General features: G+C 62.1%; 44 protein-coding genes, 1 tRNA gene and 2 pseudogenes (2 of these 47 cut by a window edge). 19 read left to right on the plus strand and 28 right to left on the minus strand.

Going from position 1 to position 57,671, the window contains the following annotated elements; translation table 11 throughout:
- The 14 genes from C3Y91_RS01695 to C3Y91_RS01760 all read right to left on the minus strand — a co-directional run.
- A protein-coding gene (locus tag C3Y91_RS01695) for a MaoC family dehydratase (RefSeq protein WP_018483540.1) crosses the window boundary here: on the minus strand, positions 1 to 253 show its 5' portion. 236 nt of this gene lie to the left of the window's left edge; the window shows 253 of its 489 coding nt (coding positions 1-253); the start codon lies at positions 251 to 253; the stop codon falls past the left edge of the window.
- A gap of 90 nt (positions 254 to 343) precedes the next feature.
- Positions 344 to 2,323: a glycogen debranching protein GlgX gene (glgX, locus tag C3Y91_RS01700; protein WP_130656238.1), complete on the minus strand. Its 1,980-nt coding sequence runs from the start codon at positions 2,321 to 2,323 to the stop codon at positions 344 to 346.
- Positions 2,324 to 2,335: 12 nt separating this feature from the next.
- Positions 2,336 to 3,967: an alpha-D-glucose phosphate-specific phosphoglucomutase gene (locus C3Y91_RS01705; RefSeq protein ID WP_075224414.1), complete on the minus strand. Its 1,632-nt coding sequence runs from the start codon at positions 3,965 to 3,967 to the stop codon at positions 2,336 to 2,338.
- Between the two features lie 6 nt (positions 3,968 to 3,973).
- Positions 3,974 to 5,416 (minus strand): glycogen synthase GlgA, encoded by a 1,443-nt coding sequence (gene glgA / locus C3Y91_RS01710; RefSeq protein WP_130656237.1) that lies wholly within the window; start codon positions 5,414 to 5,416, stop codon positions 3,974 to 3,976.
- Positions 5,417 to 5,419: 3 nt separating this feature from the next.
- The gene (gene glgC / locus C3Y91_RS01715; protein WP_018497547.1) at positions 5,420 to 6,682 is read right to left on the minus strand and encodes a glucose-1-phosphate adenylyltransferase; all 1,263 of its coding nucleotides are present in this window, start codon (positions 6,680 to 6,682) and stop codon (positions 5,420 to 5,422) included.
- A gap of 19 nt (positions 6,683 to 6,701) precedes the next feature.
- A complete protein-coding gene (gene glgB / locus C3Y91_RS01720) occupies positions 6,702 to 8,909 on the minus strand; it encodes a 1,4-alpha-glucan branching protein GlgB (protein WP_168574910.1) in 2,208 nt (735 codons plus the stop codon).
- Entirely contained in the window at positions 8,906 to 11,368 is a 2,463-nt protein-coding gene (locus C3Y91_RS01725; RefSeq protein WP_018072789.1) for a glycogen/starch/alpha-glucan phosphorylase, read from the minus strand. The genes glgB and C3Y91_RS01725 overlap by 4 nt, the downstream gene beginning before the upstream one ends.
- Positions 11,369 to 11,643: 275 nt before the next feature.
- Complete coding sequence (locus tag C3Y91_RS01730) at positions 11,644 to 12,882, minus strand: pilus assembly protein (RefSeq protein ID WP_024322321.1); 1,239 nt, start codon at positions 12,880 to 12,882, stop codon at positions 11,644 to 11,646.
- A 117-nt stretch (positions 12,883 to 12,999) separates the two neighbouring features.
- Positions 13,000 to 13,878: a transglutaminase family protein gene (locus C3Y91_RS01735; RefSeq protein WP_024322322.1), complete on the minus strand. Its 879-nt coding sequence runs from the start codon at positions 13,876 to 13,878 to the stop codon at positions 13,000 to 13,002.
- A gap of 5 nt (positions 13,879 to 13,883) precedes the next feature.
- On the minus strand, positions 13,884 to 16,301 hold the full coding sequence (locus C3Y91_RS01740; RefSeq protein WP_168574911.1) for a circularly permuted type 2 ATP-grasp protein: 2,418 nt from the start codon (positions 16,299 to 16,301) through the stop codon (positions 13,884 to 13,886).
- A 27-nt stretch (positions 16,302 to 16,328) separates the two neighbouring features.
- Positions 16,329 to 19,655, minus strand: a complete 3,327-nt coding sequence (locus C3Y91_RS01745) for a transglutaminase family protein (RefSeq protein WP_024322323.1) — start codon at positions 19,653 to 19,655, stop codon at positions 16,329 to 16,331.
- Positions 19,656 to 19,762: 107 nt separating this feature from the next.
- Positions 19,763 to 21,145 (minus strand): sensor histidine kinase, encoded by a 1,383-nt coding sequence (locus C3Y91_RS01750; protein WP_024322324.1) that lies wholly within the window; start codon positions 21,143 to 21,145, stop codon positions 19,763 to 19,765.
- Positions 21,142 to 21,819 (minus strand): response regulator, encoded by a 678-nt coding sequence (locus C3Y91_RS01755; RefSeq protein ID WP_017967883.1) that lies wholly within the window; start codon positions 21,817 to 21,819, stop codon positions 21,142 to 21,144. Before C3Y91_RS01755 ends, C3Y91_RS01750 begins: the two co-directional genes overlap by 4 nt.
- A gap of 94 nt (positions 21,820 to 21,913) precedes the next feature.
- Positions 21,914 to 23,782, minus strand: coding sequence for an adenylate/guanylate cyclase domain-containing protein (locus C3Y91_RS01760; protein WP_024322325.1), 1,869 nt, complete (start codon positions 23,780 to 23,782; stop codon positions 21,914 to 21,916).
- Between the two features lie 435 nt (positions 23,783 to 24,217).
- Here C3Y91_RS01760 and C3Y91_RS01765 point away from each other — a divergent pair.
- From C3Y91_RS01765 to C3Y91_RS01795, 7 genes and pseudogenes are all read left to right on the plus strand, one after another.
- A pseudogene (locus C3Y91_RS01765) lies at positions 24,218 to 25,038 on the plus strand (ornithine carbamoyltransferase).
- Positions 25,039 to 25,108: 70 nt separating this feature from the next.
- Positions 25,109 to 25,621 carry a GNAT family N-acetyltransferase gene (locus tag C3Y91_RS01770; protein WP_024322327.1) on the plus strand — a complete coding sequence of 171 codons (513 nt, stop codon included), beginning with the start codon at positions 25,109 to 25,111 and terminating at the stop codon, positions 25,619 to 25,621.
- 89 nt (positions 25,622 to 25,710) lie between these two features.
- Positions 25,711 to 26,757: an ABC transporter substrate-binding protein gene (locus C3Y91_RS01775; protein ID WP_018072797.1), complete on the plus strand. Its 1,047-nt coding sequence runs from the start codon at positions 25,711 to 25,713 to the stop codon at positions 26,755 to 26,757.
- Positions 26,758 to 27,134: 377 nt separating this feature from the next.
- A complete protein-coding gene (locus C3Y91_RS01780) occupies positions 27,135 to 28,079 on the plus strand; it encodes a Bug family tripartite tricarboxylate transporter substrate binding protein (RefSeq protein ID WP_018483552.1) in 945 nt (314 codons plus the stop codon).
- On the plus strand, positions 28,076 to 28,567 hold the full coding sequence (locus C3Y91_RS01785) for a tripartite tricarboxylate transporter TctB family protein (protein WP_018072799.1): 492 nt from the start codon (positions 28,076 to 28,078) through the stop codon (positions 28,565 to 28,567). Before C3Y91_RS01780 ends, C3Y91_RS01785 begins: the two co-directional genes overlap by 4 nt.
- A gap of 88 nt (positions 28,568 to 28,655) precedes the next feature.
- Entirely contained in the window at positions 28,656 to 30,173 is a 1,518-nt protein-coding gene (locus C3Y91_RS01790) for a tripartite tricarboxylate transporter permease (protein ID WP_024322328.1), read from the plus strand.
- A gap of 157 nt (positions 30,174 to 30,330) precedes the next feature.
- Complete coding sequence (locus tag C3Y91_RS01795) at positions 30,331 to 30,501, plus strand: hypothetical protein (RefSeq protein ID WP_165406139.1); 171 nt, start codon at positions 30,331 to 30,333, stop codon at positions 30,499 to 30,501.
- A gap of 99 nt (positions 30,502 to 30,600) precedes the next feature.
- Here the strand turns inward: C3Y91_RS01795 and C3Y91_RS01800 are convergent, their stop codons facing one another.
- Positions 30,601 to 31,692 carry a DUF475 domain-containing protein gene (locus C3Y91_RS01800; RefSeq protein ID WP_075224406.1) on the minus strand — a complete coding sequence of 364 codons (1,092 nt, stop codon included), beginning with the start codon at positions 31,690 to 31,692 and terminating at the stop codon, positions 30,601 to 30,603.
- A gap of 353 nt (positions 31,693 to 32,045) precedes the next feature.
- Between C3Y91_RS01800 and C3Y91_RS01805 the strand changes: the two genes are divergently transcribed.
- Positions 32,046 to 32,291, plus strand: coding sequence for a hypothetical protein (locus C3Y91_RS01805; RefSeq protein ID WP_024322330.1), 246 nt, complete (start codon positions 32,046 to 32,048; stop codon positions 32,289 to 32,291).
- 61 nt (positions 32,292 to 32,352) lie between these two features.
- Complete coding sequence (locus tag C3Y91_RS01810; protein ID WP_165410336.1) at positions 32,353 to 32,529, plus strand: hypothetical protein; 177 nt, start codon at positions 32,353 to 32,355, stop codon at positions 32,527 to 32,529.
- A gap of 14 nt (positions 32,530 to 32,543) precedes the next feature.
- Here the strand turns inward: C3Y91_RS01810 and C3Y91_RS01815 are convergent.
- Positions 32,544 to 32,708 (minus strand): annotated as a pseudogene (locus tag C3Y91_RS01815) (MgtC/SapB family protein); the annotation flags it as partial.
- 232 nt (positions 32,709 to 32,940) lie between these two features.
- On the opposite strand from C3Y91_RS01815, the gene C3Y91_RS01820 reads away from it, so the two are divergent.
- On the plus strand, positions 32,941 to 33,666 hold the full coding sequence (locus C3Y91_RS01820) for a hypothetical protein (protein ID WP_075224480.1): 726 nt from the start codon (positions 32,941 to 32,943) through the stop codon (positions 33,664 to 33,666).
- 71 nt (positions 33,667 to 33,737) lie between these two features.
- On the opposite strand, the gene C3Y91_RS01825 is transcribed toward C3Y91_RS01820, so the two are convergent.
- The 4 genes from C3Y91_RS01825 to cpdR1 all read right to left on the minus strand — a co-directional run bounded on the left by C3Y91_RS01825 (position 33,738) and on the right by cpdR1 (position 35,255).
- Positions 33,738 to 34,232 (minus strand): hypothetical protein, encoded by a 495-nt coding sequence (locus C3Y91_RS01825; RefSeq protein ID WP_024322332.1) that lies wholly within the window; start codon positions 34,230 to 34,232, stop codon positions 33,738 to 33,740.
- A 123-nt stretch (positions 34,233 to 34,355) separates the two neighbouring features.
- Positions 34,356 to 34,550, minus strand: a complete 195-nt coding sequence (locus C3Y91_RS38500) for a hypothetical protein (protein ID WP_018072808.1) — start codon at positions 34,548 to 34,550, stop codon at positions 34,356 to 34,358.
- 183 nt (positions 34,551 to 34,733) lie between these two features.
- Positions 34,734 to 34,808: transfer RNA gene (locus C3Y91_RS01835), tRNA-Val, on the minus strand.
- Between the two features lie 84 nt (positions 34,809 to 34,892).
- Positions 34,893 to 35,255 carry a response regulator CpdR1 gene (gene cpdR1, locus C3Y91_RS01840; RefSeq protein ID WP_003542883.1) on the minus strand — a complete coding sequence of 121 codons (363 nt, stop codon included), beginning with the start codon at positions 35,253 to 35,255 and terminating at the stop codon, positions 34,893 to 34,895.
- 187 nt (positions 35,256 to 35,442) lie between these two features.
- Between cpdR1 and C3Y91_RS01845 the strand changes: the two genes are divergently transcribed.
- A complete protein-coding gene (locus tag C3Y91_RS01845; RefSeq protein ID WP_024322333.1) occupies positions 35,443 to 36,324 on the plus strand; it encodes an N-formylglutamate amidohydrolase in 882 nt (293 codons plus the stop codon).
- 275 nt (positions 36,325 to 36,599) lie between these two features.
- Entirely contained in the window at positions 36,600 to 37,373 is a 774-nt protein-coding gene (gene hisN / locus C3Y91_RS01850; RefSeq protein ID WP_024322334.1) for a histidinol-phosphatase, read from the plus strand.
- Between the two features lie 46 nt (positions 37,374 to 37,419).
- Here hisN and C3Y91_RS01855 read toward each other — a convergent pair whose 3' ends face one another.
- Positions 37,420 to 38,394, minus strand: a complete 975-nt coding sequence (locus C3Y91_RS01855; protein WP_024322335.1) for an alpha/beta fold hydrolase — start codon at positions 38,392 to 38,394, stop codon at positions 37,420 to 37,422.
- 404 nt (positions 38,395 to 38,798) lie between these two features.
- Here C3Y91_RS01855 and C3Y91_RS01860 point away from each other — a divergent pair, with 404 nt between their 5' ends.
- The gene (locus C3Y91_RS01860; RefSeq protein ID WP_011653499.1) at positions 38,799 to 39,269 is read left to right on the plus strand and encodes an Hsp20 family protein; all 471 of its coding nucleotides are present in this window, start codon (positions 38,799 to 38,801) and stop codon (positions 39,267 to 39,269) included.
- 60 nt (positions 39,270 to 39,329) lie between these two features.
- Here C3Y91_RS01860 and C3Y91_RS01865 read toward each other — a convergent pair whose 3' ends face one another.
- Positions 39,330 to 40,379: a bile acid:sodium symporter family protein gene (locus C3Y91_RS01865; protein ID WP_168574912.1), complete on the minus strand. Its 1,050-nt coding sequence runs from the start codon at positions 40,377 to 40,379 to the stop codon at positions 39,330 to 39,332.
- A 45-nt stretch (positions 40,380 to 40,424) separates the two neighbouring features.
- On the opposite strand from C3Y91_RS01865, the gene C3Y91_RS01870 reads away from it, so the two are divergent.
- Positions 40,425 to 41,279, plus strand: a complete 855-nt coding sequence (locus tag C3Y91_RS01870) for a LysR substrate-binding domain-containing protein (protein ID WP_024322337.1) — start codon at positions 40,425 to 40,427, stop codon at positions 41,277 to 41,279.
- Positions 41,280 to 41,330: 51 nt separating this feature from the next.
- Here the strand turns inward: C3Y91_RS01870 and C3Y91_RS01875 are convergent, their stop codons facing one another.
- On the minus strand, positions 41,331 to 42,383 hold the full coding sequence (locus tag C3Y91_RS01875) for a threonine aldolase family protein (RefSeq protein WP_024322338.1): 1,053 nt from the start codon (positions 42,381 to 42,383) through the stop codon (positions 41,331 to 41,333).
- Between the two features lie 541 nt (positions 42,384 to 42,924).
- Here C3Y91_RS01875 and gltB point away from each other — a divergent pair.
- From gltB to C3Y91_RS01890, 3 genes are all read left to right on the plus strand, one after another.
- Positions 42,925 to 47,649: a glutamate synthase large subunit gene (gene gltB, locus C3Y91_RS01880; protein ID WP_024322339.1), complete on the plus strand. Its 4,725-nt coding sequence runs from the start codon at positions 42,925 to 42,927 to the stop codon at positions 47,647 to 47,649.
- A 226-nt stretch (positions 47,650 to 47,875) separates the two neighbouring features.
- Complete coding sequence (locus C3Y91_RS01885) at positions 47,876 to 49,330, plus strand: glutamate synthase subunit beta (protein WP_024322340.1); 1,455 nt, start codon at positions 47,876 to 47,878, stop codon at positions 49,328 to 49,330.
- Positions 49,331 to 49,596: 266 nt separating this feature from the next.
- Positions 49,597 to 50,229 (plus strand): hypothetical protein, encoded by a 633-nt coding sequence (locus C3Y91_RS01890; protein WP_024322341.1) that lies wholly within the window; start codon positions 49,597 to 49,599, stop codon positions 50,227 to 50,229.
- A gap of 37 nt (positions 50,230 to 50,266) precedes the next feature.
- Here C3Y91_RS01890 and C3Y91_RS01895 read toward each other — a convergent pair whose 3' ends face one another.
- On the minus strand, positions 50,267 to 51,505 hold the full coding sequence (locus C3Y91_RS01895) for an SGNH/GDSL hydrolase family protein (protein ID WP_174826920.1): 1,239 nt from the start codon (positions 51,503 to 51,505) through the stop codon (positions 50,267 to 50,269).
- Positions 51,506 to 51,679: 174 nt separating this feature from the next.
- Positions 51,680 to 52,903 (minus strand): lytic murein transglycosylase, encoded by a 1,224-nt coding sequence (locus C3Y91_RS01900; RefSeq protein ID WP_024322343.1) that lies wholly within the window; start codon positions 52,901 to 52,903, stop codon positions 51,680 to 51,682.
- A 204-nt stretch (positions 52,904 to 53,107) separates the two neighbouring features.
- Here C3Y91_RS01900 and galU point away from each other — a divergent pair, with 204 nt between their 5' ends.
- Positions 53,108 to 53,995 carry a UTP--glucose-1-phosphate uridylyltransferase GalU gene (galU, locus tag C3Y91_RS01905; protein ID WP_075224405.1) on the plus strand — a complete coding sequence of 296 codons (888 nt, stop codon included), beginning with the start codon at positions 53,108 to 53,110 and terminating at the stop codon, positions 53,993 to 53,995.
- Positions 53,996 to 54,106: 111 nt separating this feature from the next.
- Here the strand turns inward: galU and C3Y91_RS01910 are convergent, their stop codons facing one another.
- The gene (locus C3Y91_RS01910) at positions 54,107 to 55,648 is read right to left on the minus strand and encodes an outer membrane beta-barrel protein (protein ID WP_018072821.1); all 1,542 of its coding nucleotides are present in this window, start codon (positions 55,646 to 55,648) and stop codon (positions 54,107 to 54,109) included.
- Between the two features lie 143 nt (positions 55,649 to 55,791).
- On the opposite strand from C3Y91_RS01910, the gene C3Y91_RS01915 reads away from it, so the two are divergent.
- Positions 55,792 to 56,787 carry a KpsF/GutQ family sugar-phosphate isomerase gene (locus C3Y91_RS01915; RefSeq protein WP_018072822.1) on the plus strand — a complete coding sequence of 332 codons (996 nt, stop codon included), beginning with the start codon at positions 55,792 to 55,794 and terminating at the stop codon, positions 56,785 to 56,787.
- 14 nt (positions 56,788 to 56,801) lie between these two features.
- Here C3Y91_RS01915 and C3Y91_RS01920 read toward each other — a convergent pair whose 3' ends face one another.
- Both C3Y91_RS01920 and C3Y91_RS01925 read right to left on the minus strand, forming a co-directional pair.
- A complete protein-coding gene (locus C3Y91_RS01920; RefSeq protein WP_018072823.1) occupies positions 56,802 to 57,257 on the minus strand; it encodes an NfeD family protein in 456 nt (151 codons plus the stop codon).
- Positions 57,258 to 57,260: 3 nt separating this feature from the next.
- Positions 57,261 to 57,671 carry the end of an SPFH domain-containing protein gene (locus C3Y91_RS01925; RefSeq protein WP_011653489.1) on the minus strand. It continues 630 nt past the right edge of the window, so 411 of the gene's 1,041 nt are visible here — the last part of the coding sequence; its start codon lies beyond the right edge, outside the window; its stop codon occupies positions 57,261 to 57,263.

Genomic DNA, 57,671 nt, shown 5'->3' on the forward strand with positions numbered 1-57,671 from the left:
GCTCGCGCACTTTCGGCAGGCAGTTGTAGTTCATCGTCGACAGCAGAGACAGTGTCAGGAAGCCGTGGGCGATGGTACCGCCGAAGGGGCTCTCGGCCGCTGCGCGTGCGGGATCAACGTGGATGAATTGATGGTCGTCGGTCGCCGCCGCGAAAGCGTCGATCATCGACTGGTCGACGGTGATCCAATCCGATAGGCCCGTTTCCATGCCGATCAATCCCCGCACGTCGGAGAGTGAAATTTCCGTGACCATGAATTCCTCGTGAAACAAGCCGCCGCGGCAAAGCCTTATCGTGCATTTGTGACGATTGCGACAAGGATTTGCGCAAGCGCGGGAAGGTGGTCAATTTTCTACGAAAAAGGCGATCGAGCGCGGCTCGACGGTTGCGTGGCCAGTGGTTTTCGTTGCTCCATCCGGCGTCAACTGGCGCCAAGCCGGTTCGCCCTCACACGGAAGCGTGAAAAATTGGCGGCTCTCCGACCGGTTGAAAAGCACGCCAAGCCGGGTCTGCCTGCCGCGCGCGGAGCGGTCGCCGGTCGATAGTAACATGCCGAGGGTGGACAGCGACGGCGTCTCCCATTCGGTAACGGTCATCGGCTCGCCGGAAAGCGAAATCCATTCGACATCACCATTTCCCGCCAGGAAGCCCATTTCGGAAAAGACGGTGAAGCGGCGACGCAACCCCGCAACGAAGGCGGTATGGGCGATGAGACCCTCGTCTAACGCCTTCCAGTCTAGCCAGGTGATCTCGTTGTCCTGGCAATAGGCGTTGTTGTTGCCATGCTGACTGCGGCCGCCCTCGTCGCCAGCCGTCAGCATGATGCTGCCGCGGGTGGCAAAGAGCGTTGATATCAGCGCCATCACATCGTCGCGGCGACGCTTGCGGATCGTCGGATAGACGGTTTCCCCCTCGACGCCGTTGTTCCAGGAGTGGTTCTCATTATGGCCGTCGCGATTGTGTTCGCCGTTGGCGTCGTTGTGCTTTCCGGCATAGGAGACGAGATCGATCAGCGTGAAGCCGTCATGGGCGGCAAGGAAATTGACGCTGCGCGTCTCCTTGCCGTCGTTGCGGGAGAAGATGTCGGAGGAGCCGGCGAGTGCGGTTGCCAGCGCGCCGGTCTTCCAATCGTCGCCGCGCCAGTAGCAGCGCAGATCGTCGCGAACCCGGTCGTTCCATTCAAGGAAGGGCGGCGGGAAATTGCCGAGCTGGTAACCGCCCGGGCCGATATCCCAGGGCTCGGCGATCATGATGCGGTCGGCAAGCACATCGTCGGCCAGGATCGCGGCCAGTGTTCCCCCGTCGCGCTCGAAGCCTGTCGCGGTGCGGCCGAGCACCGGGGCGAGATCAAAACGAAAACCGTCGACGCCGGCATTGAGCACGAAATGGCGCAGGCTGTCGATGACGAGGCGGCGGACCTCAGGATGATCGCAGGCGAGCGTATTGCCGGTGCCGGTGTCGTTGACGAGTTCGCCCGGCCAATTCTGGGCGTGGCGATAATAATGCAGGTTGTCGAGGCCGCGCAGCGACAGCGTCGCGCCGTATCGGTCGCTCTCGCCGGTATGGTTGAAGACGAGGTCGAGGATGACGGCGATACCTTCGGCATGGAGGGTCGCGACTGTCTCGCGCAACTCCGTCATGCCGCCGGGAACGAGCCGCGGATCGAGCGCCATGAAGGCGACGGGATTGTAGCCCCAGCCGTTGGTGAGGCCGAGCGGCGGCAGGTGGCGTTCGTCGATCCAGGCAGTGATCGGCATCAGTTCGACGGCATCGACACCGATCCGCTTCAGGTGCGCGACGACGGAGGGATGGGCAAGCGCTGCGACCGTGCCGCGCTCTGCCTGCGGTACGTCGGGATGGAGAATGGTGAAGGGCCGTACCGCCACCTCATAGATAAAGCCACCCGGTTTGAAGAGCGGCTTGCTGATCGCGGCTGGGGTATCGGTGGTGACAATCGCCTTCGGCATCAGATCCTGGCTGTCCTCGCCATAGACGCCAAGGCGGGGATCGTAGCGGAACGGCCTGTCGATCTCCTTGGCGTAGGGATCGATCAGCAGTTTGGAGGGATCGTACCAGAGGCCGTTATCAGGCGCGTAGATACCATCGGCGCGATAGCCGTAGCGCGCGCCCTCCTTCAGTCCGTCGACAAAGAGACGATGAATGTAGTTGCTGTCGCGCGCCATCGGCAGGCGCGCGAATTCCCTGTTGCCGTCATCCTCGAAGAGGCAGAGTTCGATCTGTGCGGCATGATGCGACCACACGGCAAATTCGACGCCGGTCTCGAAGACGATCGCGCCGGCTTGCGCCGAACTGCTTCCCCGCATGTTTCCCCCGGATCAGGTGATCACGGTTGGCGCATCGCGTCCCGTGCGTTCCCGAATGCTGGCAATGCTTTCGGCGGCCGCGATCAAATCGGCGAGCGCTTCCTGCGTTTCGATGTTGTGGCGAGTCGAATCCGGCTCGTAACGCTCGATATAGACACGCAAGGTTGCGCCAGACGTGCCGGTGCCGGACAGACGGAAGACGACGCGGGAGCCGCCCTCGAAGAGCACGCGGATACCTTGATGTTCGCTCACCGATTTGTCGATCGGATCGTGATAGGCGAAGTCGTCGGCCTTCTCGACCTTCAGGCTGCCGAAGCTCTTGCCGGGCAGGGTGGACAGTTGGCTGCGAAGATTGTCCACCAGGCCGTTCGCCGCATCGGTGTCGAGGCCTTCGTAATCATGGCGCGAATAATAGTTGCGGCCGTAAGTCTGCCAGTGCTGGGTGACGATATCGGCGACGCTCTCGCCGCGCACGGCAAGAATATTCAGCCATAGCAGCACGGCCCAGAGGCCATCCTTTTCGCGGACGTGATTGGAACCTGTGCCGGAGCTTTCCTCGCCGCAGATCGTCGCCATGCCGGCGTCGAGCAGGTTGCCGAAGAACTTCCAGCCGGTCGGCGTTTCATACATGCCGATGCCACGCTTTTCGGCGACGCGGTCGGCCGCACCCGATGTCGGCATCGAGCGGGCGATGCCGGCGAGGCCGCCGGAATAGCCGGGGGCGAGATTGGCGTTGGCGGCAAGGATCGCCAGGCTATCGGAAGGTGTGACGAAGATGCCCCGGCCGATGATCAGGTTGCGGTCGCCGTCGCCGTCGGAGGCGGCGCCGAAATCGGGCGCGTCATCGCCCATCATCTCATCGAAGAGTTCCTTGCAGTGAACCGGGTTCGGGTCCGGATGATGGCCGCCGAAATCTGGCAGCGGCATGAAGTTGCGCACCGAGCCCGAGGGAGCGCCAAGACGATTTTCGAAGATTTCCTTGGCATAGGGGCCGGTGACGGCGCTCATCCCATCGAAGGCAATGCGGAAGCCGAGGCTGATCAGGTTGCGGATGGCGCCGAAATCGAACAGTTCTTCCATCAGCGCGGCATAGTCCTCGACCGGGTCGATGACCGAGAGGATCGTGCCGCCGGGAAGCTCGTCTTTGCCGATGCGGTCGAGATTGACGTCGGCGAAATCGGCGATCTTGTAGCTGTCGATCGTCTTGGAGCGCGCATAGATCGCGTCGGTGATCTTTTCCGGCGCCGGGCCGCCATTGTTGATGTTGTACTTGATGCCGAAGTCTTCGGTCGGGCCGCCGGGATTGTGGCTGGCGGAGAGGATGATGCCGCCGAAAGCCTTGTACTTGCGGATGATGTGGGAGGCGGCCGGCGTCGAGAGGATGCCGCCCTTGCCGACCATGACCTTGCCGAAGCCATTGGCCGCGGCCATCTTGACTGCCTTCTGGATGACCTCGCGATTGTAGTAGCGTCCGTCGCCGCCGATGACCAGGCACTTACCCTGATAGCCTTCCAGCGAATCGAAGATCGACTGGATGAAGTTCTCCGCATAGTTCGGCTGCTGGAAGACCGGAACCTTCTTGCGCAGGCCCGACGTGCCGGGTTTCTGGTCCAGATAGGGCGTGGTGGGGACGGACTTGATCATTTTAGGTCACATGCCTTTCGAGACGAGGCTTGAATAGAGGGCAGCGTAGCGTTCGGCGCTCTTCTCCCAGGAGACATCCGATTTCATGCCCTGCTTTTGCAATTGGGTCCAGAGTTTTCGGTCCTGGTAAAAATGCATCGCACGGCGGATTGCCTGTAGCATGCCTGTTTCTGTCACGGGGGCAAATTGTATGCCGGTTGCCACTTTCGCCGCAAGTGCGGCATGATTGGCGTCGATCACCGTGTCATTGAGCCCGCCGGTGCGGGCAACGATCGGAACGCAGCCGTAACGCAGGCCGTAAAGTTGGGTCAGGCCGCAAGGTTCGAAGCGCGAGGGGATGATGATCGCGTCGCAGCCGGCCTGCATCAGGTGCGACATCGGCTCGTTATAGCCGATCGAGACGCCTATGCGGCCGGGATGGCGGCTGGCGGAGGCGAGCAGCGCGCCTTCCAGTGCGGCTTCGCCGGAGCCGAGCACGACGAGCTTGCCGCCGATGGCGACGATCTCGTCGGCGATGTTGGCGACGACATCCATGCCCTTCTGCCAGGTGAGACGGCTGATGACGCAGAAGATCGGGGCGTCGTCGTTGTCGAGACGGAAGAATTCGGCGATCGAGCGACGGTTCTCCTCGCGGTTCTTCAGCGTCGTCGGGCCGTAATGGGTGTGGACGACAGGATCGGTCGCCGGGTTCCAGATATCGGTGTCGATGCCGTTGACGATGCCGTGCAGATCGTCGATGCGGCTGGCGATGACGCCCTCGAGCCCCATGCCGAATTCCGACGTCAGAATCTCATCGGCATAGGTCGGGCTGACTGTCGTGATTGCATGCGCGGTCTTAAGGCCGCCCTTGAGGAAGCCGATGGTGCCGTAATATTCGATGCTTTCGGTGGCGAAGGCATGGGCAGGCAGGCGCAGGCCGGGAAAGATCTCTGAACCGAACTGGCCCTGGAAGGCGATGTTGTGAATGGTCAGCACGCTCGGCAGTTCCGGCGTCGGATAATAACGCATATAGACCGACGTCAGCGCCGCCTGCCAGTCGTGGGTGTGGACGAGATCGGGCCGCCAGCCGGGCAGCAGGCCGGCGGCGATCTCTGAGGCGGCGAGCGACAGGGCGGCGAACCGACGCCAGTTGTCGGGATAGTCCTTGCCGAGCGGATCGAGATAGGGGCCGCCCGGCCTGTCGTAGTAGGCCGGCGCATCGAGGATGAGCAGATCGAGGCCCTCGTGCTGGACCTCGAGCACGGTCGCCCGCTCACCGAGCAGGTCGGGGAATTCGAGCCTGACGACCGGGTCGCGAATGACCTTCATGACGGCGGGATAGCCGGGGAGAAGGGTCTTGGTCTCGACCCCGAAGGCTTTCAGAGCAATCGGCAGGGCGCCGGACACATCGGCCAGACCCCCTGTCTTGATCAAAGGGAAGACTTCGGACGAAACCGAAAGAACTTTCATAAGTCAGATATCCAGCTTGTCGATCATCGGTTGCGTGATCAGGCAGATGCCGCTTTCCGTCCGCCGGAAGCGCTTGGCATCGAGCTCGGGATCTTCGCCGACAACCAGGCCTTCCGGAATGACGACACCATGGTCGATCACCACATTCTTGAGCTGCGCGCGCCGTCCGATCTTCACGTTTGGCAGAATGACCGCTCCTTCCATCTTGGAGAAGGAGTTCGCCCTGACACCGGTGAAGAGCAGGCTGTTATTGAGCATGGCGCCCGAGATGATGCAGTCGCCTGACACAACGGAGGAGGTGGCCGAGCCGCGGCGATCCTCGTCGTCATGGACGAATTTCGCCGGCGGGGTGATCTCGGCATAGGTCCAGATCGGCCAGGACTTGTCGTAGATATCGAGCTCCGGAACGATCGCCGTCAGGTCGATATTGGCCTGCCAATAGGCGTCGATCGTGCCAACGTCGCGCCAGTAGGGTTCGTGCTCGAAATCGGAACGGACGCAGGACTTGGCGAAGCGGTGGGCGACCGCCTTACCGTTCTTGACGATATAGGGGATGATGTCCTTGCCGAAGTCGCGGCTCGAGGTCGGGTCGGCGGCGTCGCGGCGCAGCGCATCGAGCAGGAACTTGGTGTGGAAGACGTAGATGCCCATCGAGGCGAGGGCGAAATCCGGCTTGTCGGGAATGGGCGGCGGATCGGCCGGTTTCTCGACGAAGGCGATGATCTCGTCCTTGTCGTTGACATGCATGACGCCGAAGCCGACCGCTTCCATGCGCGGCACTTCCAGGCAGCCGATGGTGACGTCAGCGCCGGAATCGACGTGTTGCTGCAGCATCCATTCATAGTCCATCTTGTAGACGTGGTCGCCGGCAAGAATGACCATGTATTCGACGCCGTAATCCTGGATGATGTCGATGTTCTGATAGACGGCGTCGGCCGTGCCTTCATACCATTGCGTCTCGGAGACGCGCTGGCTGGCGGGCAGAATATCGAAGCTCTCGTTGCGCTCAGGGCGGAAGAAGTTCCAGCCGCGCTGCATGTGGCGGATCAGCGAATGCGCCTTGTATTGCGTGGCGACGCCGATGCGGCGGATGCCGGAATTCAGGGCGTTCGACAGGGCGAAATCGATGATCCGGGCCTTGCCGCCGAAATAAACGGCCGGCTTGGCACGCCGGTCGGTGAGTTCCTTGAGACGGCTTCCCCTGCCGCCCGCCAGAACATAAGCCATTGCATCGCGGGCAAGTGGCTGAACGCGCTTTTCTACCATTTTCTCCTCCCACCAGTCACTAATTTTCAGGTTCAAGCATGATTGTCGCCAATGGCGGCAAGGTAATCGAGCAGGTGATGTTGCCGCCGGCATCGACGGCCTGCACGCGCCCGCCATTGCCCTTGCCGCTGCCGCCGTAGATGTCGGCATCGGTGTTCAGGATTTCCCGCCAGCGCCCTGCGGACGGCAGGCGGATCGAGTAGTTCTCGCGGTAGACAGGGGTGAAATTGGTGATGACGGCGACCGGCTTCTGGCCCGGCGCCTTGCGCAGCCAGGCAAAGACGGAATTCTGGTGGTCGTCGGCGACCAGCCATTCGAACCCTTCGCCCTCGCAGTCACGCGCATGCAGCGCCGGCTTGCTGCGATAGGTGAAATTGAGATCGCGGACCAGGCGCCGCATGCCCTCGTGCATGCGATACTGAAGCAGGTTCCAGTCGAGGGCCTTCTCCTCGCTCCACTCGCTCCATTGGGCGAATTCCTGGCCCATGAACAGCAGCTTCTTGCCCGGATAGCCCCACATATAAGCGTAGTAGGCGCGCAGATTGGCGAACTTCTGCCAGTCGTCGCCCGGCATCTTGGCGATCAGCGAGCCTTTTCCGTGGACAACCTCGTCATGCGAGAGCGGCAGGACGAAATTTTCCGAATAGGCGTAGAGCAGGCCGAAGGTGAGCTCGTTATGATGGTGCCCGCGGTATATGGGATCGCGGCTCATGTAGCTCAGCGTGTCGTGCATGAAGCCCATGTTCCACTTGAAGCCAAAGCCGAGGCCGCCTTCATGGACGGGCTGCGAGACTTTCGGCCATGAGGTCGATTCCTCGGCGATGGTCATGACGTTGGAATTTTTGCCATAGATGCGGATGTTGAGATCCTGCAGAAAACGGACCGCTTCGAGGTTCTCGTTGCCGCCATATTCGTTCGGGATCCACTCGCCGTGTTTGCGCGAATAATCGAGGTAGAGCATCGAAGCGACGGCATCGACACGCAGACCGTCGAGGTGGAATTTTTCGGCCCAGTAGAGCGCGTTGTTGACGAGATAGGAAACGACCTCGGTGCGGCCGAAATTGTAGATCGCCGTGCTCCAGTCCGGGTGGAAGCCCTTGCGCGGATCTTCGTGCTCGTAGAGTGCCGTGCCGTCGAACCAGCCGAGACCGTGTTCGTCGGTCGGAAAATGCGCCGGCACCCAGTCGAGGATGACGCCGATGCCGACCTTGTGGCAGCCGTTGACGAAACGGGCAAAACCCTCCGGCTCGCCGAAACGAGCGGTCGGCGCATAGAGGCCGGTCGTCTGGTAACCCCAGGAGGGGTCGTAGGGGTACTCGGTGATCGGCAGGAATTCGATATGGGTGAAGCCCATGTCGGCGCAATAGGGGATGAGGCTGGAGGCGAGCTCGTCCCAGGACAGCATCGTGCCGTCCTGCCGGCGTTGCCAGGAGGCGGCATGCACCTCGTAGATCGAGATCGGCTGGCGGCGCTTGTCGGTCTCGCGCCAGTGCTTCAGATGGGCCTCGTCTTCCCACTCCTGCTCCAGTTCGGCGGCGGTCACAGAGGCGGTCTTCGGTCGGAGCTCACTGCGGCGGGCGAAGGGGTCGGCCTTCAGTGGCAGCAATACGCCATCCTTGCCGCGGATCTCGAACTTGTAGGCGACGCCGACCGGCACGTCAGGGGCAAAGATTTCCCAGATGCCGCTATCAGCGCGGAAGCGCATGACGTGGCGGCGGCCGTCCCAATTGTTGAAATCACCGACGACGGAGACGCGCTGTGCGTTCGGCGCCCAGACGGCGAAATGGATGCCCTGGGCGCCGTCATGCTTGATGAGGTGGGCGCCCATCTTGTCGAACAGGCGCAGGTGCGAGCCCTGGCGGGCGAAATAATCGTCCATCGGTCCGAGCACCGGACCGAAGCTGTAGGGATCGGTGACGGCCCATTCGGCATCGCCGCGCCGGGCGCGGTAACGCACCGGCTGGAGCTTGGTGAGGGAAACCGGGCCGGCGAAGACGCCGTCTGCATGGAGCTGTTTCAGTTCGCCAGTGACGCCGCCGTCGAGCGTCATGGCGGTCACCTCCTCCGCGCCCGGGATGAAGCACCGGGCGACGAAAGCGTCGCCGGCCTGGTGCACACCTAGGACGGCAAAGGGATTGGAATGCGAGCCGGCAAGGATTGCCGTGATTTCATCTGCCGAAATTTCCCAGGAAAGCTTTACTTCAGGGACCGTTTTCGGCGTTTTCATCCGGCTCTCCAGATTTCGTCTGCATATTGCCTGATCGTACGGTCGGAAGAGAACCAGCCCATCCGCGCCGTATTGTTGATCGTCTTGGTGTACCAGGCGGACTGGTTGGTCCAGATCTGGTCGACCTCGCGCTGGGCTTGGGCATAGGCGTCGAAATCGGCGGCGACCATGAACCAGTCGTGCGAATAGATGCCGTCGATCAGCGCCGTGTAACGGTTGCGGTCATCGGGCGAGAAGACGCCGGAACCGATGGCGGCGAGCGCTTGGGCGAGTTCGCGCGATCCCTCGATGATGGCGCGGGGATTGTGGCCATCACTGCGGACCTTCGACACTTCGTCGGCCTTGAGGCCGAAGATGACGATGTTGTCCTCGCCGACATTGTCGCGCATCTCGACATTGGCGCCATCGAGCGTGCCGATTGTCAGCGCGCCGTTCAGGCCGAACTTCATGTTGCCGGTGCCGGATGCTTCCATGCCGGCGGTCGAGATCTGCTCGGAAAGGTCGGCGGCCGGAACCATGACTTCGGCGAGCGAGACATTGTAGTTCGGGACGAAGACGATCTTCAGCAGGCCGCGCACCGACGGGTCGTTGTTGATTGTGCGGGAGACGTCGTTGATAAGCTTGATGATGAGCTTGGCGTTGTAGTAACTCGGCGCCGCCTTGCCGGCGAAGAGTTTCACGCGCGGCACCCAGTCGAGCTCGGGATGCGAGCGAATCTGATCGTAGAGCGCGACGGCCTCGATGATGTTCAGCAGCTGGCGCTTGTATTCGTGGATGCGCTTGATCTGGATGTCGAACATTGCCGACGGATCGAGTTTCACGCCCATGCGGCTGGCGACGAGGTTGGAGAGTGCCACCTTGTTGGCGCGCTTTATCGCTGCGAATTTCTGCTGGAAAGCCGGATCGGAGGAATGCACGTCGAGCGCACGCAGCTTCTCGGCATCATCGAGGAATTCGTCGCCGATCGCTTCGCGGATCAGGCCGGTGAGACCGGGATTGCACTGCTGCAGCCAGCGGCGCGGCGTGATGCCGTTGGTCTTGTTGTTGATGCGGTTGGGATAGAGCTTGTGCAGGTCGGCGAAGACCGTGACCTTCATCAGGTCGGTGTGCAGGGCCGAGACGCCGTTGATCGAATGCGAGCCGACAAAAGCGAGGTTGCCCATGCGCACGCGGCGATCGCCACTTTCATCGATCAGCGAGATCGAGCGGATTTCCGCATCGGAGAAGTTCTTGCCCTTGCGGGCGTCGATCAGGATCTTGGCATTGATCGCATAGATGATCTGCATGTGACGCGGCAGCAGACGCTCGAACAGCGGCACCGCCCAGCTTTCCAGCGCCTCGGGCAGAAGCGTGTGGTTGGTGTAGGAGAAGGTATGGCGGGTGATTTCCCAGGCCTGGTCGAAATCCATCCCGTGTACGTCACAGAGCAGGCGCACGAGTTCGGCGACCGAGACGGCGGGGTGAGTGTCGTTCAGCTGGATCGCCACCTTGTCCGGCAGCGAGGTGAAGTCGTCATATTGCTGCAGATGGCGGCGCAGAATGTCCTGCAGCGAGGCCGATGAGAAGAAGAATTCCTGGCGCAGGCGCAGTTCCTGGCCGGCCGGGGTGGCGTCGGCAGGATAGAGAACCCGGGTCAGGCTTTCGGCCTTGTTGCTTTCGCGGAGCGCGCCGATGTGGTCGCCGGCGTTGAAGGCATCGAGCAGGATCGGATCGATCGGTTGCGCCGACCAGAGGCGCAGCGTGTTGACGCGCTTGCCGCGCCAGCCGACGGCCGGCGTGTCGAAGGCGGCGGCAATGACGCGCTCGGCCGGTTTCCAGACGTAGCGCGGCTGGTCGTCATGGGTGGTGATGAATTCGACGGCGCCGCCGAAGCCGATTTCATAGGCGCTTTCGCGGCGCTCGAATTCCCAGGGATTGCCATGGGCGAGCCAGTTTTCCGGCAGTTCCACCTGCCAGCCGTCGGCCAGCTGCTGGCGGAAGAGGCCGTGGACATAGCGGATGCCGTAGCCATAAGCGGGCACGTCGACCGTCGCCATGCTCTCCATGAAACAGGCAGCCAGACGGCCGAGGCCGCCGTTGCCGAGCGCGGCATCCGGCTCCAGGCCGGCGATGACGTTGACATCGACGCCGAGCGAGGCGAGTGCATCGCGCACCTCCTCCATCAGGCCGAGGTTGGAGACGGCGTCGCGCATCAGGCGGCCGATCAGGAATTCAAGAGAAAGATAATAGACGCGCTTGGCGCCGGTCGCATAAACCTCGCGGGTGGACGCCATCCACCTGTCGATGATGCGGTCGCGCACCACCAGGATCGTCGCCGTCAGCCAGTCATGCGGCTTTGCCACCTTGGCATCCTTGCCGATGCGGTAGGTCAGACGTTCGATGATTTCTTCAGCGAGAATTTCCGGCCTTGAACTGCGAGGGGCGGGGGAGGGGATGATCGGCTTGGAAACAGTGTTCATCGTCAGGTCTCGCCAATTTTAATTTGGTTTCAGGATGTTATGCCTGATTTAATCAATTCGTCGCTTGCGCCGGCGACAGTTTATGCATCGTTACTAAGCACTTGCAACAAGGGATTTGGACAAACGAAAAATTTGCGAAACCTTCATAATCAGGTGGGCCGAGGGGGTTGATTTCAATCGCTTTTCCCGATCAGATGGGTGGGATAGCGATAACGAAAAGCCGCTCCCTTTGTTCCGGAGCGGCTTTTTGTTCGGCTTTTCGCCGGGACCGATCGTCAGTTCGTCAGACGCGTCAGCTGCGCGGAGGCCTTCGCTCCGATCGCCTTGAAGGCGGCAAGCAGATCTTCCATCTTTTCCGCCTGGAAATAATGGGCGTCATCGGAGGCGCAATAATGCAGCAGCGCCTGTCCGCCGGAGGGTGCCATGAAGGCGATCGTATAGATTTCGATGCCCTTGGACTTTGCTGTGTCGCATGTCGTCTTGGTCAGTGTGTCGTATGAACGGCCGTTGCTGCTATCATTGTTATTGTCGCCGTCGGTCATGAAGACGATATACTTTTTCGGCACTTGCCCGGTTTTCTGCTTGTGGGCGGCGTCTTCGGCGTCGTTCCCAGCGGCGTTCTTAGCGGTCAAAGACGAGTAGGCCGTGTTCATTGCGCCGCTGGAATTTGTGCCGCCATTTGCCTGAAGTGCGTTGACATAGCTTGAGACACCGACAGTCCCCCAGGCGAGACTGCTAGCTGGGTATTCAACGATATCGTAGGATACCGCGCCTGTGCGCACATATTCTGCGTTGGGATCCGCGCTATTGAGTTGACCAAAAAGATTGCCGGCAGCGAGCTTCAGCGCCTCTATCTTGGTGTAGTAATTTGTGCGGCTGCCGGTGCATTTGTCGTAAACCCACTTATTATTCTTGCTGTTGTAGTGGAGGTTGCAGTCATAGGTAAAGGATTCGGTCGGATCATCTGCGTTAACGGTTGCGGTAGGGTCTCCCATCGACCCTGATTTATCGAGCGCGAGATACATCGAGATGGAGCCCTGGGTTTGCGAATGGCCGCTAACCGTCGTGCCCGACGTCGAAAGATGTTGCGTGCTGAAGCCGACCGCCTGCATGAGCGGGTTAACCGCTAGGTCGTAACTCGGTGAAACAGTTACCTGGTAGGATGTCGACTTTCCCGATGTCGTTGCCCGGACATCGACGCCTGTCGTGCTTTTGATATCGACGCTGCTCTGCATGTAATTCGCCATTTGCCCGGCGACGAAATCCCGCGCGAAGGCCTCGGCCTGCGAGGTTTGGATCGTGCCGTTTGCCAGCGCGGTCGCGGTTGCCAGCGCGGCCGAATCGGCGGCTTCCTGCAACTGCTGCTTCGAGAGCAATATGTCGCCCACCTGGATCGCCATGCCGGCCGCCCCGAAAAGGACGGGCAGCAGGATCGCCGTCATGATTCCGAAATTACCGCCACGGTCGCCAAGCATGCGACGTAGGCAGGGAGTCTGTAGAAAGGAGGTGCTCATCATGTTCACCCGTATATGGAGGCCCTGTGGGGTGATATTAGGCACGCTCCTCCTTTCCGCTGTCCTTACGGCGTCAATACAATTTTAACGAATCGTCGGATTTTTCCAATTTTGGGATTATTTCAGCGGAATGACGTCGACCGCCTGGACGGCGCGGTGGCCGCCATAGCTCTTCAAGACGCCGATGACGGGGACGACATCGGAATAGTCCCGGCCGTACGCGACGACGATGTGGTCCATGCCGGCGGCAATGTTGTTGGTCGGGTCCAGTTCGATCCAGCCGATCGTCTCGCCGCACCAGATGCGCACCCAGGCATGCATGGCGTCCGCCCCTTCCAGCCGTTCCTTGCCGGATGGCGGGATGGTGCGCAGGAAACCGGAGACGTAGCCGGCCGGAATGCCGAGGCTTCTGAGAGCCTGGATCATCACATGGGTGAAATCCTGGCAGACGCCGCGCTTCAGCTTGAACGCCTCGAGCGGCGTGGTGTCCACCGTCGTCGCCTCCGGGTCGTAGGTGAAATCCTTGTTGATGCGGGCGCAGAGCGCATGAGCGATCTGCATGGCCGTCAGATCAGGCGTGGCGCAGCTTCGCGCATATTCGGCGATCTCGCGCGCTTCGGTGAGGCGCGGGCTGTCACCGAGGAAATGATGCGGCGAATCCGGCGCCAGCGACCACATGCCTGATATCTCCTCCGGCAGGTCGGCAAGCAGCGGCGAGAAATCGGCGGCGATCGGCTGGCTTTCCACCTGCACGCGGGCCTGCATGCGAATGTCAAGCGTCTCGTGCGGCGCGCGCAGCAGGAAGGAGGTGGTGGGGTGATGGAAGAAATCGACGAAATGCGACTGCTCGTCCGGCGAGGGCGAAATGGTAATCGAGCCGGCGATCAGCCGCTGCCGATTGGCCAGCGACAGGGGCATCAGGCGCATGATGTGGCGGGCGCCGGAGGCTGGCGCGTCGTAGCTGTAACCCATGTGCAGCGAGAGATCGTAGAGCATCGCCGTCACCCGAGATAAGTCTGGGCGAGCAGATCGGAAAGCTGCTCCAATTCGCGCTCGAGCCGTTGATAGACCTCGACCCCCATGCCCTCCGGCGTCATCACCGCCAGGCCGGAATGGAGCCGCATCGCCTCGCGGTAGAAGGGCGACATCTGGCCGTTGATCATGGCATTCGGCAGTTGTTCGACTTCGTGATGGATCTCGTTCACCTGGAAGAGGACCGAACGCGGGTTGAGCGGGTCGAGCGCCAAGAGGTCGGTGACGGTCAGCCGAGCGGTGTTGACGTTATAGCGGCGGCGATGGGTCATGACGCTGTCGCCGATCTCTAGCAGCATGTCGAGCGCGCCGTCAGGCGCTTCCGGGCCCGACATGTGGCCGAGCAGGCGCGTCATGTGGAGGCCGCGTTCGATATAACGGCCGAGCGAAAGGAACCGCCAGCCGGTGAAGCGGTACATGTTTTCATGCATGAGACCGGCGAAGCCTGCAAGCTTCCGCAAGAGGATTGTCATCGCGTGGCTGGCATCGTCGCCGGCAGCGACGGTGACGTGGAAGCGGTGGGCGGTCTTGGCGAGATCGTTGAGCGCCAGCCAGCCGTCCGGCGAGAAACGGTCGCGGATGTTGCTGGCCGAATAAACAGCGCTGTCGATGTTGCGCAGCAGCGTTTCCGGCACGGCGTCGGCGGTATCGATATCGACGGCCGTGAGATAGTCGGAGACGTCGGCGAGCAGCGGCTGGCTCGGATCGGCGGCTTCGGCGAAACGCGCATGCCAGGCGCGCAGGATGCGTAGCGCCCCTTCGGCGCGCTCGATGTAGCGGCCGAGCCAGAACAGGTTGTCGGCAGCCCGACTCGGCAGGCTGCCCGGCATGTTGCGGGTGAAGCTGCCTTCGGCGGGCAGCAGCGTGTGGCGCTCGACCGGTTTGTCGCTGACGATCCAGACATCGGCGGCCGCACCACCGGACTGCATGGCGATCGCCGCAACATCGGCGCCGGAGCCGATGCGGGCAAAACCGCCGGGCATGATCTGCCAGCCGTCTGCGGTGCGCGCGGCGAATACGCGCAGCGACATCGGGCGCGGCACGAGCTTGCCGTCCACCCAGGCGGGTGTGGTCGACAGCGTGACGACCTCCTGGCCGACGAGCTTCGGGCCGTCCGAACTCAGCCAGTCGGTTATCGAATCCTTGGCAGCCGCGCGCAGCGATGAGCCGAGCACGGATTCGCCGTTATCGTCGAAGAAGGGAGCACGGGAATAGGCCGGGCCGATGACCATCTTTTCGATGTTTTTTGCCACGTGCTCGCGCTCTTCCTCCTGACCGCACCACCAGGTAGCGATCGAGGGCAAATGCAGATCCTCGCCAAGCAGATGGTGACAGATGGTCGGCATGAAGGCGAGAAGCGCCCGGGTTTCAAGAATGCCGGTGCCGAGCGCATTGACGATGGTGAGGCTTTCGGCGCGCAGCGCTTCCACGAGGCCGGGCGTGCCGATATGCGAATTCTGGTTCAACTCCAGCGGGTCGGCAAAAGCTGAATCGAGACGGCGCCAGAGCACGCCGATCGGCTTCAAGCCGGCGACGGTGCGCACCATGACACGGCCCTTGACGACGGTCAGATCTTCGCCCTCGAGCAGCATGAAGCCGAGATAGCGGGCGATGTAGGCGTGTTCGTAGTAGGTCTCGTTGGCGGGGCCGGGTGTCAGCACGGCGATGCGGTCGTCGCCCGAATGTTTCATGCCCTGTAGCGCGTCGCGGAAGGCGCCGAAGAAGGAGGCGAGGCGATGGACCGGGGTTTCAGCATAGATATCCGAGAAGGCACGAGTCGTCGCGACGCGGCTTTCCAGCGCGAAACCAGCGCCTGAGGGAGCCTGCGTCCTGTCGGCGAGCACCCACCAGTTGCCGTCGGGCCCGCGGCCGATCTCGAAGGCGCAGAAATGCAGATAATGGCCGGATGCCGGCTTGATGCCGGCGAGCGGGCGCTGGAATTCGGGATTGGCGGCGATCAGTGCCGGTGGGAGGAAACCTTCCTCCACCAGCCGGTTGTCGCCGTAGATATCGGCGATGATCGCTTCCAGCAGGTCGGCGCGCTGGACGAGGCCCGCCGACAGCGTCTGCCATTCGCGCTCGTCGATCAGCACCGGGATATGCGAGATCGGCCAGGCTCGCTCGCCGGTGCCCTTGCTGCCATAGGCGCGATAGAAGACGCCGGCATCACGGAGGTAGCGGTCGGCGCGGGCGAAACGCTCGGCGAGATCCTTTTCCGGCATTGCGCTCAGATGCGAGAGGAAATTCTGCCAGACGGGGCGGACGACGCCGTCGTTGTCGACCATCTCATCGGCGGTATCGGGCAGCGGCGCATAGTCAAAGGCCGCATTCTTGGCGATGCGGTCCTCTGCCTCTTCCTTGCGCTCCACTGCCGGCTTCTTGCCCATCAAAACTTAAGCCTCAAACCCTCGGCCTCAAACCCCGGCGGGCCGCCTCAGATCCAGCGTCAGCGGAAATTCCGGCGAACCCGTCTCGACGCGCGGAATGTATCCGCCCGCCGTATGCCCCCACGGCTCGAACCGGGTGAGCCGTCTTGCTTCCGCCTCGTTACCGTTGACCGGGAAGGTGTCATAGGTCCGGCCACCCGGATGGGCAACATGATAGATGCAGCCGCCGATCGAACGTTTCGACCATGTATCATAAATGTCAAAAGTCAAAGGTGTGTTGATCGGCAGGACGGGATGCAGGCCCGAGGCCGGCTGCCACGCCTTGTAACGGACACCGGCGACCGACACGCCCGACGTACCTGTCGGCGTCAGCGGCAGGGTGCGGCCATTGCAGGTGACGGTATAACGCGAGGCATTGTCGGTTTCGAGCCGCACCTGCAGGCGTTCGACGGAGCTGTCGACGTAACGGGCGGTGCCGCCCGGCGCGCCTTCCTCGCCCATGACATGCCAGGGCTCCAGCGCCTGGCGCAGTTCCAGCTTCGAGCCCTCGTATTCGACCTCGCCGCAGAAGGGGAAGCGGAATTCGAGCTGGGCCTTGAACCATTCCGGGCTGACGTCGAAGCCGTTTTCGCGAAGATCGGCAAGCACGTCGAGGAAGTCGGCCCAGACGAAATGTGGCAGCATGAAACGGTCGTGCAGGGTCGTGCCCCAGCGGACGAACTTGCCGTCGACGGGATTGACCCAGAAGCGGGCGATCAGCGCGCGCACCAGCAATTGCTGGGCAAGCGACATGCGCGCGTTCGGCGGCATCTCGAAACCGCGGAACTCGATGAGGCCGAGCCGTCCTGTCGGGCCGTCGGGCGAGAACAGCTTGTCGATGCAGATCTCGGCGCGGTGGGTGTTGCCGGTGACGTCGGTCAGAAGATTGCGGAACAGGCGGTCGACGAGCCAGGGCAGCGGCTGCTGGCCACGGCCGGGGGCTCCGATCTGCGCCATGGCGATCTCCAGCTCGTAGAGGCTGTCGTGACGAGCCTCGTCGATACGCGGCGCCTGGCTGGTCGGGCCGATGAACATGCCGGAGAAGAGGTAGGAGAGCGAGGGGTGACGCTGCCAGTGGAGGACGACGCTCTTTAAGAGATCGGGACGGCGCAGGAAGGGGCTGTTGTTCGGATTGGCGCTGCCGACGACGACATGGTTGCCGCCGCCAGTACCGGTATGGCGACCATCGATCATGAACTTGTCGGCGCCGAGCCGGGTGGCGCGCGCCTCCTCGTAGATCGCCGTGGTGATGTCGACGCAGTCCTTCCAGTTGGAGGCCGGATGGATATTGACCTCGATGACACCGGGATCCGGGGCGACGCGGATGACGTTGATGCGCTCGTCCTGCGGTGGCGGGTAACCTTCGATATGGACGGGAAGCTTGAGCTCGGCGGCGGCGTTTTCGGCGGCGGCTATCAGCTCGAGATAATCCTCGATGCGCTCGACCGGCGGCATGAAGATGCAGAGCCTGCCGTCGCGCGGCTCGACCGACATGGCGGTGCGCACAGCGCCGCGGAGTTCGCCGAGCGTCTGTTCGACCCGGCCGCGATTGCTCTCGTCGGCATGGAAGGAGGCTTCCGGCATTGCCCGGCCAGCCGGTACGAAGACATCAGGTAGCGGTTCGCGTGGGATCGTCGGATCGGCCGGGTGAATATAGGGGTAACGCGCCGGGGGAACATAGGGCAGTGTGCCGAGCGGCAGACGGTAACCGATCGGACTGTCGCCCGGGACGAGGAAGATTTTGCCGCGTCGGGTGCGCCATTTCTCGCTGACCCAGACTCGGCTTTGCGCTGCTTTGGCATTCCATGCCTGAACCGGAAGGATGTAACCGGTCGGGGTCGTGAGGCCGCGGGCGAAGACGCGGGCGATGCGGTTGCGTTCCTCGGGATCCTTCAGCTTCGAATTCGCCGGGTCGACGTTTTCGGGAAGGCTGCCTTCCTTGATGATCCAGTCAGCAGGATCCTCATAGGCCGGCTGCACCATATCGGGCTTGATCGCCAGCTCCTTTGCGATTGCCGTCAGGAGCTTTTCGGCATCCTCGGCTTTGACGCCGGTATCCTTGCCTTCGGCGGCGACCAGATCGAGGTTCTGCCAGACCGGCTTGCCGTCGCGGCGCCAGTAAAGCGAGAAGGTCCAGCGCGGCAGGCTTTCGCCCGGATACCATTTGCCCTGGCCATAATGCAGGAAACCGCCGGGGGCGAAGCGTTCGTGCAGCTTGCGGATCAGGATGTCGGCCTTTTCGCGCTTGGTCGGGCCGACGGCGGCGGTGTTCCACTCCTCGGACTGGAAATCGTCGATCGAAACGAAGGTCGGTTCGCCGCCCATCGTCAGATGCACGTCCTCGGCCTCGAGGACACGATCGACCTTCTCGCCGAGTTCGTTGAGCTCCTCCCAGCTTTCATCGGAAAAGGGCTTGGTGATGCGCGGGTGTTCGGCGACGCGCGAGACCTTCATGTCGAAGGCGAATTCGGTTTCGGCCTCGCCGAAATAACCGCCGGAAATCGGTGCGGCGTTGCGGTAATGCGGCGTTGCGGCAAGCGGGATATGGCTTTCGCCGGTCAGCAGGCCGGACGTCGGATCGAGGCCAACCCAGCCGGCGCCGGGCAGATAGACCTCTGCCCAGGCATGCAGGTCGGTGAAATCGACTTCGGTGCCGGAGGGGCCGTCGAGCGCCTTCAGGTCCGGCGTCAGCTGGATGAGGTAACCGGAGACGAAGCGGGCGGCAAGGCCGAGATGGCGAAGGATCTGGACGAGCAGCCAGCTGGTGTCGCGGCAAGAGCCCTTGGCAGTTTCCAGCGTTTCTTCCGGCGTCTGCACGCCGGTTTCCATGCGGATGACATAGCCGATCTGCCGCTGCAGACGGGCATTCAGGCCGACGATCATATCGACCGTCGGCTGGTCGGGCGACCAGTCGAGCGTCGGCAGCAGCGCCTTCAGGCGCGGACCGGCCGGCTCCGGCGTCATGTAGATCGACAGATCCTCCTGGATCGTTTCAGGGTATCCGAAGGGCCATTTGGTCGCCTCTTCCTCGACGAAGAAGTCGAAGGGATTGTAGACCGTCATGTCGGCAACGAGATCGACCTCGATCTTGAACTCCGTCACCGGGTCCGGGAAGACGTAGCGGGCAAGGTAGTTGCCGTAAGGATCCTGCTGCAGGTTGACGAAATGGTTGGAGGGCGTGACCTTCAGCGAGTGGCTGAGCACCCTTGTCTTCGAATGCGAGGCAGGTTTCAGTCTGATGATCTGTGGGCCGAGACGGACCGGCTTGTCATAGGTGTAGTGCGTCAGATGATAGATACTGGCTTTGATCGACATATTTCTTTTTATCCGGCGCGCATCGTCGTGCGGCTTGCTGTTCCCAAAAAGCACTGTGTGCAATGCAGCGAAAGAAAGCAAGGTGGAAGGTCAAGGGGCCGACGGCTTTACGCCGCCTTGGTAAATGTGACGGCAGCCTTCAGGCCCCTGCCGTCCTTGCCCGGCTCCAGCGTCAGGGCGGCGTTGAAAAGATTGGCGATTTCATCGACGATCGGCAGGCCGAGGCCGGCACCCGGTGCACCTGTCTCATTGCCGCGCGAAAAACGCCCACGCACCGCCGCCAGCTTCTCGCGCGGAATGCCGGGGCCATTGTCCTCGACTTCGAGGCGGATCGTCTCTGACGCGGCGATGATGCGGACGGTGACCTCAGCTCCCTTGCCGGCATAAGCGATGGCATTGCCGGCAAGGTTGCGCAGCATTTCGCCGATCAGCAGCGGCTCGGCGCGGACCATTGCCGGGCTTTCGCCCTCAAAGCCGAGATCAATGCCGGCGACGGCGGCCGTCGGGATCTGCTCGCCGGTGATTTCTTGAGCGATGGCGGCAAGATCGATGGCGGAGGCAGTCAGCGCCTCCTTGGCGGTGGCGGCGTCGATCTTCGCCATCAGGAGAAGCTGGGCAAGGATGCGCTCGGCATGCGCCACGGCCTGATCGCCCTTCAGCGCTGCTGCCTGCGCCTCATTAAGCGAGCCGGCGCGGGCGGAAAGGGCAAGCTGGGTGCGGATGATCGCCAGCGGCGTGCGCAGTTGGTGGCTGGCATTGCCGGTGAAATGGCGCAGCGCATCGAGCGCCGACTGCAGGCGGACCATAAAGGAATTCACCGTTTCGACCAGCGGCTCAACCTCGCTCGGTACGGTCTGCTTAATCGGATGCAGGTCATCGGGGCTGCGTTCGCCGATGGCGTCGCCGAGCTTGTAGAGCGGGCGGAGCGCCACCGTGACCGAGATCCAGACGATGACGGCCGCGCCCGCGATCATGAAGGCGAGGCGGAGTGCGGAGCGGACGAGAATCGCCTGCGCCAACTGCCGGCGGGCGATAGTGGTTTCGGCGACCGTCACGACAAAGGGCACGGACCGGATGCCCGTCGAGGCCGAGCGTTCGAGCGTGGCGATGCGGATCGGCTCGTCGCGGAAGGTATCGTCGGCGAAGGCGGCCGCATCGCCCGGCGTCTTCTTCAGGACCGGCAAGGACTGGTAGCCGGTGATGAATTTGCCCGGCGGGCCGTCGACGCGGTAGAAGACGCGATCCTGCGCGGCCGAGGTCAGCATCTCAAGTGCGACATAGGGGATATCGACCTGCAGCGTGCCGTCCTCGGCGACGACGACGCGTTCGGCAATCGCCAGCGCGGAGCCGGCGAGGACGCGGTCGGAGACGATGTTCGATGTCTGGACCGCCTCGCGATAGGTATCGGCGAGTGCCAGCGTGCCGATGACGGCTGTGGAGACGAGCAGCCAGAAAAGCAGCCGGCGTCTGAGGGAATAGGCGGCTTTCATGAGGCCTCGGGCAGCTTGTCGAGATAATAGCCGATGCCGCGGGCAGTCTTCACGGTCAGGCCGTGCGGCGAGAGGCGCTTTCGCAGGCGGCTGACATATTGCTCGATGGCGTTTGCGGAAATGTCGTCGTCGAAGGCCGTCAGCGATTGAATGATCGCCTCCTTGGCGACGACCTTGCCGGCCCGCATGAAGAGAATTTCGAGCAGGCCGAGTTCGCGGGCGGGAATATCGAGGGGCGTGGCGCCCGATGAAAAGGTGCGGGAATTGAGATCGAAGGAGATGCCGCCGAAGCTGACCGTCGCCGAACGCAGGCCGGCCTGGCGGCGCAGCAGCACGCGCACACGGGCTTCGAATTCGGCGATATCAAAGGGCTTGATCAGATAATCGTCGGCGCCGAGATCGAGCCCCTTCACCCGCTCTTCCGGCGTGCCGCGCGCGGTCAGGATGAGGACGGCCGCCTGGTTCTGCCGGGCGCGCATGGCGCGCAGCACGTCGAGTCCGTCCATCTCGGGCAGGTTGAGGTCGAGGATCACCAGATCGAAATTTTCCGCGGCGATGACCGCATTGGCAGACGCCCCGTCATGGACGACATCGACGGCATGGCCCGTGCCGCGCAAGATCGCCGACAGGCCGTCGGCCAGCGCGATATTGTCTTCGGTGAGCAGGATGCGCACGGATGTTTCCCCTGTTTTCATAGGAGATTACAGAGGTGCTGAAGCGATGTCACAGCGATTTTGAAGATTGGGTGAACGCCGGGAAAGACCGGCGTTAGCTTCCGGTCCTTTCGATCCGTTCGCGCTGCATCATTGCGGCGGTGAGCAGCTTCCGGAAGCGGGGATCGTCGCGGATGTTGTCGAGATCGGAATCATTGTCGAACCATTTGATATGGTAGACGGAGCTGTTCGGTAGCAGCTTCTCCAGCAGATCGATCGCCTGGTCGACGTCGCCGAGAACGGAATAGACGCAGGCGAGATTATACTGCGCGACGATGTCGTCGGGATCGATGGCGATCGCACGAGCCGCCCAGTCGCGTGCCCTTGTCGCATCGCCCATGTGGGCAAGCGCCAGCGCGCCGCGATGGGCGGGGCCGGAATTTTCCGGATTGAGGTTGAGGGCGCGTTCGGCGCGCAGCAGGCCGAGGCGCGCCCAGTTTTCCGTATCCAGCACCCGGCCGAGCGAGCGGTAGGCGGACATCAGGTGAATCGGTGAGACATAGTCGTCCGGACGGATTGCGGCGGCGCGGGTGAAATATTGCACCGATTCGGCAAAGTTGCCGTGCATGAAGAAGAACCGGGCATAATGGAAATTCGCCTCGAAGAGGTTCGGGTCGAGCGCCAGGGCACGTTCGAAGGCCGCCGCCGCCCTATCGTCATAGCCGCTCTGATGCAAAGCGAGACCATGGGAGGCGTGGGCTTCGGGAAGGTCGGGATCAAGCGCCAGGGCACGGGCGCTCATGTCGAGGATGCGCCTCAGCGGCACGTCGTCAGGTGCCCAATCGCGGATCGCCGCGTCGCAATCGGCGATGCCGGCATAGGCGCGGGCATAATCCGGATCGAGCTCGACCGCCTTGCAGAACATGCGCCTTGCGAGCTGGAGATAGGATTTGGTCCAGGTGTGGGAGAGCTGGCGGCCCCTGAGATAATAGGTATAGGCCTCGACATTGGCGGTCGGCTCAGTTGCGATCGCCTTTTTCTCTTCCGGCAACAGACGCACCTTCAACTGGCCGACGATCGCATGGGTGATCTCGTCCTGGATAGCGAAGATGTCGGTCATGTCGCGGTCGTAACGCTCGGCCCAGAGATGGTCGCCATTGGCGGTATCGATCAACTGACCGGAAATGCGCACGCGATTGCCGACGATGCGCACACTTCCCTCAAGCACGTAGCGCACGCCAAGCTCCTGGGCCAGCCGCTTCACCTTCACCGATATGCCCTTATAGGTGAAGATGGTATTGCGCGGCACGACGTGCAGGCTGGAGATCTTGGAGAGGTCGGTGATGATGTCTTCGGTGATGCCGTCGGAGAAATAATCCTGGTCGGCATCGCCGCTCATATTGGTGAAGGGCAGCACCGCGATGAAGCAGGTATTGCGGTTCTGCGCGACCAATCTGGCGGAGGAAGGCGGCGCCAAGCTGACGGTATAGACCTGAACGGGTTGTCTGATGTTTTTCAGCATATGTTCGCCGATGAATTCGAAGCCGAGATTGAGGCGCGAGCCGACCTGGTCACGCACCGAGGCCGACACGGCGATGCCGCCCGGCGCTGCGATACGCTCAAGCCTGGCGGCGAGATTGACCCCATCTCCGAATATGTCGCCGTTCTCGACCACGACGTCGCCGAGATTAATGCCGATGCGGAATTCGACGCGCTCGTCCTTGGGCACGTTCTCGTTACGGGCCGCCATGCTGCGCTGGATCTCGGCGGCGCAGGCGACCGCATTCACCACGCTCTGGAATTCGGCAAGGATGCCGTCGCCGGTGAGTTTGACGATCCGGCCCTTGTAGTCTGAAATACGAATGTCGACCAGCTCGCAGCGATGGCGGTTCAGCGCCTGCAACGTGCCGGATTCATCGATGCCCATCAGCCGGCTGTAGCCGACGACGTCTGCAGCAAGAATAGCGCTCAGTCGTCGTTCCATGACCCCTCCCATGGATCTTCCCAGTTTAGTCTAGCTTTTTATAGAGTTTTTGTCGCGTAGAGTCGTCCCCCGAATAATAAATTCGGGCGGTCTCGACGTTTTTAACGCGGCAGCGCGACCATATAACGTCGTCGATCTTCATCAATACTCTAAATGGGTGAAGGATGGCGGTCGTCCCTAATCCTTTGTGATGAAAATGGGATTCTAACCGGAGAAGGCGGCAGTGTTCAGCTTTGGCCGATGCTTCTGGAATCGGCATCATGAAACCGATCGCCGATGGATTTAGGGCTTGAGCCGGACCTAATGGCATAACTTAGAAGACGAATCGCGAGGGAAACAACACGGACGAAATGGTGATTTGCGCTTGCTTCAACCGTTGCCGTGAGACCGGCGCAGGTTATTGTGGCGACGTTTCATGCGCAAGAGAGGTTTTGGATGACAGCTTCGGCCCGAAATTTTCTGGAGTTTCATAATATTCCGGAGGCCGGGCTTCGATCGATTGTCGCTCGCGCCGGCGAGCTCGCCGGCGCCTGGGATGAGCGTGCGATGCCGCAGAGCCTTGCGGGAAAACGCGTCGCGCTGATTGTCGACGACGGCGGCTGGCGCAATACGACCGCCTTCGATCTCGGCATCCAGGCGATGGGCGGCATCTGCGTGCATGTACCAATCAGCTTTAATACCAGGGAGGAAACCAGCGATCTTGCGGGTTATCTTGGCAACTGGTTCGACATGCTGGTGATCCGCACGAAGGAGCTTGCGACACTGAAGGCGGTCGCTGCTGTCTCGCCGGTGCCTGTCATCAACGCGCGGACGCGTTCCAACCACCCTTGCGAGACGCTCGGCGACCTTGCCTATATCAAGAGCCGGCGTGGCGGCGGACGCGAATATCTTCCGCTCCTGGGTCGAAGCGTCGATTGCGCTGCCGATCGAGGTGGTGCAGGTCTATCCCGAACGCTGGCATGTCCGAGACAGCGCGCTGCTCGATGGGCGCTTCCGCGCGAGCACCGACATGGGCGAACTATTGGATGCCGACGTCATCGTCACCGATTCATGGCCGGGCGACGCCGCGGCCGATGCACTTGCCGGCCACCGGGTCGGGACCGATGTGCTCGATCGGTTGCGGGAGGACGCGATCTTCCTGCCATGCCCGCCGGTTAAGCGCGGCCAGGAGGTGACGGCCGAGTTGCCGAAGCCGTGCCGCCAAGGCCTTTCTGCTGCATGCTCAAAATGCACTGATGGAGTGGGTCGCCTCCTAGTTCCGGCCTTCGATCTCCACCGCGCAACACGTTCATGATAGAAGAGGCGAGGGATCGGGAGGTTTGGCAGATGGGAGAGTTGACGATCGAGCTCGCGAAAGGTCCGGTAGAGATCGCCGCAGTGCGGGATCTCTGCCGATCATTCCGGCAATGGCTCTATGACAATTATCCCCAGCATCGGCCGGTGATCGATCTCTATTACAATCCGCAAAAATTCGAGGCGCTGCTCATCGACCTGCCGCAGATTCACGCAAGGCCGAAGGGCGCGATCTTCCTGGCGCGGCTCGACGGAGAGCCTGTCGGCTGCGTCATGCATCACGAGCAGGCGCCTGACATTGCTGAGATGAAAAGGCTTTTCGTCTCGGCCGTCGCTCGCGGTCATGGTGTTGCCGTTGCGCTCTGCGAGGCATCGATCGCCCAGGCGAGAGCTGACGACTATCACTCGATGCGGCTTGACACCGGCATTTTTCAGACGGCAGCGCAGGGACTCTATCGGCGCCTCGGCTTCCGGGAGCGGAATGCCTACTATCAGGTCCCGCCGGAGCTCGAACAGATCCTGCTCTTCTTCGAGCGGGAACTGTGATCCCGTCACGCACCGCGTGCCGCCTCGGTCGCGGCCTTGCTCCTCCCGGCGTGCTCAGGCATTGTTGCAGGATGAGGAGAGCTTTCATCTTGCTGCTGGCGTTCTGGCCGGGTTTTGCGTTGGCGGATCAGGCCTTCTATCCGGCAAAATCGGGCAACGCCGATGCGCCGGTGCTGACGGTTTATTCCTCGCTCGACGAACCGTTGGCGCGGCCGATGATCCGGGGTTTCCAGGAGGCCAATCCCGACGTCGCGGTCAAATATGAGGACATGCTGACCGGCGACATCTACGACCGGATCGTCCGGGAAACGGATGCCGGCAAGAAGACGGCGGACTTCGCCTTTTCCTCGGCGATGGACCTGCAGGTGAAGCTTTCCAACGACGGATATGCGCAGGTCAGCAACCTGCCGATGAGTGCGCCATGGCCGAAATGGGCGAACTGGCGTAACACCGCCTATGCGCTCACCTTCGAGCCGGCGGTGTTCGTCTATCACAAGCCGAGCTTCGCGCATGAGCCGGTGCCGAGCTCGCGGGCTGAATTCGTCGATTATCTGAAGCGCAAGGGCAACGACGTCCATGGGCGGATCGGTACCTACGATATCGAGCGCTCCGGCGTCGGCTTCCTTTTCATGGCGCGCGACCAGGAGCAGTTCGGCGACATCTGGTCGGTGATCGGGGCGATGGGGGCTGCCGGCGTCAAGCTTTATTCGACGAGTTCGGCGATTCTCGAACGCGTTGCCGACGGGCGCTTCGTGCTCGGCTACAATATTCTCGGCTCCTATGCGGCCGACTGGGCCTCGCGTTATCCCGATGTCGGCATCGTGCTGCCGAAGGATTATACGGTGGTGATGTCGCGGATCGGACTGGTGCCGCAGGCGGCCGCCGAGCCGGAGCTAGGGCGGCGTTACCTCACCTTCTTCATGTCGCGAGAAGGGCAGACGATCATGGCGCGCGAACTGCAGATTCCGGCCGTCAGCCCCGAAGTCGCGGGGGAGAATACCGCCAATACGCTGCAGGAACTGCTCGGCGCCCAACTGCGGCCGGTGCCGGTCAGCCCCGGGTTGATGGTCTATCTTGACCAGGTGAAGCGGGCGCGGCTGATCGCGCACTGGAACGAGGTTCTGCGGACGCAGTGAAGGCGCTTTCGGTGGGCTTCGCTCTCCTTAGAGAGCTTTGGGTCGCTGCGCCCGGAGTCTCGCCAGACAAAGCCCTGCAGCCGTACTTCGGCGGCGGGTAATGCACCTGCCATCGGCAGCGAAGAACCGGGATTTAGATTGGCGCCTGCCAATTACGGCAAAAAAGTGTCGTCTCCTTCTGGATATCTCGCCGATGTCAGCTAAATGACAGGTTGTTGTGGTCGCTTTGGCTACTTCTTCTCCGTGGAGGCGGAGAGTTGAAGCCTTGGGAGGTATTCCGCTCGTCATTCAGGACACGTGTGTCCGCTGGCCGGCCATTCCTCCCGATTCCCAGAGAACAACAGGTGGTTCGCTCAGCCGCCGACGGAGGACACATCGTGAAGCATACGTTCATCGCAACCCTTTTCGCAGCGACTATCGCGCTGCCGGCCTATGCGGCCGACTACACCATCATCGCGCCGGCCGCGCCCGGCGGCGGCTGGGACCAGACGGCCCGTTCGCTGCAGACCGCGCTGCAGCAGGAGAAGATCTCCGGCAACGTGCAGGTCCAGAATGTTCCCGGCGCGGGCGGCACCATCGGCCTTGCGCAGTTCAGCAGCCAGGCTGCCGGCAACCCGAATTCGCTGATCGTCGGCGGCTATGTCATGGTCGGCGCGATCCTCACCAACAAGTCGCCGGTGACACTGAAGGACGTCACGCCGATCGCCCGTCTGACCGGCGAGTATGAGGCCGTCGTCGTTCCCGCCGCGTCCGAGATCAAGACGATGGCCGATCTGGTCGCTGCGCTGAAGAAGGATCCGGGTGCGGTTTCCTGGGGCGGCGGCTCTGCCGGCGGCACCGACCACATCGCCGTCGGCCTGATCGCCAAGGCTTCGGGCGTAGATCCGACCAAGATCAACTATGTCGCCTTCTCCGGCGGCGGTGAAGCGCTCGCCGCCATTCTCGGCGGCCAGGTCACGGCCGGCGTCTCGAGCTATAGTGAGTTCGAATCGCAGGTGAAATCCGGCACGCTCCGTCTTCTCGCCGTATCCAGCGACAAGCGTATCGACGGCGTCGATGCCCCGACGCTGAAGGAAGCCGGCACCGACGTCACCATCCAGAACTGGCGCATGGTTGCCGCTGCTCCCGGCCTGTCGGCAGAGCAGGTGGCAAGCGTCACCGCCGATTTCGAGAAGCTGCACAGCTCCGCCACCTGGCAGGAAACTCTGAAGACCAAGGGCTGGGCCGACACCTATCTGTCCGGCGACGCCTTCAAGGCGCAGCTCGAGAAGGATGTCTCCGCCACTGAAGGCATTCTCAAAGATATCGGACTTGTTCAATGAGCGAGGATAACACCTCCTCGGCAACCGAGCGCCGCCCTGATTGGGCGGCGTTCATCATTGCCGTTTTCCTCTTCGTCGTCGCCGGCGTGATGGCCTGGGATGCCTTGCATCTGAAAACGATTGCGCAGTACGACCGCATCGGTCCTGCGACAGTGCCTCAAGTGGTGGCGTTCGGCCTCTTCTGTCTCGGGATCTGGACCGCCTTCGAAGCCTGGCGCGGCGATTTTCCCGAACGTGACCGGCAGGAAGTCGCACCCGTCATCTGGATCGTTGCCGGTCTTGCCGGCCAGATGCTGCTTTTGCGCGTCGCCGGCTTCTCGATCGCGACCGGCATCCTCTTCGCGCTGACGGCACGCGGCTTCGGCAAGCGTAAGCTCTGGATCTCGCTGCCGCTTGGCATCGTCCTCAGCTTCGTCGTCTGGGCGATCTTCTCGCAGCTGCTGCAACTGACGCTGCCGGCCGGCCCGCTCGAACATCTGTTCTTCTGACCGCGCGGACGCGCTGTCAGCTCTTTTGATTTTGCGCGGCGCCTGACCCCGAAATCGGATGGTCGGGAAGGCCGCTTGGGACACCAAGATGAGCACATTCGAATTCCTATGGCAGGGTATCCTGGTTGCGATGCAGCCGATGAACCTGGTTTATGCACTGGTCGGCGTGACGCTTGGCACCGCCGTCGGCGTGCTTCCCGGCATCGGCCCGGCACTCACCGTGGCGCTGCTGTTGCCCGTCACCTACAAGCTCGATCCCGGCGGCTCGCTGATCATGTTCGCCGGCATCTATTACGGCGGCATGTATGGCGGTTCGACGACCTCGATCCTGCTCAACACGCCGGGTGAAAGCGCCTCGATCGTCACCGCGCTCGAGGGCAACAAGATGGCGCGCGCTGGGCGCGGCGGACCGGCGCTGGCGACGGCGGCGATCGGCTCCTTCGTCGCCGGCCTGATCGCGACGCTCGGGCTTGCGTTCATCGCTCCCTATGTCGTCAAGCTGGCGCTGGTCTTCGGGCCGCGCGAATATTTCGCGCTGATGGTGCTCGCCTTCGTCACCGTCTCCTCGGCTTTCGGCGACTCCGCCTTGCGGGGCCTGACTTCGCTATTCATCGGCTTTGCGCTCGCGATGGTCGGCATCGACCAGCAGACAGGGCAGGCCAGGCTTTCCTTTGGCATTCCCGACCTGCTCGACGGTGTCGAGGTGACGACGCTTGCCGTGGCGATGTTTGCAATCGGCGAGACGCTTTATATCGCCGCGCAGGGCAACCGGATCGCGGAGAAGGTCGAGGCGGTCAAGGGTTCGCTCTGGATGACCGCTGAGGACTGGGCGCGTTCGTGGAAGCCCTGGCTGCGCGGCACGCTGATCGGTTTCCCGATCGGCGCGATGCCGGCGGGCGGCGCCGAAATCGGCACCTTCCTCTCCTATGCGACCGAAAAGCGGCTGGCGAAGAACCCGGAAGAGTTTGGCCATGGCGCGATCGAAGGCGTGGCCGGTCCCGAGGCGGCGAACAACGCCTCGGCCGCCGGCACGCTGGTGCCGCTTCTGACACTCGGCCTGCCGACGACGGCGACGGCGGCGATCATGCTTGCCGGCTTCCAGCAATACGGCTTGCAGCCGGGGCCGCTGCTGTTTGCCACCAATCCGCAGCTCGTCTGGGGACTGATCGCCAGCCTGCTCATCGCCAATGCGATGCTTTTGGTGCTGAACCTGCCGATGATCGGGCTCTGGGTGCGGTTGCTGACCATTCCAAAGCCGTGGCTCTATGCCGGCATCCTGCTGTTTGCGACGCTTGGGACAATCGGCGCCAATCCATCCGTGTTCGAGCTCGGCATGCTGCTCACTTTTGGCCTGCTCGGCTATGTGATGCGGCTCTTTGGCTATCCGATCGCGCCTACCGTCGTCGGCCTGATCCTCGGGCCGCTTGCCGAACAGCAGCTGCGCCGGGCGCTGGCGATCAGCCAGGGCGATGTCACGACGCTGGTGATGTCGCCGATCGCGGCGGGTCTGCTCATCGTTGCCGCGGCCGCCTTCCTCATCCCGTTGATCCTGCGGCTTCGCGGCAGGGGACAGGTACTGTCGCAGCTGGCGGCAAACGAAGACTAAAATAAGAAGACGACCCACCCCCTCCTCGAGGCTGGCCATGGAGACATGCGCTGGCCTCCCGTTTTTTGCATGGCTGAGGTGATTTTCTGAGCATTGTGGAGGCATACGCGCGATGCCATCTATGAGCAGTCAATCGTAGAGCAAGAGGAAAAGGACAATGTCCGCACTCCGCAATTCAGTCCGTACTGGCTTCCTTGGCCGCGCATTCGCCCTCCTTGGGGCTGCAAACGCCGTCAGCGCTGCTGTCGAAGCAGGTCGCCGTCCGCGCGCCAACGACCTCACCACACTCGGTATCGACCCGACCTCCTTCGATCAGGTCTCCCGCTAAGACCTCCAAGTCATGCATGAATGAATTAGCCCGCAACCGGATGGTCGCGGGCTTTATTTTTATCTGCAAGAGTGTCGCACACTGCGGCTTCTTGCATCGTCAGGCGTGAAGTTCCTCCTGCCGGGCGACGTGACCCTCCACCTTTTCGCGCCTGTTGTGGCGGATGGATGACCAGAGGGACAGGCCGATCAGCGCAGCGCCGCCGAGGCCGGTGATGACTTCGGGGATGTGCACCAGCGTCTGCACATACATGATCACCGAGAGGATCAGGATGGCGTAGAAGGCGCCGTGCTCGAGATAGCGGTATTCGGCAAGCGTTCCCTTCTCCACCAGCATGATCGTCATCGAGCGCACGTACATGGCGCCGATGCCGAGGCCGATCGCGATGACGAAGAGGTTCTGCGTCAGCGCGAAGGCGCCGATGACGCCGTCGAAGGAGAAGCTCGCATCCAGCACCTCCAGATAGATGAAGGCGCCGAGGCCACCCTTGGCGGCAGCACTCATCGTCTGCTGCGAAGCATCGAGCAATCCGCCGACCACCTCGACCGCGAGGAAGGTGAGCAGGCCGTAGATGGCGCAATGGACGAAGACGGTGGCCTCCTCGCCGCCGATCAGCCAGGAAAAGACCAGCATCAGCGCCAGCACGAAGGCGATCTCGATACCCTTGATGGTGGCGGAGCGCGCCATCATTTTTTCGAGGCCGCCGATCCAGTGAACTTGCTTCTCGTGATTGAAGAAGTAGTTGAGGCCGACCATCATCAGGAAAGTGCCGCCGAAGGCTGCGATCGGCAGATGTGCGTCGTTCATGATGCGGGCATATTCCGCCGGCTCGCGGGCGGCAAGCACCAGAGCGTCCCAGGGGCCGATCTGTGCCGCGATCGCGACGATTGCCAGCGGGAAGACGATGCGCATGCCGAAGACGGCGATGACGATGCCCCAGGTGAGGAAGCGCTTCTGCCAGACCGGCGTCATCTCCTTCAGCTTGTTGGCGTTGACGATGGCATTGTCGAAGGAAAGTGAGATCTCCAGCACCGCAAGCACCGTGCAGATGAAGAAGACGGTCGCCATGCCGCCGATCGTGCCGGTCGTCTGCCAGCCGAGTACGGCGCCGAGAACGAGGCCGAGGGCGGTGACGATGAAAGCCCAGCGGAAATAGCTGAGCGAGGATTTAGGGGTCTGAGGTTGATTCATGGCCGCACCTCGCGGCCGCAAATCGTGTTGAAGAGAGTGGATATATTGGAGAAACGCGGCACGCCACAACGGGCACGCGGGTCAGGCATGGTGAGCTTGGTCATCGATGAAAAATCCGCCGGCTAAGCTGCAGGCGGTACCGACATCACGAGAGCGCCGTAAAAACTCTCGCCAGAGGGGCCCGGCACCAAAGTTCCCCCGTCAGCCGATGTCTGGAAGGCTGCGGGATAGGCTCTAGGTAATGGGCTTCCCGGGCCAGTCAAGGCCGACAGGCATGCCGAGATTGGGTAATTTTTTTGGAACCATCCTGATGCCCGCCCGTTAGGCACTGTTGAGCTTAAAAAAGGAGGCCGATGATGCACACTTCGACCCATGTTCCCGATAAACGCACGGAGGCATCCGACCGCATGAAGAGGGCGAAGCCAAACCGCATGCAGAAGGCGCAGGTGCTGCCGCCGCATCATGTCGATCTGACGCTGACGCCCGGTGTCTATCACGACATTCACGTGCCGGCCCATGTTACCGGTGCCGATCTTTCCAAGGGTGGTCTCGACATTAAAGGCCCCGACGTGAAAGCCAATGCAGAGACCAAGAAATAACGGCTATTCCGGAAGCCTCTTTGGGGCGCTGACGGTAGATTTGAAACAGGGTGAGAAACATATGACGATCAACTTTGTGCCCCGCGAGATCTTCATCCGGCACGAAAATGAATGGCAGGCTGTCCGCGAGGCGGCGGACGAGCACATCAATATCGGCAAACGGCAGAAGCCGCTCGCGTCCGTCGGCGGCACGGCGTCGGTTGGGAAAAACGATGCTTCGGCCGCGCGCTCCGAATGACCAACGGACAGTCACGCTGACATTAGCGACATTAGCGCCCGGCATGATGCCGGGCAGTGGCGTGCCTCACGCTCGAAGCCGATCAGGCCGCCGCAGACGATAGCGCCGAAGAGCCGGGCGAAGATGACGAGATAGTGGATGTGCGACGCCGGCATCATGTCGGCGATGATGCAATCCATGGATTTTTCCCTCGGAACAGATGAAATTTTCGCTGGCTGACGTCTGAGTGCGGAATTTGTTCAGCTTTTTCTCCTCATGCGTTTCGGCAGCCGCGTTGGTTCCACCGATGTACCTAGGCGTTTTCGTGTCATTCGAGGGAAAGATCGGCGAACCGGACATCATCCTGTCGCCGCGCCAACCTTTCGGAAAGGATTGGGCAGCGATAATCCCGGCCTCACGGGAATCGGACAGATGGCCAAGACAGCGACACGCGGCCGCCGCAAGGCGCCGGCCAGAGGAAAGAGCAAAGCGCGCAGCAGCGGTGGCGGATTGCTGCCCTGGGCGGTGATCGGCATTGCCGCGATCGGCGGCATCGTCGCCCACGACCATTGGAAGGGCATCCAGCCGATGCTTGCAAGGCAATCGGCGTCGATCACGCGGGAAACGGCGGAGCCGAGGCCCGTCGTCAGGAAGGACGTACCGCCGAAGCAGGTGGCGCTTGCCACCCCCACGCCGAAAGCCGCAGCGTCGGTGCCTCAGTCGCAGCCGCTGCCGCCGGCCGCGATCCCGACGCCGATGATCCAGCCGATAAAGGCAGTGCCGTCCCCGGCCTCCCCTGCCGTTTCGGAAACCGGGACAGTCGCCTTCGGCTATTGCGGTCAGGGCGCCCATATCAATTGCGTCGGCGACGGCGGCGTCTTCTGGTACAAGGGCGAAAAGATCGTGATCGCCGACATGGCAAGCCCGGTGGTCGATCAGGCGCGCTGTGACGGCGAGCGCCGGGTGGCCTTTGCCGCCAAGTCGCGGCTGCTGGCGCTTCTGAACGCCGGACCCTTCACCATGAACGCTGCGGGCAAGAGCGAGCCCTCAGGCGCGCCGCGCGTCGTCTCGCGCGACGGGCGCTCTTTTGGCGTGCAGCTGATCAACGAGGGCTTGGCACGCAAACCAGGGGCTGCCGGCAGCGCCTGGTGCGCCTGACGGCTACTGCATAATTCCTTAAATCGGAATCGATGCAAAACCGCTGCGCACTTTTGCTGGAATTGCTCCGGCTACTTACCCTTTTTCACCAGCTTGCCGCCGGTGCGGAAGCTGCCGGTGAAGGAGGAGTCCTTGCTTTCGGCGGTGCATTCGATCGCGATCGGCTTGCCGGCATAGGGATTGCCGAAGGTGCAGAAGCCGGCGACCTTGACCTCTCCGGTCATCTTGTTGCCGACGCCCGTGGTGACGAGGCTGAGCGGCAGGCGGGCATTGCCATTGGAGGCGGGCTTGATGCCGCTGCCGTCGCCCTGGAAGCCGAGCGCCTTGCCGTCTGAAGTGAAGATGAAGGTCACCAAGCCATTGGCCAGCGTGACGCTGGCAAGCTCGTTCTTGCAGCCCTTGGTGGCGTCGAATTTGGCGACGACCAGCTTGGCGCATTTGCCGGAAAGCGTAATGACGCCGGGAGCACCGGGAAAGGTCTCGGCGGGTGCGGCTGGCGCGGCAGAGGCGGGCACGGCGAGGACGGCGGAAAAAAGGGCGGCGGCTGCCGGTGCGAAAAGTCTCATTGTCTGTCTCAACCCCATCTGTCTGCGACGGCGAATCGGCCATGCGCTGGATGGTCAGGCAATGGCACGGTTCTGTGACTTATTTTGGTCCTACCCGGCGTCGAACGGCTGTCGAACAGGGCGTTAGGAACTTTTGAAGTCGTCCCAGAGGATTGCTGCCCCGGCCGCGAATATGGTGATCGGAATCAGCCAAAACTTGATGCTAATGGGTTCGATGACATGAAACAGCATATAACCGAAACCGAAGAAGCCAGCCCCAACCAGGGTGAGGCCGAGGATTATGGATATTGCTTTACGTGTCCGCGTCCTTTGCGTCATACGTCCCCCTATTTCCCACGTGTGGGGCCACCCACAGCCATTGAAACCCCGGCCCGGATCATGGTCGCGGACCAATCACGTGCAAGCCCTCGCTCCGCAAAGTGCTGGATCTGGAGCACGTGCCAGGCTCAGGAATCAAAAAATCCCCAAGGGGGATTTATCAACGATGTCAGGGAGATCGGATGGTGGGCGTGACAGGGATTGAACCTGTGACCCCTACGATGTCAACGTAGTGCTCTCCCGCTGAGCTACACGCCCATCCGATGGCGGCGCATAGATCACAAAACCTTCGGAGCCGTCAATAGGCTTTTTTCAGTTTTGTGACGCGCCGCTCGTCACGCCTTATGCGGCAAGCATTTTGTTGACCTCATCGACGAGGTCGCGCAGGTGGAAAGGCTTGGAAAGGACCTTGGCATCCTTCGGCGCCTTCGAATCAGGGTTCAGCGCCACGGCGGCAAAACCGGTGATGAACATTACCTTCAGGTCGGGGTCGAGTTCGGTGGCGCGGCGCGCCAGCTCGATGCCGTCCATCTCGGGCATGACGATATCGGTCAGCAGCAGGGAAAACGGCTCCTCGCGCAGCCGGTCATAGGCGCTGGCGCCATTGTCGTAGGAAAGGACCTTGTAGCCGGCCTTTTCGAGCGCTTTCACCAGGAAGCGGCGCATGTCATTGTCGTCTTCGGCGAGAAGTATCTTCTGAGTCATCAATCCAGACCGCGATCCATAAGTTTTTGGTGGGCTACCAGCCGTTTACACTAGTCTTTACCCGGTAAACAACCGGTGAATTGCCTGTGCCTGACCGCCATCCCTTCTACATAGTATGGACTTGCGGCCGGGCAACTGGCAACATGGGCAAAGCAGTCAGTTCATGACATGGTAAAGAGGGCCGAAAGTGCCGGAAATACGCGAGTACGAGCTTTTTGAGGTCCATGAGCCCGTGTCGCAGACCATTCCCTTCGTCTACAACTCCCCCCATAGCGGCCGTATTTATCCACCGGAATTTATTGCCCAGTCCAGGCTGGAGGGCATCGCCATCCGCCGTTCCGAGGATCACTATGTGGACGAGCTCTTCGGCTCGGCCGTCGCACTCGGCGCGCCGCTCCTGGCGGCCAACTTCCCGCGCGCCTATCTCGACGTCAATCGCGAGCCCTACGAGCTCGATCCGCGGATGTTCGACGGGCTGCTGCCGCCCTATGCCAATGTCAATTCGCTCAGGGTCGCCGGCGGGCTCGGCACCATTCCGCGCATCGTCGCCGAGAACATGGAGATCTATGCGCGGCGCCTGCCGGTGCAGGAGGGGCTCGACCGTGTCGAAGCGGTCTACAAGCCCTATCATGCGGCGCTTCGCCGGCTGATTGCGCGAACGCATGTGCAGTTCGGCTTCGGCGTGCTGATCGACTGCCACTCGATGCCCGGCAATGTGCGCGTCGCCGGCAGCACTTCGCGACCTGATTTCATCATTGGTGATCGCTACGGCACCAGCGCTTCGGCCGAACTTTCGCGCGCGGCCATCGCCATCCTCGAGGAAATGGGTTTTGCTGCGATCCGCAACAAGCCCTATGCTGGCGGCTTCATCACCGAACATTACGGCCGGCCTTCGCGCGGCCTGCACGCGCTGCAGATCGAGGTGAACCGGGCGATCTATGTCGATGAGCTGACGCTGGAGAAACGCGAAGATTTCGCCGGGGTGGCTGATGCCGTCACGGACTTCATGCAGCAGATGGCGGAATACGTCGAGAAATTTGCCGGAGATCGGGCGCTGGCCGCCGAATAGATCTCTTTTCGATGTCGCTGACGTCTGACCTTCGTCTTCCCAGCCAAAAAAAACCGCGCTTGTGAGCGCGGCTAAGTCTAGGGAGGAAACACCCAAGGAGGGTATTTACAGTCAGAAGACTGTATGAAGACGCTACTATTGCATTGCACAAATGTCAAGCAATATATTGCGCTGCGATATCTTTGGGCAGTTAGAGCCAAATTGCCTGCTGCGTTTGCATTCCCGTTGTTTTTCGCTATGAAAAGCGCCATTCCCGCCAGCCAAACGGATCCATCATGTTTCCTGACCGTTCGTTCTTCAACCGCCTGGCGGAGGCCGCCCGAGCCGAGACGCTTCCGCGCTTCCGCTCCGGCCTCGATGTCACGAACAAGCTTTCCTCCGGTTTTGATCCGGTAACGGAGGGCGACCGGGCGGCCGAACTCGCCATCCGGGCGCTGATCGAGGAGAGTTTCCCCGGCCACGGCATTCTCGGCGAGGAACATGGCGATGTCGGGCTCGATCGCGAATATGTCTGGGTGATCGATCCGATCGACGGCACGCGCGCCTTTATATCCGGTGTGCCGGTGTGGGGAACGCTGATCGGCCTGCAAAAAGACGGCCGGGCGATCATGGGCATGATCGAACAGCCCTTTACCGGCGAGCGTTATTTCGCCGACCAGAACGGCTCGATCTATACCGGGCCGGAGGGCGAGCGGCGTCTGGCGACGCGCCAGTGCGATGCGCTTTCGAACGCCATCCTGTTCACCACCTCGCCGCATCTCTTTGCCGGCGGGGAGATGGAGAAATACCGCGAGATCGAGAGCCAGGTGCGGCTCTTCCGCTATGGCTGCGACTGCTATGCCTATGCGCTGCTTGCCGCCGGCCATGTCGATCTCGTCGTCGAAAACAGCCTGAAGCCCTATGACGTCGGCGGCATCATTCCCGTCATCGAGGGGGCTGGTGGCATCATCACCACCTGGGACGGCGGACGGCCGGAAAACGGCGGCTCGATCATCGCTGCCGGCAGCCGGGCAGTCTACGAACAGGCAATCGCCATCCTGCAGCGCTGATCCCTCGGTCAGCAACGCTGATCCCTCGGTCAACAGCGCTGACCGGTCACGTACCGAGGGCGGCGACGTCCTGGTTTTCTTCGGCATCGCTGCCGGGAATGAAGGCGTGGAAAGCCGCAAGGGCGGCGGCGCGATAGATATCGCGCTCCTGGAAGATCTCGTGACGGGCGCCGTTGATCGGCACCAACTGGCCGGCGCGGAAATAACGCGAAAGCCGCTCCTGCGCCGTATAGGGCACGACACCGTCACGCGTCGGGGCGATGACGATGGTCGGAATGGTGATCGAGAAGAGATGATAGGGTGAGGTGACCCGGTCCATCGTGCGGAAAGCCTCGATCAGCCAGCGGGCCGTCGGCGGCCCGAGCGTCAATTCCGGATAGGCCTTCATCATCGCGACATTGCGCTCGAAACGGTGTTCGTCCGAGGTCAGCGGGTTGTCGCTGAAGTTCGGCTCCTTCAGTTTCGAGGTCAGCGGCAGGAAGCCGAGGCCGACGGCAGTCAGCGTGCCGGCGAGAGCGCGGATGACGCGAGGGGAGGCCGACTGGCCGGTCAGGCCGATGAAGGGCGCCGACAGCACCATGCGATCGATACGAGTGGTGAGATAGGGGGCGGCCGAGAGTGCGATCAGGCCGCCTGTGGAATGCGCGAGCAGATAGAAGGGCAGGCGGGTATCGGGCAGCACCACCTTTTCCAGGAAGGTATCGAGATCACGCTCGTAATCGGCAAAGCGGCGGATGTGGCCGTGGTTGCGGCGCTTCATGAGCCGTGATGACCGGCCCTGGCCGCGCAGGTCGAAGGTCGCGACCCAGAGACCCTTGGCCGTCAGGTCGCGGATCGTCTCGAAATATTTCTCGATATATTCGTTTCGGCCGTGCAGGATGACGACGGTACCTTTGGCAATCTGGCCACTCGAGCGGAAGACGGCGTAACGCAGCTGCTGGCCGTCATGGGTTTCGAAGAACCCCTCCGTGCGGTTTTCCGGGGCGGGATTATCGGGCGTCGAATAGAGAACCTGATCCATGACTTTGCCAATACGCCGCTGCTGACTGCTTCGCATCAGGGATAGCGCATGGCATCCGGCTTGGAAAGCGGTGGGGAAAAGGGCCGGCAGGAGCATGAGGGTGCTCGCGGCCGGCCGAAGTTGAGACTGAAGAAGAAGGGACGATGCACTTCAGCCATCGGGACCAGATTCACCCGACGCCTAAATTCTTAAGCGAATGCGCCTGAACGTGCTCCGAACCGGTCGTTCATGCGGGGTTCACGGGCCGATCAAGGCGATTGCAAAAAGGTCTTGAACTCCTCGAATCCCATCACCATTTCCTTTCTGCGGGTGCCGAACAGGGCCTGCGCAACCGTCCCAAGGCCGCCAAAGATGGGGTCTCAGGGGCATTTCATCGCAACACGTCGCTTCCACAGGAGGACATCATGCGTCACGTAGACTTCTCTCCCCTTTATCGTTCGACCGTCGGTTTCGACCGGCTTTTCACCATGCTCGACAGCCTTGCCCAACCGGAGCAGGCGCAGACCTATCCGCCCTATAATATCGAGCGTACCGGTGAAAACACCTATCGCATCACCATGGCCGTTGCCGGTTTCGACGAAACTGAACTTTCGATCGAAGCCCATGCCCATGTGCTGTCGGTGAAGGGTGAAAAGAGCGAGGAACCTGCCGAAAGCGGCGAATTCCTCTACCGAGGCATTGCCAAGCGCGCCTTCGAGCGCCGCTTCCAGCTTGCCGATCATGTCGAGGTGACCGCCGCTTCGCTGAAGAACGGCCTGCTGCACATCGACCTTCTGCGCAATATTCCCGAGGCCATGAAGCCGCGCAAGATTACGATTGCCGCAGAACCGGTCGAGGCTCCGAAGGCCATCGAAGCGCAGATCATCAACGGCTAATCACATCCTTATCGGATAAAACGAACGGCGCTCCATCGGGGCGCCGTTTTTATTATTTGTTCAGGCCGGGCTGCCGGCCTCTTTCATCTCTTTTTCCGTTGCGCGGCGGGCCGCGGCGGCGGCGTATTTCTGGGCAATGACGGCGCAGACCATCAGCTGGATCTGGTGGAACAGCATCAGCGGAAGCACGATCGCGCCGATCGACTGGTCGGCGAAGATGACGTTCGCCATCGGCACGCCGCTTGCGAGGCTCTTCTTCGAGCCGCAGAAAGTGATGGTGATCTCGTCGGCCTTGTTGAAGCCCAGCCAGCGGCTGCCGAACATCGTCAGCACCAGGACAATCGCCAGCAGAACCATGTCGGCGACGATGACGACGGCGATATCGGCGATCGAGAAGGTGTGCCACAGGCCCTCGACCACCGCCGTGCTGAAGGCAAGATAGACGACCATCAGGATCGAGCCGCGGTCGACAGGCATCAGGATCTTCTTCTTGGCGCGGATCCAGTCGCCGATCCAGGGCTGCAGGATCTGGCCGACAATAAAGGGGGCAAGCAGCTGCAGCAGGATCTGCTCCAACGCGTCGAAGGAGAAGCCGCCATGGCCGCCGACGGAAAACAGCAGGCCGACGAGCAGCGGCGTCAGGAACATGCCGAAGATGTTGGATGCCGAGGCCGAGCAGATGGCGGCTGGCACGTTGCCGCCCGCCATCGAGGTGAAGGCGATCGACGACTGCACTGTCGACGGCAGCACGCAGAGGAAGAGGATGCCGAGATAAAGCGGCTGCGGCAGGATGGTGTCGGGGATCAGCCCGAGCGCCATGCCGAGCAGCGGGAAGATGCCGAAGGTCGTCAGCAGGATGACGATATGCAGGCGCCAGTGCAGCAGGCCGGATATGACCACGTCGCGCGACAGGCGGGCGCCATGCAGGAAAAAAAGCAGCGCGATGGCGAGATCGGTGGCGATGCCGAAATAATCCGCAAATGTGCCGCTTGCCGGCAGCAACGAGGCAAGGATGACGGTGCAGACGAGCAGGATGGTGAATGTATCGGGCAGAAAGCGGCGCATGGCGGTCTCGCGGCTTGATAAAACAGTCATTGTTCTGTCGTGCATTATGATCCAGGATGCAAGGAATAACAGTTATCGAGTATCTGGATCATGCTGGACCTTTCGCAATTGCGCAGTTTCGTCGCCGTCGAACAGATGGGCAGTTTTACGCTCGCCGCAGAAAGGCTGGGCCTCGGGCAGTCGACGGTCAGCCAGCACATCCAGCGGCTGGAGACGGCACTCGGGCGCAGGCTGCTGGCGCGCGATACGCATAAGGTGATGCTGACCGGCGATGGCGAGGCGCTGCTGTCGCATGCGCGCGCCATGCTTTCGATCGAGGGACAGGTGCAGTCGCTGTTTAAGAACAACAGCCTGCGCGGCAGTCTGCGGCTCGGCGTGTCGGAGGATTTCGTCACCAGCCAGCTGCCGGCGGTGCTGGAGGATTTCGTGCGTTCGCACCCTTCGGTCGACCTGGAGCTGACGGTTGCGCTGTCGGGTGTCCTTTACGAGATGCAGGACAATGGCGAGATCGATCTGGTGCTCGCCAAGCGTCGGCTCGGCGATGCGCGCGGAAAACTCGTCTATCGCGAGCCGCTCGTCTGGCTGGCGCGTGATCCCGAGCGTGTGCTTGCCTCCGGCCCTTTGCCGCTGATCGCCTTTCCGCCGCCGAGCGTCACACGGGTGATCGCGCTCGAAGCACTCGGACGAAACGGGGTGCCGTGGCGGATCGTCTGCACCTGCGGCAGCCTGAGCGGGCTGACGGCGGCGGCGCGGGCCGGGATGGGCGTGCTGGTGCAGCCGCGCAGCATGGCGCCGTCCGGCCTGAAGGAGATCGCTGCGGGAAAACTTCCGGTGCTGGAGGACGTGGAATTCGTGCTGGTGCCGCGTAAGGGCGCTGACCAGGCTCTGGTTTCAGCACTGTCGGAGGATATTCTGCAAAAGGTGAGGGGACTGAGGTCGGCGTGATTCCTTGCCCGTCACCGAAAGGCCTGCCAACCTGGCGGGCCTTTCGGGGGATCAGGCGGCCAGGCATTTCAGAAAACCATCCACGTCCGTTTCGGTGGTCGCGAAACTGGTGACGAGGCGGATCAGGGTTTCGCTTTCGGAAACAAGTTCGGGCGTTGCCGCCGGGACCGGCCATGCGTAAAATTTCGCGCCCTTTTCCTCCGCAGTTTTTGCGGCACTTTTGCTGACGACGGCAAAGACTTCGTTGGATGCGGTCGGCCAGGCGAGGCGGGCGGAGTTGCTTGTGCCGATGCCGGAGCGCAGCCGGTCGGCCATGCCGTTCGAATGGCGGGCGAGATCGAGCCAGAGGCCGTCTTCGAAATAGGCATCGAACTGAGCGGCGATGAAACGCGACTTGGAGAAGAGCTGTGCGGCGCGCTTGCGGATGAAGGGCATTTCCCGGGCTTGATCCGGATTGAAGAAGACGATCGCTTCGGCACACCAGCAGCCGTTCTTGGTGCCGCCGAAGGACAGCATGTCGACGCCGCGCTTCCAGGTCATTTCGGCCGGGGTGGCGCCGAGTGCGACCAGGGCGTTGGCGAAGCGGGCGCCGTCCATGTGGAGCGGCAGATTGCGCTTCCTTGATATGGCGGCGATCTCGCCGATCTCCGGCAGGGAATAGACGGTGCCGATCTCCGTCGCCTGGGTGATGGTCACCGCGCTGGCGCGGCCGTGATGGACGGCGTCCTCGGGAAAGCTTGCGATCTTCGCCGAAAGCTTCGCCGGATCGATCTTGCCGGCTTCGCCGTCAATGGCAACGAGGCGGGCGGAGCCGGAGAAAAATTCCGGCGCGCCGCATTCATCCTCGATCACATGGGCCTCCGAATGGCAGAAGGTGATGCCGCCGGGGCGCTGGACGCTTGCCAGCGACAGCGAGTTGGCGGCCGTGCCGGTAGCGACGAAGAAGATCGAAACCTCGCGCTCGAAGATCTCGGAAAAACGGGCCTCGACCTTCCTGTCGAGATCGCCGGCGCCATAGGCGGCGGCAAAGCCGGCCGATTCCGTCAGCAGACGTTCGGCAATGGATTTGTGGGCGCCGGCCCAGTTATCGGAAGCAAAGAACATGTGGGGAAACCGTGAGAAAGGAAGGGGTTGGCAAAGTCCGCAGCGGACATTACGCCAAAGCTTCACAGGATCAAGGTTGTCGCCCGCGACACATCAGGGAAATTGAACTACGCAATCAATAAACAAAATAATGCGTCTCGGCGTAATTTTATTTCGTCATCGCCGCTACCCGGGCAATCTTCCGTCGCAAATTGACGTTTTTTAACGGAGCGCTCTTGCAGAGCCGAATGCTTTCTGGCATAGAACTGATCAATTAGGACAGTGTTGCTGTCCTATTTTGGCCTTTATGACCGAAGAGGCGCCGAAAGCCCTGGAACAGACCGGCTTTCACGCTATAGTTCTTCCGAGTGTCAAGCCTCAAGGGGCGGCGCGCGGAGGCGAATGGCAGGCGCGGAACGCGACGGTTTGCTTTCCTTCAAAAGCAGATGTCTGCGGCCGATCTTCACAATGCAACAGCGCTGTCATGCGCCGAACCTATCTTCGGGTTGCGGCGCGGGACGAAAAGCCGCCCGCGGCCCCGCGGGCTTCGACAGGAGGAAAGATGATGACGAAGACGCCATCCATGGAAATTGACCGGTTTGCTGCTGCTAATCTGCGCGCGACGGCCAATATGTCCAAATTCGCCTCCGGCCTGCCGAAGAAGCAGGGCCTTTACGATCCGCGCAACGAACATGATGCCTGCGGCGTCGGCTTCGTCGCGCATATGAAGGGCCAGAAGTCGCACCAGATCGTCAAGGATGGCCTGTTCATCCTCGAGAACCTGACGCATCGCGGCGCCGTCGGCGCCGATCCGCTGATGGGTGACGGCGCTGGCATCCTGGTGCAGATCCCCGACCGTTTCTTCCGCGAGGAGATGGCCGAGCAGGGCATCACCCTGCCGCCGGTTGGCGAATATGGTGTCGGCCATATCTTCATGCCCCGCGATGAAAAGCAAATCGAGCACTTCAAGAAGGTGATCAAGGACGTCATCGCCGAGGAAGGTCAGGTCTTCATCGGCTTCCGCGATGTGCCCGTCGACAATTCCTCGCTGTCCAAGGCGCCGGCCATTGCCGCAACCGAGCCGCATCATGTGCAGGTCTTCATCGGCGCCGGCGAGGATGCCGAAAACAACGACGAGTTCGAGCGTCGGCTGTTCACGCTGCGCAAGGTAATCTCCAACCGTATCTATGATGAATTCGACGGCGAGGAGAGCAATTTCTATCCGGTGTCGCTGTCGTCGGCGACGGTGGTCTACAAGGGCATGTTCCTGGCCTATCAGGTCGGCGTCTATTACAAGGATCTGTCGGACCCGCGCTTCGAAAGCGCGGTCGCCCTCGTGCATCAGCGCTTCTCGACCAACACCTTCCCGTCGTGGAAGCTGGCGCATCCCTACCGCATGGTGGCCCATAACGGCGAGATCAACACGCTGCGCGGCAACGTCAACTGGATGGCGGCGCGCCAGGCGTCGGTCTCCTCACCGCTGTTCGGCGAGGACATCTCCAAGCTCTGGCCGATCTCCTACGAGGGTCAGTCGGACACGGCCTGCTTCGACAACGCGCTCGAATTCCTGGTGCGCGGCGGTTATTCGATGGCGCATGCCGTGATGATGCTGATCCCGGAAGCCTGGGCCGGCAACCAGTCGATGGCTGCCGAACGCAAGGCCTTCTACGAATATCATGCGGCGCTGATGGAGCCCTGGGACGGGCCTGCGGCCGTTGCCTTCACCGACGGCAAGCAGATCGGCGCGACACTCGACCGCAACGGCCTGCGGCCGGCGCGCTACCTCGTCACCGATGACGACCGCGTCATCATGGCGTCCGAAGCCGGCGTGCTGCCGGTTCCGGAGGAGAAGATCATCCAGAAGTGGCGCCTGCAGCCGGGCAAGATGCTGCTGATCGACATGGAAGAAGGCCGCATCATCTCCGACGACGAGGTGAAGTCGCAACTGGCGACGGCGCATCCCTATCGCAGCTGGCTCAACCGCACCCAGCTCATCCTCGAAGACCTGAAGCCGGTGGAACCGCGGGCGCTGCGCCGCGACGTCTCGCTGCTCGACCGCCAGCAGGCCTTCGGCTACACGCTCGAGGATACCCGCATCCTGATGTCGCCGATGGCGACGACCGGCCAGGAGGCGATCGGCTCGATGGGCACGGATACGCCGATCTCGGCGATGTCGGAAAAGCCGAAGCTGCTCTACACCTATTTCAAGCAGAACTTCGCGCAGGTGACCAACCCGCCGATCGACCCGATCCGCGAGGAACTGGTCATGAGCCTGGTTTCCTTCATCGGGCCGCGGCCGAACATTCTCGACCATGAGGGGGCGGCCAACGCCAAGCGGCTCGAGGTGCGCCAGCCGATCCTGACCAATGGCGATCTCGAAAAGATCCGCTCGATCGGTCATACGGAAGACCGTTTCGACACCAAGACGCTCGATTTCACCTATGATATCGAGCGTGGTGCCGAAGGCATGCCCGAAATGCTCGACCGGCTCTGCGAGCGCGCGGAAGCGGCCGTCAAGGGCGGCTACAACATCATCGTGCTCTCCGACCGCCAGATCGGGCCGGACCGGATCGCGATTCCGGCGTTGCTCGCCACAGCTGCCGTGCATCACCATCTGATCCGCAAGGGGCTGCGCACCTCGGTCGGTCTCGTCGTCGAGACCGGAGAGCCGCGCGAGGTCCATCATTTTTGCCTGCTCGCCGGCTACGGCGCCGAGGCGATCAACCCTTATCTTGCCTTCGACACGTTGCTCGACATGCATGCCAAGGGCGAATTCCCGAAGGAAGTGGATGCTTCCGAAGTCGTCTACCGCTACATCAAGGCAGTCGGCAAAGGCATCCTCAAGGTCATGTCGAAGATGGGCATCTCGACCTACCAGTCCTATTGTGGCGCGCAGATCTTCGATGCGATCGGCCTGCAGTCGGAACTGATCGACAAGTATTTCTTCGGAACCGCGACGATGATCGAAGGCGTCGGCCTCGAGGCGATCGCCGCAGAAACCGTCGCCCGCCATAATGCGGCTTTCGGCACGGATCCGCTTCTTGCCACGACGCTCGACATCGGCGGCGAATATGCCTACCGCATGCGCGGCGAAAGCCATGCCTGGACGCCGGATGCTGTCGCAGCCCTTCAGCATGCCGTGCGCGGCAATGCCGAGGACCGCTACCGCGAATTCGCCGACATGGTGAACAATTCGGCGCTGCGCATGAACACCATCCGCGGCCTCTTCAAGATGAAGAGCGCCGAGGCGCTCGGCCGTACGCCGGTATCGATCGACGAGGTCGAGCCGGCGGCCGACATCGTCAAGCGTTTCTCGACGGGGGCGATGTCCTTTGGCTCGATTTCCAGGGAGGCGCATACGACGCTGGCGATCGCCATGAACCGGATCGGCGGCAAGTCGAACACCGGCGAGGGCGGCGAAGAATCCGACCGCTATATACCGCTGGCCAATGGTTCGATGAACCCGGAACGTTCGGCGATCAAGCAGATCGCCTCGGGCCGCTTCGGTGTCACCACCGAATATCTCGTCAATGCCGACGTGCTGCAGATCAAGGTGGCGCAGGGCGCCAAGCCCGGCGAAGGCGGCCAGCTGCCCGGTCACAAGGTCGATGCGACTGTTGCCAAGACCCGACATTCGACGCCGGGTGTCGGCCTGATTTCGCCGCCGCCGCACCACGACATTTATTCGATCGAAGATCTGGCGCAGCTGATTTACGATCTGAAGAACGTCAACCCGACCGCCGATGTTTCGGTCAAGCTCGTCTCGGAAGTCGGCGTCGGCACGGTTGCCGCCGGTGTCGCTAAGGCACGCGCCGACCATATCACGGTCGCCGGCTTCGACGGCGGCACGGGTGCGTCGCCGCTGACGTCGCTCAAACATGCCGGCAGCCCCTGGGAAATCGGCCTTGCCGAGACCCAGCAGACGCTGGTGCTGAACGGGCTGCGTTCGCGCGTCGCCCTGCAGGTGGACGGCGGCCTGAAGACTGGCCGCGACGTCATTATCGGGGCGCTGCTTGGAGCCGACGAGTTCGGCTTTGCCACCGCGCCGCTGATTGCCGCCGGCTGCATCATGATGCGCAAATGCCATCTCAACACCTGTCCGGTGGGTGTGGCGACCCAGGATCCGGTGCTGCGCAAGCGCTTCAAGGGCGCGCCGGAGCACGTCATCAACTATTTCTTCTTCGTCGCCAACGAAGTGCGCGAAATTCTCGCCTGGCTGGGCTTCACCCGGCTCGACCAGATCATCGGCGCCTCGGAGCTGCTGGAGAAGGACGAGATGCTGAACCACTGGAAGGCGAAGGGCCTCGACTTCAGCCGCATCTTCCACAAGGTCGACGCTCCCAAGGAAGAGACCTTCTGGACGAGCCGGCAGAAGCACCCGATCGACGACATTCTCGACCGCGTGCTGATCGAACAGGCGCAGCCGGCACTGACGGCCAAGACACCCGTTGTCTTCGAGGTCGGCATCAAGAACGTCGACCGTTCGGTGGGCGCGATGCTTTCCGGCGAGGTCGCCAAGCGTTATCGCCATCGCGGTCTGAAGGAAGACACGATCAACGTGACGCTTCGCGGCACGGCGGGGCAGAGCTTCGGCGCCTTCCTGGCGCGCGGCGTCACCTTCAACCTGATCGGTGACGGCAACGACTATGTCGGCAAGGGCCTTTCGGGCGGCAAGATCATCATCCGGCCGCCGGAGAATTCGAGGATCGTCGCCGAGGACTCGATCATCGTCGGCAACACCGTGCTTTATGGTGCGACCGAGGGCGAATGCTACTTCCGCGGTGTGGCGGGCGAACGTTTCGCCGTGCGCAATTCGGGCGCGATCGCCATCGTCGAGGGTGTCGGCGACCATGGCTGCGAATACATGACCGGCGGCGTCGTCGTTGTGCTCGGCGCCACGGGCCGCAACTTCGCAGCCGGCATGTCCGGCGGTGTCGCCTACGTGCTCGATGAAACCGGTGATTTCGCCAGCCGCTGCAACATGGCAATGGTCGAGCTCGAGCCGGTGCCCGAGGAGGACGACATGCTGGAGAAGCTGCACCATCACGGCGGTGATCTCATGCACAAGGGACGCGTCGACGTCTCTGGCGACATGACGCGCCATGACGAGGAGCGCCTTTACCAGCTGATCTCCAACCATCTGCATTATACGGGCTCGGCCCGCGCCACTGAGATCCTCGACAACTGGGCCGATTACCGCCCGAAATTCCGCAAGGTCATGCCGGTCGAATACCGGCGTGCGCTCGAGGAAATGGAGCGCAGCCGGATGGGCATCGCCGCGGAATGAATTGCACCGGACATCCGTCACCTGACGACTGCAGGTGACGGGTGACGAAAATATCTCAATGACCCGTGACGATCACGCCGACGACGTAGGCTGTTCAGATCGCACGGATGTCTTGCAGGGGATATGGTCCAATGACGGTCAAGACAAGCAACTTGCCCCGGGTACCGGGACTGACGATAGACAGATTGGCTGCGGTGAGGCGGTCATGAGGGTAAGGGACGAAAACATGGGTAAGGTAACAGGGTTTCTGGAAATCGACCGGCAGGTGGCAAAGTACCAGCCGGCGTCGGATCGTATCCGTCATTTCCGCGAGTTCACGATCCCGATGTCGGACCCGGAAGTGCAGAAACAGGCCGCGCGCTGCATGGACTGTGGCATCCCTTATTGCCACGGCCCGACCGGCTGCCCGGTTCACAACCAGATTCCCGATTGGAACGACCTCGTCTACAACAACAACTGGGAAGCGGCGATCCAGAACCTGCATTCGACCAACAACTTCCCTGAGTTCACCGGTCGCGTCTGCCCGGCGCCTTGCGAGGAAGCTTGCACGTTGAACCTCGAGGATGCGCCGGTCGCCATCAAGACGGTCGAGCAGGCGATCGCCGACAAGGCTTATGAACTCGGCTTCATCCGGCCGCAGCCGGCAACGGTCCATACCGGCAAGAAGGTCGCCGTCATCGGCTCCGGCCCCGCCGGCATGGCGGCCGCCCAGCAGCTCGGCCGCGCCGGCCACGAGGTGCATCTCTATGAGCGCGAGACCAAGCCGGGCGGACTGCTGCGGTACGGCATTCCCGACTTCAAAATGGAGAAGAACTTCATCGACCGTCGCGTCGAGCAGATGAAGGGTGAGGGCGTCACCTTCCATTGCGGCGTCAATGTCGGCGTCGACGTCAAGGTCGAGCAGTTGCTCGCCGATCACGATGCCGTGCTTTACTGCGGCGGCTCCGAGACGCCGCGCGAGGCAGGCATTCCGGGCACCGAACTTGCGGGCGTGCATGATGCGATGCCCTATCTGGTGCAGCAGAACCGCCGCGTCGGGCGCGAGAACATCGACAGCGTCGGCTGGCCGTCGGACCCGATCCTTGCCGGCGCCAAACATATCGTCGTCGTCGGCGGCGGGGATACGGCTTCGGACTGCGTCGGCACGGCCTTCCGCCAGGGCGCCGTCAGGGTCACCCAGCTCGACATCCGGCCGCAGCCGCCGGAGAAGGAAGACAAGCTTGCCGTCTGGCCCTTCTGGGCGACGAAGATGCGCACCTCCTCCTCGCAGGCCGAGGGCGCCGTGCGTGAATTCCAGGTGGCGACACTTGAATTCGTCGGCGAAGACGGTGTGCTGACCGGCGTCAAGTGCTGCGAGGTCGATGAGCGCCGGCGGCCGGTTCCGGGTACGGAATTCGTCATCAGGGCCGATCTCGCCTTCATCGCCATCGGTTTCCGCGGCCCGTTCACCGGCAGCGTGCTGAAGGAACTCGAGGGTAAACTGACGCTCAACACCGACAAGCGCGGCTCGACCAACGTCGTCGCCAACGACCGCGACTACAAGACTTCGGTCGACAAGTTCTGGACGGCGGGTGACGTGCGCCGCGGCCAATCGCTGGTGGTCTGGGCGATCCGTGAGGGCCGCCAGGCGGCGCGCGCCATCGACGAGGAGTTGATGGGTTCGACCGTTCTGCCGAACTGACTATCGGCTACGCACCTTGCCGAAGACCACGAACTCCGCCCCTCCGGCGGAGTTTTTTCATGGTGCGCCGCGCTGTAGTGCGACCGCTTGACGCGGAGGCCGTGCGCCGCAAGCCTCAGGCAATGCCGGGAAGCGAGATTTTCCGCCGGACGCCGGCTCAGGTGGAGCCAGCGGCGACCGAAGCGGAGGTGCCCCGCTGTTTTGGTCGTAATGCATTTCCATCGGCTGCGGCGTGAGGCCGCGAATGATCGACAAGGACATTTCAAATGGTTTCCGCACTTGACAGCACGCGGTTGGTTTCGGCCCAATATGCCCTGAAAAACCTTCGCAGTTCCGACGACAGCGAGCAGGATACGCAAAGTTCTTCGGCCGCCAGCATTCTGAGCAGTTACGGGCTCGATCCGAGCTCCGCCTCGCTTCTTTCCAACCAGGCCCTTTCCGGGCTGCTCGACACGCTTTCAGCCCAAAGCGACACGTCTGACGAGACCGATACGACGGGTGACGGCGCCGATGTCACCAGCGCCTCCTTCATGTCGATGCTGAAGCAGCAGCTGCAGGATGCGGCTGCGGCCGAAGGCGAGAGCGGCAAGGCCCATGACATGCTGGCCGCCCTCGAGGCAGGCACACTCACCATCACCGATCCGACGCAGGGCGTGTCGGTCAACGCCTGGGATGTCGATGATCCCGACGAGGCCGACACCGAGAGCAAGGCCGGCAAGGATATCGATGTCAGCGGCTGGAGCGACTTCCTCGACGCGCATCTGGAGCGCGGCGCCGATGGCGCCTTCGTCAAGGAAAACGGCAGCTATGTCGACCAGACGAACGACAGCAACGCCTTCTTCGGCCTGATCGGCTCAAACTACTATTATCTGAGCTGGCCGCAGGCGACGGCGAAGTAGACGGAACGAAGCGGAGGGCTACCTCAGACGGCGCTTTTCACTTGACCGAGACTTCGGCCGGCGCCTTAACCACAGGCAGGCGGTAATCATCGACGCGGCCGGGAGGTGCTGGCGTCATTTCGCCCTGCTCGACCAGGAGATCGCGCGGCGACCGCGTCAACGTCATCGGCGGCGGCCTGGCGCCGAGAAGCTCGGCGCCGCCGTCGAGATTGGGATCGGAGAGACTGATCGGCACGGTATGTTCGACCGGATTGGCGGGAAGGCCGAGACCGGGCAGATTGCTGGAGTCGAGGCGGACCAGATCGGGGCTTGCCTGCGTGCCGAGAAGACGCCGCGCCGGTTTTTCCACATAGAAGGCAAGTTTGCGCCGGCCGGCCTGGGTCAGGTTGATGCCATCGGAGGTGCGCAGGCGCACCTGCTGGCCGTTCACATCCGAACCGGTGACGATGAAATTGCCGTTTTCGTCGACGAAACCATCCCAGATATCGACGAATTCGCCGCCGATGCTTTCGACCTGGTTGCGGTAAAGCTGATTCATCTGGACGGCATCGGCCGTCATCGAATCGGATTCGAAGGCGGGCAGGCCGACCCAGAGCAGAGGGATCTTGCGGCCGGTAACTTCCTTGCCGAAGGAAAGGACACGACGGCGGTATTCGCTGGTCCAGCCGTCGGTGCGGAATTTTTCCTTGGCGGTGTCGGTCACCATCTGCTGGCGGTCGTTGGCGCCGATCATGACGACGACCATTGCCGGCTTCAGCTCGTCGATCATCTTCGGCAGCTGTTCCGGCCAGTCGTAATAATCGTCGCGGACAAGACCCGAGGAGACGTTGCCGCGGGCTTCGACGACGACGCCGGGCGAGGTCTCGAAGGCGGCGGTGAGGCCGTCGCCGAGGCCGCTGGCCAGGAAATCGCCGACGATTAGGATCGTCCGGGCGTCGCCGAGCTTTTGCACCGCCGGCTCCTCCTGTACGGGAGCGCGGACCGGCGGCGCGGTGCGGGTATTGACGATGGCCTTCGGCGCCAGCGGGCGTTTGCGCTGCTGGCGCCTCGGTTGCTGGACATCAGGGGCTTGCGGCCCGTCATCGAGATAGCGCCGGCCGAGGAAAAAATCGAGGATCGAACGGCGCTGATAGCGCTGCTCCTGGGCTTCGGCGACATGCGCCGGCGCAAGAGCGCTAAGGCATAGCGAAGCCGCCGCCAAGGCAAGCACGAGCCAACGGATTTTACGGGTCCGATCAATTTTCTCAGTCATGGGCAGTTCCGCATCTGCCGGCATCTTGCACGCGGGGTAGGCCAGCGTCCACTCCCGCTATTATCTAGGTCACGGTTCTGCCTGTTGTAGAGCATCATGCCAAAAAGTGTGTGGGGTTTTCGGGCGGTATCATGCCCTACTTCCTTGATTCAAATGCGGATTGAGATTTCCGGCCATTCCGGCCGGGATCATCCCGATCTAGCGGCGCAGTGCGTTCAGAAGCGGCAAGGAGGGCTCGCCGTCCGGCTGCATGCCGATACGCGACTGCACGGCTGATATCGCCGCCTTCGAACCCGAGCCGAAATTGCCGTCGACCTCGCCATTGTAATAGCCGAGCGTCTTCAGACGGGTCTGCAGCTCGAATTTCTCGGTGATATCGAGGGCACCGTCCGGGCGCGGCCAGCGCTGCTGCATGCCGCCGTAGCCGGCGATCTGGTCGGCCAGCAGGCCGACGGCAAGCGCGTAGCTGTCCGAGGCATTGTAGTTCTTGATGGTGAAGAAGTTGGCGGTCATCAGGAAGCCTGGGCCGCCAGCTCCGGCCGGCATCTTCAGCATGGCCTTGGTGGCGCTCTCGCGGAAGGCCTTGCCGTTCGGGCGGGTCAGGCCGAGTACCGCCCATTGGGCCAGTGTATGGGTCTTGCCGGCCTGCTTGGCCGCCGCTGCAGGAACGACGACTTCGTAGCCCCAGGTCTTGCCGGTGTCCCAGCCGTTCTTCATCAGGAGGTTGGCCGAGGTCGCCAGCGCGTCAGGCACCGAGTTCCAGATATCGCGATGGCCGTTACCGTCGGCATCGACGGCATAAAGCAGGTAGCTTGTAGGGATGAACTGGGTGTGGCCCATGGCGCCGGCCCAGGAGCCGGTCATCTCGCGTGCCGGCACATCGCCGTTCTGCAGGATCTTCAGCGCGGCGACCAGCTGCTTCTTGGCGAATTTGGCGCGGCTCGGATCGGCATAGGCAAGCGTGGCCAGGGCGCGCGGCACGTAGTGCAGCCGGTCGTCCTTGTCGAGAACCGCGCCGTAATTCGATTCCATCGACCAGATGGCCAGCAAAATGGTCTTGTCGACGCCGAAACGCTGCTCGATCGCAGCGAGCGTCCTTGCGTGTTTGGCGGCCATCTCGCGGCCGATTTTGACCGTATAGGGGTTGACGCGGGAATCGACATAGTCCCAGATCTTCGAGGTGAATTCCGGCTGGTAGGCGGCCTTTTCGAGCACGGTCGGATCGGGCTCGCTCACCCCGGAAAAGGCCTTTTGATAGGTTGCCTTACTGATGCCACTCTGAGCGGCAGTCTGGTAAAAATCCGCGATCCATTTCTGGAAGCGGGAATCAGCTTTCGCGTTGTCGGGGACCAGTGCCACCTGGGCAGCGACAATGAGGGCGAGAGCAAGACCACGAAGGGAGTTTTTGTGATTCTGGGTCATCGACAGTCGTATCCGTCATCTTCAGTTTCTGGTGCAGCGGGGCATCATTTCCGCCCAGACCCGAGACTACAGGAACGGAGTCAACAAATTCTTTACCATGGCGATCCGCTGCGGTCACCATTTGCAAAACAGTAGCAATTCTATACTAGTTAAAGCTAAAAAACTCCATTTCCAAAGCGATATGATCGAAGCAGGAGGCCGGGTGTGGCTCAACACAACAAAGTTCGTAAAGCAGTATTTCCGGTTGCCGGGTTGGGAACGCGATTCCTTCCGGCGACAAAGGCTGTTCCGAAGGAAATGTTGACCGTCGTCGACAAGCCAATCATTCAATATGTCGTCGACGAGGCGATCGAAGCCGGGATCGAACATCTGGTCTTCGTCACCGGACGCAACAAGCACGTCATCGAAGATTATTTCGACATTCATTTCGAGCTGGAACAGACGCTGCGCGAGCGCGCCAAGAAGGCGGAAATTACCCTTCTCGCCCAGCAATTGCCGAAGGCCGGCACGGTGAGCTTCACTCGCCAGCAGGAGCCTCTCGGCCTCGGCCATGCCGTGTGGTGCGCCCGCGAGATCGTCGGCGACGAACCCTTCGCACTGCTGCTGCCGGATATGATCATGAAGGGCGACAAGGGCTGCATGAAGGGCATGATCGACCTTTATGGCCAGAGCGGCGGCAATATCATCGCCGTCGAGGAATGCGCGCCAGACCAGGCGCATAAATACGGCATCGTCGGCGTCGGCGAGGCGATCGGCGAGGGCTTCCGCATCACCGGCATGGTGGAAAAGCCTGCCAAGGGGACGGCGCCTTCCAACTTCTTCATCAACGGCCGCTATATCCTGCAGCCGGAGATCTTCAAGATCCTCGAGACCCAGGAGCGCGGCGCCGGCAACGAGATCCAGCTTACCGACGGCATGCTGAAGCTGCTGAAGGAACAGGATTTCGCCGGTTACCACTTCCGCGGTGCGACCTACGACTGCGGCGCCAAGGACGGCTTCATCCTGGCAAACGTCGCCTTCGCCCTCGAACGCGCCGATATCCGCCCCTCCGTCGAGGGCGGCTTCAGGGAACTGCTGGCCGGCCTGAAGTAAGGCATCCGCTCAGCGCAGATTCAAAGTGATAGAGCGCCGCGCTTCCTATCGGACGCGCGGCGCTTCCATTTTCCAGATGCAAGCCGCTCCCGCACTTTTGCTGGAGTTGCTCTAGCGTTTCAGCTTGAGACCGACGCCGGCTCGCCATTGCTGCGAGTCGGTGCCTTCCTTGCGCGTCGTTAGCTCGTAGCCGAGCGTGCTGGTCAGATCGAGATAGCGGTTGATGTTCCAGGTCAGGCCGGTCGCGGCGGTATAGACGAGCTCGTCGTTGATGGTGCTGTCCGTGGGATAATCGCGCCATATTACCCCGCCGATCATCGTCCCGACCAGATTGTCGCGCAGCTGGTGGGTGACCGTCGTCGTCAGCGCGTGCGAGACGTAGCCGCTTTCGCCTGCCGTGGTCGAGGGCTGGATGCTGGTCTGCAGGTCGAAATTGACATCGGTGCCGCGGATCGGCGACCAGAGCAGGCTCGCATCGAGCGTGGCCGTATCGATCGAGGACAGGCGGCTGTCTTCGAAATCCGCCATCTCGTAGCCGACACCGACTTCACCCTTCAGCTTTTCACCGAGATCGACCTCGACGCCTGCCTTGGCGCCATAGCTATGGCCGGAACGCTCGTAGCCGGCGGAATCTTGCGTTTCGTCATAGACCGTGCGGCCGATGTTGACCTCGATGAAGGGGATGAGCGCGGGTGACAGTTCGTAGCCGACACGGCCACGCAACGTGCCCGTCGTCTGATTGCGGTCGCTGAGGGAGACGGTCGTGCCGTTCGAAAGTTTAGCGTCCGAATAGATCGAGCGTGTCAGCGCAAGTGCAGTCGTGCCGCGCAGGATGCCAAAATCGCGCTGGACGGAGGCGCCGGCCGAAAATTCCTGGACGTCCGACTGCTGCGCGGCGTTGGTGATCGCGTCGGGATCATCGGTGTCCTCGCGGTAGAAATTATAGCCGGCGATGAGGTGCGCCGTGGTGTCGTCTGGAAGATCGAGCCTGAGATCGCTGTTGATCTTGAAGGAGGGCTGTTCCTCACCCTCGCCGCTGACATTCTTCTGCCAGGCGCCTTCCGAGGTCACGGTCAACTGATGCCGGCCCCAGTCCGAGGTCAGGGTCGCTGCTGCGTCCGTTTCAAGAAAGGCGCGCCGTTGCGTGGTATTGCCGTCCTTGGTGGTTTCGGTGTTGATGCTCTGGGTGACGCTCGGGCGGAGCACAAACGTGCCGATCGGGATTCCCGGCGTTTCCTCTGTCGAGGCACTTTCGGCGGCCCTGCGGCGCGGCAGTGCCTCGTCGAGCGGCGCTTCACGGGTGTTTAGCCGGCGTATGTCCTCGTCGAGGATAGAACCGGTAATGTCGTCGCCGGCTTGTGCATCCGGTATGGCGGGCCGCTGCTGGGCGTCGTCCGCGTTTGCGGTCGTGCCGTTTGCCGCGGGAGCGGCGGTATCGTCGGTCTCGTCATCGAAACCGGCGGCGGGTGCGGTGTTATAAGTGGTGCGGTTATCCTGGGAGGCGGCGGAGCGGCTGTTTGCCGGTTGCGACGAGGCGGATTGCGCGAAGGCTGCCGTCTGGCTGAGAAGCAAGCAGCCGAACGCGGCAAAAGAGACGGCACGGCTCATGGCGCGGAGCGGCGTCACACTGCTCGTCTGTTTTGGGTGGCCCATGCAATTCGCGCCTGACATGCTTTCGGTTCTTACCCAAAGGTAAAGCCTCGTGGTTAATCATTCGTTGCCGTCGGCGGGCGCTGTTCACAATTCGGAAAGAGTGCGGGGTGGACTTGGAAAGTGAAAAGGTCTAACGCAATTTCATGAACAGAAGAGCGATCAACCTCGTTGAAAACAGCGTGCTCGAATCGGCAAAACGCACGATAGAGACCGAAAGACGCGGTCTTGAAGCGCTCGAACAGGCTTTTGACGATGGATTGGCCGGCCCTTTCACCCGGGCCGTCGAAGTCATCGGCGACATCTCCGGGCGCGTTATCGTCACCGGCGTCGGCAAGAGCGGGCATATCGGCGCCAAGCTCGCGGCGACATTCGCCTCAACCGGGACACCTGCCTTTTTCGTGCATGCGGCGGAGGCCAATCACGGCGATCTCGGCATGATCGCGCGCGATGACGTCGTGCTGGCGATTTCCAAGGGCGGCGAGAGCGCCGAACTCAAGAGCATCATTTCCTTCACGCGGCGCTTCTCCATTCCGCTGATCGCGATCACCTGCAGCGAAGGGTCCTCGCTCGCGGCCGCCGCCGATATCGTCCTTCTGATGCCGAACGAGCAGGAGGCCTGCCCCAATGGGCTGGCGCCGACGACCTCGACGCTGATGCAGCTTGCGATCGGCGACGCTCTGGCGGTGGCGCTCCTGGAGGCGCGCGGCTTTACCGCCACGGATTTCCACGTCTTCCATCCCGGCGGCAAGCTGGGCGCGAGCCTGATGCATGTCGCCGATATCATGCATACCGGCGAGCGGCTGCCGCTCGTTGCCAAGGGCACACCGATGCCGGAGGCGATCACGGTGCTGTCACGCAAGCATTTCGGCTGCGTCGGCGTGCTGGACGAAGATGGGCGGCTCTGCGGCATCGTCACCGAAGGCGACATGGCGCGCAACCTGACGCGCAATCTTGCCGAGCTTGCCGTCGACGACATCATGACGCGGACGCCGAAGACGGTGAAGCAGACGGTGCTGGCGACCGCAGCCCTGGCGCTGCTCAACCAGCATCACATCGGCGCGCTGATCGTCATCGACGAAGACCGCCGGCCGGTCGGGCTGGTGCATTTCCACGACCTGTTGCGGATCGGCGTCGCCTGATCACAGCCGTTTGATCAGACAGGTTCCACCGTCAGGTCGCGGCCGTTGCTCGAAACCACCTTCACTTGCGTTCCGACGGGCAAGTCGGGTCCCATCACCTGCCATAGCGTATCGTCGAGGCGGATGCGGCCGCGGCCTTCGCGGATCGGTTCGTGCAGCGTCGCCGTGCGGCCGACGAGGCTAGCGCCGCGCTGATTGAGGAAGGGCTCGTCGGTTGTGGCGTTGCGCAGCGTCAGCCGGCGGCCGGCGAAGGTCGTGGCAACGGCGAGAAGCGCAAAGAGGATCGCCTGCAACTCCCAGACCCAGAAGGCGCTGTCCCAGAAGAGCAGCGACAGCGCGCCGACGATCAAGGCGGCAAGGCCGATCCAGACCAGGAAGAAGCCGGGAACGATCAATTCCGCGGCGAGCAGCACGAGGCCCGCGACCCACCAGCTCCACGGACCGAGTTCGGCGACGATCTTCGCCAGCATGGCTTAACGCTCCTGCTCGGGGTTGAAAGGATTGGGGGTCGACGGATTGATCGGCGGCGTCGAGCGCGCCGGTGCGGGACGCGGACGCGGCGGTACCGGCAGCGGCGTTGACGGGCTGTTGCCGGCATCGCCGAAGACTTCGCGGGCAATGGCGCCGATGCCACCGAGCGAGCTCAGGATGGAAGAGGCTTCCATCGGCATCATCACGATCTTGGAATTGGGCGCCGAACCGATCGAGGTGAGCGCCTCGGTATATTTCTGGGCGACGAAATAGTTGATCGCCTGGATGTCGCCGGCGGCGATCGCTTCAGAGACCATCTTCGTCGCCTTGGCCTCGGCCTCGGCCAGGCGTTCGCGGGCTTCAGCGTTGCGGAAGGCAGCCTCGCGCTGGCCTTCGGCTTGGAGAATGGCGGA

It is taken from the genome of Rhizobium ruizarguesonis (assembly GCF_012349115.1).
In the GTDB taxonomy this organism is placed as follows: domain Bacteria; phylum Pseudomonadota; class Alphaproteobacteria; order Rhizobiales; family Rhizobiaceae; genus Rhizobium; species Rhizobium ruizarguesonis.

What these genes read in the sequence shown, in the direction of transcription:
- glgX (WP_130656238.1), bottom strand. Translation starts at nt 2,323, where the DNA reads ATGCGGGGAAGCAGTTCGGCGCAAGCCGGCGCGATCGTCTTCGAGACC.
- C3Y91_RS01705 (WP_075224414.1), bottom strand. Translation starts at nt 3,967, where the DNA reads ATGATCAAGTCCGTCCCCACCACGCCCTATCTGGACCAGAAACCCGGC.
- glgA (WP_130656237.1), bottom strand. Translation starts at nt 5,416, where the DNA reads ATGAAAGTTCTTTCGGTTTCGTCCGAAGTCTTCCCTTTGATCAAGACA.
- glgC (WP_018497547.1), bottom strand. Translation starts at nt 6,682, where the DNA reads ATGGTAGAAAAGCGCGTTCAGCCACTTGCCCGCGATGCAATGGCTTAT.
- glgB (WP_168574910.1), bottom strand. Translation starts at nt 8,909, where the DNA reads ATGAAAACGCCGAAAACGGTCCCTGAAGTAAAGCTTTCCTGGGAAATT.
- C3Y91_RS01725 (WP_018072789.1), bottom strand. Translation starts at nt 11,368, where the DNA reads ATGAACACTGTTTCCAAGCCGATCATCCCCTCCCCCGCCCCTCGCAGT.
- C3Y91_RS01730 (WP_024322321.1), bottom strand. Translation starts at nt 12,882, where the DNA reads ATGAGCACCTCCTTTCTACAGACTCCCTGCCTACGTCGCATGCTTGGC.
- C3Y91_RS01735 (WP_024322322.1), bottom strand. Translation starts at nt 13,878, where the DNA reads ATGCTCTACGATCTCTCGCTGCACATGGGTTACAGCTACGACGCGCCA.
- C3Y91_RS01740 (WP_168574911.1), bottom strand. Translation starts at nt 16,301, where the DNA reads ATGGGCAAGAAGCCGGCAGTGGAGCGCAAGGAAGAGGCAGAGGACCGC.
- C3Y91_RS01745 (WP_024322323.1), bottom strand. Translation starts at nt 19,655, where the DNA reads ATGTCGATCAAAGCCAGTATCTATCATCTGACGCACTACACCTATGAC.
- C3Y91_RS01750 (WP_024322324.1), bottom strand. Translation starts at nt 21,145, where the DNA reads ATGAAAGCCGCCTATTCCCTCAGACGCCGGCTGCTTTTCTGGCTGCTC.
- C3Y91_RS01760 (WP_024322325.1), bottom strand. Translation starts at nt 23,782, where the DNA reads ATGGAACGACGACTGAGCGCTATTCTTGCTGCAGACGTCGTCGGCTAC.
- C3Y91_RS01770 (WP_024322327.1), top strand. Translation starts at nt 25,109, where the DNA reads ATGGGAGAGTTGACGATCGAGCTCGCGAAAGGTCCGGTAGAGATCGCC.
- C3Y91_RS01785 (WP_018072799.1), top strand. Translation starts at nt 28,076, where the DNA reads ATGAGCGAGGATAACACCTCCTCGGCAACCGAGCGCCGCCCTGATTGG.
- C3Y91_RS01790 (WP_024322328.1), top strand. Translation starts at nt 28,656, where the DNA reads ATGAGCACATTCGAATTCCTATGGCAGGGTATCCTGGTTGCGATGCAG.
- C3Y91_RS01795 (WP_165406139.1), top strand. Translation starts at nt 30,331, where the DNA reads ATGTCCGCACTCCGCAATTCAGTCCGTACTGGCTTCCTTGGCCGCGCA.
- C3Y91_RS01800 (WP_075224406.1), bottom strand. Translation starts at nt 31,692, where the DNA reads ATGAATCAACCTCAGACCCCTAAATCCTCGCTCAGCTATTTCCGCTGG.
- C3Y91_RS01805 (WP_024322330.1), top strand. Translation starts at nt 32,046, where the DNA reads ATGATGCACACTTCGACCCATGTTCCCGATAAACGCACGGAGGCATCC.
- C3Y91_RS01810 (WP_165410336.1), top strand. Translation starts at nt 32,353, where the DNA reads ATGACGATCAACTTTGTGCCCCGCGAGATCTTCATCCGGCACGAAAAT.
- C3Y91_RS01820 (WP_075224480.1), top strand. Translation starts at nt 32,941, where the DNA reads ATGGCCAAGACAGCGACACGCGGCCGCCGCAAGGCGCCGGCCAGAGGA.
- C3Y91_RS01825 (WP_024322332.1), bottom strand. Translation starts at nt 34,232, where the DNA reads ATGAGACTTTTCGCACCGGCAGCCGCCGCCCTTTTTTCCGCCGTCCTC.
- C3Y91_RS38500 (WP_018072808.1), bottom strand. Translation starts at nt 34,550, where the DNA reads ATGACGCAAAGGACGCGGACACGTAAAGCAATATCCATAATCCTCGGC.
- cpdR1 (WP_003542883.1), bottom strand. Translation starts at nt 35,255, where the DNA reads ATGACTCAGAAGATACTTCTCGCCGAAGACGACAATGACATGCGCCGC.
- hisN (WP_024322334.1), top strand. Translation starts at nt 36,600, where the DNA reads ATGTTTCCTGACCGTTCGTTCTTCAACCGCCTGGCGGAGGCCGCCCGA.
- C3Y91_RS01855 (WP_024322335.1), bottom strand. Translation starts at nt 38,394, where the DNA reads ATGGATCAGGTTCTCTATTCGACGCCCGATAATCCCGCCCCGGAAAAC.
- C3Y91_RS01860 (WP_011653499.1), top strand. Translation starts at nt 38,799, where the DNA reads ATGCGTCACGTAGACTTCTCTCCCCTTTATCGTTCGACCGTCGGTTTC.
- C3Y91_RS01865 (WP_168574912.1), bottom strand. Translation starts at nt 40,379, where the DNA reads ATGCACGACAGAACAATGACTGTTTTATCAAGCCGCGAGACCGCCATG.
- C3Y91_RS01870 (WP_024322337.1), top strand. Translation starts at nt 40,425, where the DNA reads ATGCTGGACCTTTCGCAATTGCGCAGTTTCGTCGCCGTCGAACAGATG.
- C3Y91_RS01875 (WP_024322338.1), bottom strand. Translation starts at nt 42,383, where the DNA reads ATGTTCTTTGCTTCCGATAACTGGGCCGGCGCCCACAAATCCATTGCC.
- gltB (WP_024322339.1), top strand. Translation starts at nt 42,925, where the DNA reads ATGATGACGAAGACGCCATCCATGGAAATTGACCGGTTTGCTGCTGCT.
- C3Y91_RS01885 (WP_024322340.1), top strand. Translation starts at nt 47,876, where the DNA reads ATGGGTAAGGTAACAGGGTTTCTGGAAATCGACCGGCAGGTGGCAAAG.
- C3Y91_RS01890 (WP_024322341.1), top strand. Translation starts at nt 49,597, where the DNA reads ATGGTTTCCGCACTTGACAGCACGCGGTTGGTTTCGGCCCAATATGCC.
- C3Y91_RS01895 (WP_174826920.1), bottom strand. Translation starts at nt 51,505, where the DNA reads ATGCCGGCAGATGCGGAACTGCCCATGACTGAGAAAATTGATCGGACC.
- C3Y91_RS01900 (WP_024322343.1), bottom strand. Translation starts at nt 52,903, where the DNA reads ATGACCCAGAATCACAAAAACTCCCTTCGTGGTCTTGCTCTCGCCCTC.
- C3Y91_RS01910 (WP_018072821.1), bottom strand. Translation starts at nt 55,648, where the DNA reads ATGGGCCACCCAAAACAGACGAGCAGTGTGACGCCGCTCCGCGCCATG.
- C3Y91_RS01915 (WP_018072822.1), top strand. Translation starts at nt 55,792, where the DNA reads ATGAACAGAAGAGCGATCAACCTCGTTGAAAACAGCGTGCTCGAATCG.
- C3Y91_RS01920 (WP_018072823.1), bottom strand. Translation starts at nt 57,257, where the DNA reads ATGCTGGCGAAGATCGTCGCCGAACTCGGTCCGTGGAGCTGGTGGGTC.